This is a genomic window from Tsukamurella asaccharolytica (assembly GCF_007858435.1).
GTDB classification, from domain to species: Bacteria; Actinomycetota; Actinomycetes; order Mycobacteriales; family Mycobacteriaceae; genus Tsukamurella; species Tsukamurella asaccharolytica.
Genome location: NZ_VIGW01000004.1, coordinates 337,066 through 393,989 on the forward strand (window position 1 = coordinate 337,066; position 56,924 = coordinate 393,989).

Annotated in this window: 56 protein-coding genes and 1 riboswitch (2 of these 57 only partly in view); of the genes, 38 read left to right on the forward strand and 18 right to left on the reverse strand. The window is 71.5% G+C overall.

From position 1 onward, the window contains the following. From ctaC to FK529_RS10765, 3 genes are all read left to right on the forward strand, one after another. Positions 1–607, forward strand: partial view of an aa3-type cytochrome oxidase subunit II gene (gene ctaC, locus FK529_RS10755; RefSeq protein WP_438947191.1) — the 3' portion only. The gene continues 500 nt to the left of window position 1, outside the view; only the last 607 of its 1,107 coding nucleotides appear in the window; its start codon lies beyond the left edge, outside the window; its stop codon occupies positions 605–607. A gap of 3 nt (positions 608–610) precedes the next feature. Further along, entirely contained in the window at positions 611–1,042 is a 432-nt protein-coding gene (locus FK529_RS10760; protein WP_146560963.1) for a cytochrome c oxidase subunit 4, read from the forward strand. 124 nt (positions 1,043–1,166) lie between these two features. Continuing rightward, the gene (locus FK529_RS10765; RefSeq protein ID WP_146560964.1) at positions 1,167–1,889 is read left to right on the forward strand and encodes a hypothetical protein; all 723 of its coding nucleotides are present in this window, start codon (positions 1,167–1,169) and stop codon (positions 1,887–1,889) included. Between the two features lie 110 nt (positions 1,890–1,999). On the opposite strand, the gene qcrB is transcribed toward FK529_RS10765, so the two are convergent. From qcrB to ctaE, 4 genes are read right to left on the reverse strand one after another with little or no spacing between them, the layout of a single operon-like run. Continuing rightward, positions 2,000–3,625: a cytochrome bc1 complex cytochrome b subunit gene (gene qcrB, locus FK529_RS10770; RefSeq protein WP_146560965.1), complete on the reverse strand. Its 1,626-nt coding sequence runs from the start codon at positions 3,623–3,625 to the stop codon at positions 2,000–2,002. Further along, positions 3,625–4,806, reverse strand: coding sequence for a cytochrome bc1 complex Rieske iron-sulfur subunit (qcrA, locus tag FK529_RS10775; protein ID WP_146560966.1), 1,182 nt, complete (start codon positions 4,804–4,806; stop codon positions 3,625–3,627). Before qcrA ends, qcrB begins: the two co-directional genes overlap by 1 nt. Next, the gene (gene qcrC / locus FK529_RS10780; protein WP_146560967.1) at positions 4,803–5,744 is read right to left on the reverse strand and encodes a cytochrome bc1 complex diheme cytochrome c subunit; all 942 of its coding nucleotides are present in this window, start codon (positions 5,742–5,744) and stop codon (positions 4,803–4,805) included. Before qcrC ends, qcrA begins: the two co-directional genes overlap by 4 nt. A gap of 38 nt (positions 5,745–5,782) precedes the next feature. Next, complete coding sequence (ctaE, locus tag FK529_RS10785; RefSeq protein ID WP_146560968.1) at positions 5,783–6,397, reverse strand: aa3-type cytochrome oxidase subunit III; 615 nt, start codon at positions 6,395–6,397, stop codon at positions 5,783–5,785. A gap of 149 nt (positions 6,398–6,546) precedes the next feature. On the opposite strand from ctaE, the gene FK529_RS10790 reads away from it, so the two are divergent. The 3 genes from FK529_RS10790 (at position 6,547) to FK529_RS10800 (ending at position 8,995) form a co-directional block, all read left to right on the forward strand. Continuing rightward, complete coding sequence (locus FK529_RS10790; RefSeq protein WP_231703029.1) at positions 6,547–6,996, forward strand: hypothetical protein; 450 nt, start codon at positions 6,547–6,549, stop codon at positions 6,994–6,996. Between the two features lie 21 nt (positions 6,997–7,017). Next, positions 7,018–8,064, forward strand: coding sequence for an anthranilate phosphoribosyltransferase (trpD, locus tag FK529_RS10795; protein ID WP_146560969.1), 1,047 nt, complete (start codon positions 7,018–7,020; stop codon positions 8,062–8,064). A 79-nt stretch (positions 8,065–8,143) separates the two neighbouring features. Then, positions 8,144–8,995 (forward strand): HpcH/HpaI aldolase/citrate lyase family protein, encoded by an 852-nt coding sequence (locus FK529_RS10800; RefSeq protein WP_146560970.1) that lies wholly within the window; start codon positions 8,144–8,146, stop codon positions 8,993–8,995. A gap of 23 nt (positions 8,996–9,018) precedes the next feature. Here the strand turns inward: FK529_RS10800 and FK529_RS10805 are convergent, their stop codons facing one another. Both FK529_RS10805 and FK529_RS10810 read right to left on the reverse strand, forming a co-directional pair. Then, a complete protein-coding gene (locus FK529_RS10805) occupies positions 9,019–9,294 on the reverse strand; it encodes an Lrp/AsnC family transcriptional regulator (RefSeq protein ID WP_146560971.1) in 276 nt (91 codons plus the stop codon). Positions 9,295–9,328: 34 nt separating this feature from the next. Then, positions 9,329–11,158: a DEDD exonuclease domain-containing protein gene (locus FK529_RS10810; protein WP_146560972.1), complete on the reverse strand. Its 1,830-nt coding sequence runs from the start codon at positions 11,156–11,158 to the stop codon at positions 9,329–9,331. Positions 11,159–11,277: 119 nt separating this feature from the next. Here FK529_RS10810 and FK529_RS10815 point away from each other — a divergent pair, with 119 nt between their 5' ends. The 4 genes from FK529_RS10815 (at position 11,278) to FK529_RS10830 (ending at position 14,727) form a co-directional block, all read left to right on the forward strand. Next, the gene (locus tag FK529_RS10815; protein ID WP_146560973.1) at positions 11,278–11,469 is read left to right on the forward strand and encodes a hypothetical protein; all 192 of its coding nucleotides are present in this window, start codon (positions 11,278–11,280) and stop codon (positions 11,467–11,469) included. 121 nt (positions 11,470–11,590) lie between these two features. Further along, positions 11,591–11,739: riboswitch (cyclic di-AMP (ydaO/yuaA leader) on the forward strand. Positions 11,740–11,752: 13 nt separating this feature from the next. After that, a complete protein-coding gene (locus FK529_RS10820; RefSeq protein ID WP_146560974.1) occupies positions 11,753–12,442 on the forward strand; it encodes a C40 family peptidase in 690 nt (229 codons plus the stop codon). A gap of 60 nt (positions 12,443–12,502) precedes the next feature. Continuing rightward, a complete protein-coding gene (locus FK529_RS10825; RefSeq protein ID WP_146560975.1) occupies positions 12,503–13,546 on the forward strand; it encodes an NlpC/P60 family protein in 1,044 nt (347 codons plus the stop codon). Between the two features lie 50 nt (positions 13,547–13,596). Next, on the forward strand, positions 13,597–14,727 hold the full coding sequence (locus FK529_RS10830) for a glycosyltransferase family 4 protein (protein ID WP_146560976.1): 1,131 nt from the start codon (positions 13,597–13,599) through the stop codon (positions 14,725–14,727). A gap of 29 nt (positions 14,728–14,756) precedes the next feature. On the opposite strand, the gene FK529_RS10835 is transcribed toward FK529_RS10830, so the two are convergent. Next, complete coding sequence (locus FK529_RS10835; RefSeq protein WP_146560977.1) at positions 14,757–16,559, reverse strand: AMP-dependent synthetase/ligase; 1,803 nt, start codon at positions 16,557–16,559, stop codon at positions 14,757–14,759. A 123-nt stretch (positions 16,560–16,682) separates the two neighbouring features. Here FK529_RS10835 and FK529_RS10840 point away from each other — a divergent pair, with 123 nt between their 5' ends. From FK529_RS10840 to FK529_RS10875, 8 genes are all read left to right on the forward strand, one after another. After that, positions 16,683–17,075: a hypothetical protein gene (locus FK529_RS10840; protein WP_146560978.1), complete on the forward strand. Its 393-nt coding sequence runs from the start codon at positions 16,683–16,685 to the stop codon at positions 17,073–17,075. Next, positions 17,068–17,532 carry an SRPBCC family protein gene (locus FK529_RS10845; protein ID WP_146560979.1) on the forward strand — a complete coding sequence of 155 codons (465 nt, stop codon included), beginning with the start codon at positions 17,068–17,070 and terminating at the stop codon, positions 17,530–17,532. The genes FK529_RS10840 and FK529_RS10845 overlap by 8 nt, the downstream gene beginning before the upstream one ends. Beyond that, positions 17,532–18,761, forward strand: coding sequence for an ArsA family ATPase (locus FK529_RS10850; RefSeq protein WP_146560980.1), 1,230 nt, complete (start codon positions 17,532–17,534; stop codon positions 18,759–18,761). The genes FK529_RS10845 and FK529_RS10850 overlap by 1 nt, the downstream gene beginning before the upstream one ends. After that, entirely contained in the window at positions 18,754–19,212 is a 459-nt protein-coding gene (locus FK529_RS10855) for a hypothetical protein (RefSeq protein WP_146560981.1), read from the forward strand. The genes FK529_RS10850 and FK529_RS10855 overlap by 8 nt, the downstream gene beginning before the upstream one ends. Further along, positions 19,209–20,159: an ROK family protein gene (locus FK529_RS10860; RefSeq protein WP_146560982.1), complete on the forward strand. Its 951-nt coding sequence runs from the start codon at positions 19,209–19,211 to the stop codon at positions 20,157–20,159. The genes FK529_RS10855 and FK529_RS10860 overlap by 4 nt, the downstream gene beginning before the upstream one ends. A 75-nt stretch (positions 20,160–20,234) precedes the next feature. Next, positions 20,235–20,945, forward strand: a complete 711-nt coding sequence (locus FK529_RS10865) for a lysophospholipid acyltransferase family protein (RefSeq protein ID WP_146561079.1) — start codon at positions 20,235–20,237, stop codon at positions 20,943–20,945. Positions 20,946–20,956: 11 nt separating this feature from the next. Beyond that, complete coding sequence (locus FK529_RS10870) at positions 20,957–21,433, forward strand: polyadenylate-specific 3'-exoribonuclease AS (protein ID WP_146560983.1); 477 nt, start codon at positions 20,957–20,959, stop codon at positions 21,431–21,433. 61 nt (positions 21,434–21,494) lie between these two features. Then, a complete protein-coding gene (locus tag FK529_RS10875; protein WP_146561081.1) occupies positions 21,495–22,892 on the forward strand; it encodes a class II 3-deoxy-7-phosphoheptulonate synthase in 1,398 nt (465 codons plus the stop codon). 6 nt (positions 22,893–22,898) lie between these two features. On the opposite strand, the gene FK529_RS10880 is transcribed toward FK529_RS10875, so the two are convergent. Beyond that, complete coding sequence (locus tag FK529_RS10880) at positions 22,899–23,666, reverse strand: GTP pyrophosphokinase (RefSeq protein ID WP_146560984.1); 768 nt, start codon at positions 23,664–23,666, stop codon at positions 22,899–22,901. Between the two features lie 17 nt (positions 23,667–23,683). Further along, the gene (pknB, locus tag FK529_RS10885) at positions 23,684–25,849 is read right to left on the reverse strand and encodes a Stk1 family PASTA domain-containing Ser/Thr kinase (RefSeq protein ID WP_146560985.1); all 2,166 of its coding nucleotides are present in this window, start codon (positions 25,847–25,849) and stop codon (positions 23,684–23,686) included. A gap of 98 nt (positions 25,850–25,947) precedes the next feature. On the opposite strand from pknB, the gene FK529_RS10890 reads away from it, so the two are divergent. Continuing rightward, on the forward strand, positions 25,948–26,328 hold the full coding sequence (locus FK529_RS10890) for an Rv2175c family DNA-binding protein (RefSeq protein ID WP_146560986.1): 381 nt from the start codon (positions 25,948–25,950) through the stop codon (positions 26,326–26,328). 162 nt (positions 26,329–26,490) lie between these two features. Here FK529_RS10890 and FK529_RS10895 read toward each other — a convergent pair whose 3' ends face one another. The 6 genes from FK529_RS10895 to FK529_RS10920 form a co-directional block, all read right to left on the reverse strand. After that, on the reverse strand, positions 26,491–28,011 hold the full coding sequence (locus FK529_RS10895; RefSeq protein WP_146560987.1) for an alpha-(1->6)-mannopyranosyltransferase A: 1,521 nt from the start codon (positions 28,009–28,011) through the stop codon (positions 26,491–26,493). Positions 28,012–28,038: 27 nt separating this feature from the next. Continuing rightward, on the reverse strand, positions 28,039–28,839 hold the full coding sequence (locus FK529_RS10900; RefSeq protein ID WP_231703030.1) for an iron ABC transporter ATP-binding protein: 801 nt from the start codon (positions 28,837–28,839) through the stop codon (positions 28,039–28,041). Continuing rightward, on the reverse strand, positions 28,836–29,864 hold the full coding sequence (locus tag FK529_RS10905) for an iron chelate uptake ABC transporter family permease subunit (protein WP_193559686.1): 1,029 nt from the start codon (positions 29,862–29,864) through the stop codon (positions 28,836–28,838). The genes FK529_RS10900 and FK529_RS10905 overlap by 4 nt, the downstream gene beginning before the upstream one ends. Continuing rightward, complete coding sequence (locus tag FK529_RS10910; protein WP_146561085.1) at positions 29,851–30,816, reverse strand: ABC transporter permease; 966 nt, start codon at positions 30,814–30,816, stop codon at positions 29,851–29,853. Before FK529_RS10910 ends, FK529_RS10905 begins: the two co-directional genes overlap by 14 nt. A 53-nt stretch (positions 30,817–30,869) precedes the next feature. Beyond that, the gene (locus FK529_RS10915) at positions 30,870–31,862 is read right to left on the reverse strand and encodes an ABC transporter substrate-binding protein (RefSeq protein WP_146560988.1); all 993 of its coding nucleotides are present in this window, start codon (positions 31,860–31,862) and stop codon (positions 30,870–30,872) included. 141 nt (positions 31,863–32,003) lie between these two features. Beyond that, positions 32,004–33,092, reverse strand: coding sequence for a polyprenyl synthetase family protein (locus FK529_RS10920; RefSeq protein ID WP_146560989.1), 1,089 nt, complete (start codon positions 33,090–33,092; stop codon positions 32,004–32,006). A 23-nt stretch (positions 33,093–33,115) separates the two neighbouring features. On the opposite strand from FK529_RS10920, the gene metF reads away from it, so the two are divergent. After that, entirely contained in the window at positions 33,116–34,048 is a 933-nt protein-coding gene (metF, locus tag FK529_RS10925) for a methylenetetrahydrofolate reductase [NAD(P)H] (protein ID WP_146560990.1), read from the forward strand. On the opposite strand, the gene FK529_RS10930 is transcribed toward metF, so the two are convergent. Genes FK529_RS10930 through FK529_RS10940 form a run of 3 tightly spaced genes read right to left on the reverse strand, consistent with a single transcriptional unit; the run spans position 34,045 to position 36,952 of the window. Then, a complete protein-coding gene (locus FK529_RS10930) occupies positions 34,045–34,755 on the reverse strand; it encodes an LppM family (lipo)protein (RefSeq protein WP_146560991.1) in 711 nt (236 codons plus the stop codon). The genes metF and FK529_RS10930 overlap by 4 nt on opposite strands. Next, positions 34,752–36,335, reverse strand: coding sequence for a phytoene desaturase family protein (locus FK529_RS10935; protein ID WP_146560992.1), 1,584 nt, complete (start codon positions 36,333–36,335; stop codon positions 34,752–34,754). Before FK529_RS10935 ends, FK529_RS10930 begins: the two co-directional genes overlap by 4 nt. Further along, positions 36,332–36,952, reverse strand: coding sequence for a GNAT family N-acetyltransferase (locus FK529_RS10940; RefSeq protein ID WP_231703031.1), 621 nt, complete (start codon positions 36,950–36,952; stop codon positions 36,332–36,334). Before FK529_RS10940 ends, FK529_RS10935 begins: the two co-directional genes overlap by 4 nt. 271 nt (positions 36,953–37,223) lie before the next feature. Here FK529_RS10940 and FK529_RS10945 point away from each other — a divergent pair, with 271 nt between their 5' ends. The 18 genes from FK529_RS10945 to FK529_RS11030 form a co-directional block, all read left to right on the forward strand. Continuing rightward, positions 37,224–37,637 carry an SAV_6107 family HEPN domain-containing protein gene (locus tag FK529_RS10945; RefSeq protein ID WP_146560993.1) on the forward strand — a complete coding sequence of 138 codons (414 nt, stop codon included), beginning with the start codon at positions 37,224–37,226 and terminating at the stop codon, positions 37,635–37,637. Positions 37,638–37,744: 107 nt separating this feature from the next. Continuing rightward, positions 37,745–38,164, forward strand: a complete 420-nt coding sequence (locus tag FK529_RS10950; RefSeq protein ID WP_146560994.1) for an SCO2097 family morphological protein — start codon at positions 37,745–37,747, stop codon at positions 38,162–38,164. Between the two features lie 539 nt (positions 38,165–38,703). Further along, positions 38,704–39,135 carry a division/cell wall cluster transcriptional repressor MraZ gene (gene mraZ, locus FK529_RS10955; protein ID WP_126197196.1) on the forward strand — a complete coding sequence of 144 codons (432 nt, stop codon included), beginning with the start codon at positions 38,704–38,706 and terminating at the stop codon, positions 39,133–39,135. A gap of 153 nt (positions 39,136–39,288) precedes the next feature. Further along, positions 39,289–40,296: a 16S rRNA (cytosine(1402)-N(4))-methyltransferase RsmH gene (gene rsmH, locus FK529_RS10960; RefSeq protein WP_146560995.1), complete on the forward strand. Its 1,008-nt coding sequence runs from the start codon at positions 39,289–39,291 to the stop codon at positions 40,294–40,296. Then, positions 40,293–41,159: a cell division protein FtsL gene (gene ftsL / locus FK529_RS10965; protein WP_146560996.1), complete on the forward strand. Its 867-nt coding sequence runs from the start codon at positions 40,293–40,295 to the stop codon at positions 41,157–41,159. The genes rsmH and ftsL overlap by 4 nt, the downstream gene beginning before the upstream one ends. 128 nt (positions 41,160–41,287) lie before the next feature. Beyond that, a complete protein-coding gene (locus FK529_RS10970; protein WP_146561090.1) occupies positions 41,288–43,123 on the forward strand; it encodes a peptidoglycan D,D-transpeptidase FtsI family protein in 1,836 nt (611 codons plus the stop codon). A gap of 24 nt (positions 43,124–43,147) precedes the next feature. Continuing rightward, positions 43,148–44,686, forward strand: coding sequence for a UDP-N-acetylmuramoyl-L-alanyl-D-glutamate--2,6-diaminopimelate ligase (locus tag FK529_RS10975; protein ID WP_146560997.1), 1,539 nt, complete (start codon positions 43,148–43,150; stop codon positions 44,684–44,686). Next, the gene (locus FK529_RS10980; protein WP_146560998.1) at positions 44,683–46,227 is read left to right on the forward strand and encodes a UDP-N-acetylmuramoyl-tripeptide--D-alanyl-D-alanine ligase; all 1,545 of its coding nucleotides are present in this window, start codon (positions 44,683–44,685) and stop codon (positions 46,225–46,227) included. Before FK529_RS10975 ends, FK529_RS10980 begins: the two co-directional genes overlap by 4 nt. After that, positions 46,224–47,306 (forward strand): phospho-N-acetylmuramoyl-pentapeptide-transferase, encoded by a 1,083-nt coding sequence (gene mraY / locus FK529_RS10985; protein WP_146560999.1) that lies wholly within the window; start codon positions 46,224–46,226, stop codon positions 47,304–47,306. The genes FK529_RS10980 and mraY overlap by 4 nt, the downstream gene beginning before the upstream one ends. Further along, complete coding sequence (murD, locus tag FK529_RS10990; RefSeq protein WP_146561000.1) at positions 47,307–48,770, forward strand: UDP-N-acetylmuramoyl-L-alanine--D-glutamate ligase; 1,464 nt, start codon at positions 47,307–47,309, stop codon at positions 48,768–48,770. Beyond that, complete coding sequence (ftsW, locus tag FK529_RS10995) at positions 48,767–50,449, forward strand: putative lipid II flippase FtsW (RefSeq protein WP_146561001.1); 1,683 nt, start codon at positions 48,767–48,769, stop codon at positions 50,447–50,449. The genes murD and ftsW overlap by 4 nt, the downstream gene beginning before the upstream one ends. Next, the gene (murG, locus tag FK529_RS11000) at positions 50,443–51,549 is read left to right on the forward strand and encodes an undecaprenyldiphospho-muramoylpentapeptide beta-N-acetylglucosaminyltransferase (RefSeq protein ID WP_146561002.1); all 1,107 of its coding nucleotides are present in this window, start codon (positions 50,443–50,445) and stop codon (positions 51,547–51,549) included. The genes ftsW and murG overlap by 7 nt, the downstream gene beginning before the upstream one ends. Positions 51,550–51,593: 44 nt before the next feature. Next, the gene (murC, locus tag FK529_RS11005) at positions 51,594–53,033 is read left to right on the forward strand and encodes a UDP-N-acetylmuramate--L-alanine ligase (protein WP_231703043.1); all 1,440 of its coding nucleotides are present in this window, start codon (positions 51,594–51,596) and stop codon (positions 53,031–53,033) included. Beyond that, entirely contained in the window at positions 53,030–53,734 is a 705-nt protein-coding gene (locus tag FK529_RS11010; RefSeq protein ID WP_146561004.1) for a cell division protein FtsQ/DivIB, read from the forward strand. Before murC ends, FK529_RS11010 begins: the two co-directional genes overlap by 4 nt. A 181-nt stretch (positions 53,735–53,915) precedes the next feature. Further along, complete coding sequence (gene ftsZ / locus FK529_RS11015; RefSeq protein WP_146561005.1) at positions 53,916–55,082, forward strand: cell division protein FtsZ; 1,167 nt, start codon at positions 53,916–53,918, stop codon at positions 55,080–55,082. 59 nt (positions 55,083–55,141) lie between these two features. Continuing rightward, entirely contained in the window at positions 55,142–55,885 is a 744-nt protein-coding gene (gene pgeF / locus FK529_RS11020) for a peptidoglycan editing factor PgeF (protein WP_146561006.1), read from the forward strand. A 122-nt stretch (positions 55,886–56,007) separates the two neighbouring features. After that, positions 56,008–56,670 (forward strand): cell division protein SepF, encoded by a 663-nt coding sequence (locus tag FK529_RS11025; protein WP_146561007.1) that lies wholly within the window; start codon positions 56,008–56,010, stop codon positions 56,668–56,670. Positions 56,671–56,692: 22 nt separating this feature from the next. Continuing rightward, positions 56,693–56,924, forward strand: partial view of a YggT family protein gene (locus tag FK529_RS11030; protein WP_193559687.1) — the 5' portion only. 59 nt of this gene lie beyond the right edge of the window; only the first 232 of its 291 coding nucleotides appear in the window; the start codon lies at positions 56,693–56,695; its stop codon lies beyond the right edge, outside the window.

Here is a 56,924-nt window from a genome sequence, read left to right on the forward strand (position 1 = left end):
GCCGAACCCGTACGGCCAGCAGCCCGACCTCGCGAAGCTCAACGAAGAGGCGGAGAAGATGAAGGAGGAGGGTCACGTCGAGGCGCAGCCGGAGCGCGGCCCGAACCACGGCCGCTTCCAGGAGATCCGCGACTACCTGAAGTTCAGCACCGTCGAGGTGCAGGGCTCGACCGCCGAGATCCCCGTCCTGGTGCTGCCGACCGACACCCGCATCCAGTTCGACCTCGCCTCGGCCGACGTCGTCCACTCGTTCTACGTCCCGCAGTTCGCCTTCAAGCGCGACGTGATGCCGAACCCGGTGCAGAACCACACCCAGAACAAGTTCCAGGTGTCCAGCATCGACCGGCCCGGTGCGTTCGTGGGCCGCTGCGCCGAGATGTGCGGCGACTACCACTCCATGATGAACTTCGAGATCCGCGCCGTGACGCCGGACAACTTCAAGAAGTACATCCAGGAGCGTCAGAACGGCAAGGACAACGTCGCAGCGCTGGAGTCGATCGGCGAGGTGGGTGTCTCCACCAGCACGTTCCCCTTCGACACCCGCCGCACCGGTCGCACCCCGTCGGGCAACAGCACCGCGCCCGTCAACGCAGAAGGAGTGAACTGACCCATGAAGGTCGAAGCGAAACTCTTCGAGTTCCTCACCGCGTTCTTCTTCCTCGCCGGGATCATCTACACCGTCGCGACCGCGATCTGGGGCCCCGGCTACGGCTACGGCGCGGTGGAGTGGGTCGGCGTGGTCGGCATGTTCCTCACGGGCGGCCTGACGCTGATCATCGGCACGTACTTCCGGTTCGTCTCCAACCGCGTCGACACCCGTCCCGAGGATTACGAGGACGCCGAGGTGTCCGACGGTGCCGGCGAGCTGGGCTTCTTCAGCCCGCATTCGTGGTGGCCCATCGTGCTCTCGGCTTCGGTCGCCGTGGTCGGCATCTCCGTGGCCCTGCAGCTGTACTGGCTGTGGTTCTTCGGCGGCCTGCTCGTCGTGGGCGCCGCGTGGGGCCTCGTCTTCGAGTACCACAAGGGTCCCGAGAAGCACTAGGACACGTTCTTCGCGCGACGCCCGCCCCGGTTCTGACTTCAGTTCACCGGGGCGGGCGTCGCTCGTTCGTCGGTGTTCACCGCGGCGTCTCCTGCGGGTCGTCTCGCCCTGATTGCATGCACCCATGACGCAGGCCAAAGCCGGGCTGTCCGTACGCCGACTCACCGCCGACGAAGTGCGCGGCAGGGGAGGGACGGTCGCCCCGCCGAAGGTCAAGTTCGACTTCGCCGAGGCGGAACCCGAGGCGTACGGCGGGGGAGCGTACAGCACCGTCGGGCACATCGGCGTCGTCGACGTCCCTGAGCGCGCCTACCTCGCCGTCGACACCGTCGGCAGCCCCCGCACCTCCGACGACTTCCGCGCGGCCGCAGAGGCCCTCTACGCGGCCGCCTACGGCGTCAAGGTGCGCAACAAGGCCCTGTATCGCCGCGGCACCCCCGGCGCCGACGACGCGGACCGCACCGACTTCCGGATGCCCCCGCTCGAGCGGCTCCGCGGCGACGTGGCCCCCGAGGACGCCGGCACGGCTCGCTGGACCCTCCTGCTGCGCCGGCCCGCGTGGATCGACGAGGCCGAGGTGGGGGACGTGCTCGAACAGCTCGAGCTCAGCAAGGGCCTGAGCCTGGCGCGCGTGCGCTGCCTGGACCTGCCGGCGTCGTCGTACCTGCAGACCCGGGTCGACGGACGCTGGTCCGCCGCGCTGATCCCCACCGCCAAGGCCTTCGCCGTGCAACTGCGCGAGCAGGGCCTCACCGCGGTCGACGGCGCCTGGCACGAGGTCTGCCTCGGCGAGCCGGGTGCCCCCGTCGGCCAGAGCAGCTACCTGCTGCGCCTGCGCCTCGCCTGACTCGCCTGAGTCCCTGAGTCCGGAGGATTCCCGGGCTGCGCGGTTCGGCCCGACAGACGACTGCGGCCCCTCCCCGGGTGGGGGAGGGGCCGCAGTGGCGTTGTCGGGACCTACTCGACGTCGATCTTGCCGCCGTTGTCCTGCACCTTCTTCAGCGCCTCGAGCGCCTTCACCTCGTTCGCGTGGTCGCGAGCGGCGTTGTCACGCTGCTCCTCGGGCGAGTCGGCACGCAGGAACGAACCCGTACCGGGCTGGCCCGCGGCGCCGAGCTGGTTCGCCTTGGTCGGGACGACCGCGCCCTCGTAGGGGAGCGGCACGGCGTGGCCGTGCTCGTCGACCGGGCCGAGCGGCTGGTGGAGCTCGATGAACTCACCGTTCGGGCGGCGCACGATGATGCCGGTCTCGATGCCGTGCTCCAGCACCGCGCGGTCGGCGCGCTGCAGGCCGATGCAGAACCGGTAGGTCAGGAAGTACGCCAGGGGCGGCAGCACGACCAGACCGATGCGGCCGATCCACGTCATCGCGTTGAGGGAGATGTGGAACTTCAGCGCGATGATGTCGTTCACGCAGGAGAGCGTGAGCACGATGTAGAACGCGAGCGCCATGGCGCCGATCGCGGTACGCACCGGCACGTCGCGAGGACGCTGCAGGATGTTGTGATGCGCATCGTCGCCGGTGAGCTTCTTCTCGATCCACGGGTAGGAGAACATCAGGCCCACGATCACGCCGATGATGATCGCCACGAACGCGGCGCCCGGAACGGTGTGGCCCCAGAGGTAGAGCTCCCAGGCCGGCCACAGGCGCGCCAGGCCGTCCGTCCACATCATGTAGATGTCGGGCTGGACGCCCGCGGAGACCTTGGCCGGATCGTACGGGCCGATCGTCCACACGGGGTTGATCGTGAAGATGCCCGCCATCAGGGCGATGATGCCGAAGGTGGCGGCGAAGTACGCACCGGTCTTGACCGCGAAGACGGGGAGGATGCGGACACCCACCACGTTCTCCTCGGTGCGGCCGGGGCCTGCGAACTGGGTGTGCTTCTGGTACCAGACGAGGGCCAGGTGGCCCGCGATCAGCGCCAGGATGATGCCCGGGAACAGCAGGATGTGCAGCACGTAGAGGCGCGGGATCAGCAGATCGCCGGGGAAGTCCCCGCCGAACAGAGCCCAGTGGACCCAGGTGCCGACCACGGGGAGGCCGACGACGATGCCCGACATCGCGGCGCGGACGCCGGTGCCCGAGAGCAGGTCGTCCGGGATCGAGTAGCCGAAGAAGCCCTCGAACATCGCGAGCAGCAGCAGCGCGCAGCCGATGACCCAGTTGGCCTCACGCGGACGACGGAAGGCGCCGGTGAAGAAGACGCGCGCCATGTGGATGATGATCGACGCGGCGAACATCAGGGCGGCCCAGTGGTGGATCTGGCGGACGAACAGGCCGCCGCGCACCTCGAACGAGATGTCCAAGGTGGTGGCGTAGGCGCGCGACATCGCGACGCCCTGCAGCGGCTCGTAGGCACCGTCGTAGTGGACCTCCGCCAGCGACGGGTCGAAGAACAGCGTGAGGTACACGCCCGAGAGCAGCAGGATCACGAAGCTGTACAGCGCGATCTCGCCCAGCATGAACGACCAGTGCGTGGGGAAGACCTTGTTGATCTGGCGACGAATCCCGGACGCGAAGTGGTATCGCGAATCCAGATCTTCGGCCTGGTGGCCGATCCGATCTCCGAGTGTGGTCATCAGTGCGTCGCCTCCCAGAAGGCCGGTCCGACCGGTTCGATGAAGTCGCCGTTGGCGACCATGTAGCCCTGCTCGTTGACCGAGATCGGCAGCTGCGCGAGGGCACGGGCTGCGGGACCGAAGACGGGCTTGCCGTACTCCAGCGCGTTGAACTGCGACTGGTGGCAGGGGCAGAGGATGCGGTTGGTCTGCTGCTCGTACAGCGACGTGGGGCAGCCGAAGTGGCTGCAGACCTTGGTGTAGGCCCAGTAGTCGCCGTAGTTGAAGCTCTCCTGGCCCTCACGCTTGATCGCGCGCACGGTGTCCTCGGGACGCAGGCGGATCAGCATGACGGGGTTGCGGATGCCCTTGAGGCCGTGGAGCAGCTTGAGACGCGACTCCTCGGTCTCGCCGAAGCCGTCCGAGACACGCCACGGGAAGACCGTCATCATGCCGCCGGCGTCGAGGTCCTCGGCGCGCACCAGCTTGACCTTGTAGGGGTCGCCCACGTCGTTGCGGAGGAAGACGGTCTCATGGTTGAGCTCGCTCGAGAAGTCGTCGGCCAGCGAGTCCCAGTAGGGGGACCAGCCGGTGTGCCAGAGCGGGGAGGCCTCGCGCTTGGCCCACGGGTTCTTGATGAGACCGCCGATGAAGCCGGCCGTGGCACCGAGGCCGAGGACGCCGACACCGAATCCGGCCGAGGCCAGGATCATCTTGCGGCGGGGGAGCGTGGAGGTCTCCAGCGCGTCCTTGAACAGCGCGGCCGTGGTGGCCTTGTCGACCTTGGACGAGCCGCCGGCGTCGTGCCGCTGCTGGACCGCGATCTCCTCGGGGATGAACTTCTTGGTGAACTGCACCGTGCCCGCGAAGACGCAGAGCAGCGACAGGCCGAAAGTGATGCCCAGCATCGGCGTGTACAGCGTGTACCACCAGTAGTTGGCGTCATCGATGCCCTGGTACTTCCACGGCCAGAACAGGAAGACCCCGAGCAGCGCGGCGCCGAAGACGCCGGCCAGGGCGAACCACAGGGCGACGGTGCGCTCGGCGCGCTTCTCGGCCCGGGTTCCGGGGACGGGCCAGCGGGGCTCGCGGTACACCAGCTCGACGCCGTCGAGGTTGGTACCGAGCTTCACCAGCTCGTCGTGGGACAGGTTGTCCAGTTCGTCGTCCGACGGGACGTTCTTCAACGGCTTGGCGGTCAATTCCTGCTCCCAACCCACATCGCGGCGCCGACGACGGCGATCATCCCGGTCGCCCACATCACCATGCCCTCGGACGCGGTACCGAAGCCGCCGAGGCCGTGGCCGCCCGGAGACTGGGTCTCGCCGACGTTCTTGATGAATCCGATGATGTTCTTCTTCTCTTCAGGCGACAGTGCACGGTCCGAGAACTTGGGCATGTTCTGCGGGCCGGTCAGCATCGCTGCGTAGATCTCCTGCTCGTTCGCGGGATCCAGGTTCGGCGCGAACTTGCCGCCGGACAGGGCGCCGCCCCGGCCGGTGAAGTTGTGGCACGAGGCGCAGTTGAGGCGGAAGAGCTCGGCGCCGGCGCCGAGGTTCGTGCCGCGGAGCGACTCCTGTGCGATGACGCGGTTGCCGTTCTCGTCGCGCTTGATCGAGCCGTCCTGGTTGTACTCCCACACGATCGACGGACCGCCGCCGATCGACTGGATGTACGCGCCCATGGCGTCGATCTGCTTCGCGTCGAACTTGGCGGGCTTGCGCAGGATCTGCGCCGAGTTCACGGTCGCGGGCATGCGGCCCGAGTGCACCTGGAAGTACACGGCCGAATCGCCGACGCCGACGAGGCTCGGGCCGCGGTCCTTGACACCCTCGAGGCTGGCGCCGTGGCAGCTGATGCACGAGGTCTCGTACAGGCGCTTACCGTTCTCGACCTGCGAGGCGTCGAAGTCGTCCGCGATCGCGACCTGGGGGGTCGGGCTGGCGATCGTGGCGACACCGCCCGCGGCCAGGAGGCCGCCGACGAGCAGTGCCGCGCTCGCGAACTTGCGACGGAGCTTGCGCTGCTTCCGGGCCTTCTGTGCCGAGGCGTGGTCGGGCCCGGCGCCCGAAGCGATGGTGCGCTCCGCGCCGCTGGGCTCGCCCCCCTCGCCGGCGGGCTCAAAGTTGGCTGAACTCATCTGCTATCCCTCTGTGATGGCGACTGAGATAAACGTCGTTAGCGAATGATGTAAATGACGGCGAAGAGGCCGATCCACACCACGTCGACGAAGTGCCAGTAGTAGCTGACGACGATCGCCGAGGTCGCCTGGGCGGGCGTGAATTTCGAGGCGCGACTGCGGGCCAGGATGAAGACGAAGGCCACGAGGCCGCCGATCACGTGCAGGCCGTGGAAGCCGGTGGCCATGTAGAACACCGAGCCGTACACCGAGGAGCTGAGCGTGAGGCCCTCACCGATCAGGGTGTTGTACTCGCTGAGCTGACCCGCCACGAACGCGATACCCATCACCAGCGTGATCGTGTACCAGACGCGGAACTTGAAGACGTCGCCCTTCTCCGCGGCGAAGACACCCATCTGGCAGGTGACCGACGAGGCGATCAGCACGATGGTCGGCGGCAGCGCTGCGGCCAGGCTGACGTTGGTGTCGACGGGGGGCCATCCGTTCTCCCCAGCGCCGGCCCGCGCCACGAAGTACATGGCGAAGAGCCCGGCGAAGAACATGAGCTCGCTCGACAGCCAGACGATGGTCCCGACGCTGACCATGTTGGGCCGGTTGAGTGAGTGCACGCGCTGGGTGATGGCTGTAGCTGAGGTCGGTGCGGCGCTAGTCACTCCGCAAGTATGACCGGTCGTAGTATCGAATGCCTACCCGGGTCGCAGATTGGGCGCGTCAAATGTCGCGGGCAGGCTGTGCGCCCTCCGCTCGTACACTCGAAACACCACGTCAACGGCCCGATCGGCATCGGCAGATAAGGCACACCTTGCCCTACGACCTCAACGGCAGACCCGAGCAGCGGACCCGTCTGGGCCGGTTGTTCGGCCGCCTTTCCACGCGCACCGTCGAAGAGTTAACGCCCGAGCACCCCGGTTTGGTTCCCGTGGCCGAGTCGGGCGACGACGCTGCCGCGTCGTCGTCCGTCCTCGACGCCTCCCCGGGCTTCGATCCCGGGGCCCAGAGCGTGCTGCGGCACGTCCTCGAGCTGCCGCCCGGCGAGGTCGACGAGGTGCTGCGGCTCGTCGGGCAGGACCGGTACGAGCGGGTCGCGGCCGACGGTGCGCCGGACCTCCCCGGGATCGAGACCGTCGCCGTAGCGCGGGTGCAGCAGGTCGACGCGCTGCACGTCTCGCAGGAGCGCTCGCGGATGGCGGGCGTCGCCGCGCGGCACGGCGGGCGGGCGGTGTTGTGGCAGGTGCTCCAGCTACCCGCGTGAACACCCCATTACGCTGTGGCCATGGATTGGCCCACCGTTCTCACCGAGCTCACCTCCCAGCGCAGCCTGAGCGCGGAGCAGGCGCGGTGGGCGATGTCCGAGATCATGAGCGACGGGGCGACCCCGTCGCAGATCTCCGCGTTCGGCGTCGCCATGAAGATGAAGGGGCCGTCGCCGGTGGAGGTCCGGGCGTTGGCCGACGTGATGCTCTCGCTGACCACGCCCGTGCCCTTCGATGCCCGGGCCGTCGACATCGTCGGCACCGGCGGCGACCGCTCGCATTCGGTCAACATCTCCACGATGAGCTCGATCGTCGTGGCCGCGGCGGGCGTGCCCGTGCTCAAGCACGGCAACCGGGCCGCCTCGTCGAAGTCCGGCGGCGCGGACTGTCTGGAGGCGCTGGGCGTCGCGATCGGGCTGAACGCCGACGGCGTCGCCCGCACCACCGCGGAGTTGGGCATCGGCTTCTGCCTCGCCTCCGTCTTCCATTCGGGCCTGCGCTTCGCCGGCGCCACCCGTAAGGAGATCGGGATCCCGACCGTCTTCAACGTGCTCGGCCCCCTCACCAACCCGGGCCGTCCGTCCGCCGGGCTTATCGGCTGCGCTTTCGCCGACCTCGCCCCGGTGGTGGCGCAGGCTTTCGCCGACCGCGGCGGCCAGGACCACGTCATCGTGGTGCGCGGTGACGATGGTCTCGACGAGCTCACCACCACTTCCACCTCCACCGTCTGGCGGGTGCAGGAGGACGGCGTCGGGGTCGAGTCGGTCGACCCCCGCGAGCTCGGCCTGGCCCGGGTCGCGCTGGAGGACCTCCGGGGCGGCGACGCGGCGGTGAACGCCGCGATCGCTCGGGCGTTCCTCGCCGGCGAGACCGGTCCGGTCCGCGACGCGGTGCTGCTCAACTCGGCAGGCGCCGTCGCCGCGTACGAGGGGCTGACCGCGGGGCAGTCCGTGCAGGACGCGCTCGCCGCGCATCTGCCGCGCGTCGCCGAGGCCGTCGACTCGGGCGCCGCTGCGGCCCTGCTCGATCGCTGGGTCGCACTGTCGCAGGAGATCGCGGGCGCGTGAGCGAGTAGGCGCCCGCGAACAGAACGCACAAAATTCCATTCCGTGGAATTCGGCGTTCCGCCCGCCTAGTCTTGACGGCGTGAGTAAGCGCACCGTCTCCCCGCAGATCGCCCGTTCCTGGCTGCTCGTCCCGGCCTCCCACCCCGAGTCATTCGCCGTCGCGCAGGCCAGCGAGGCGGACGCCGTGATCATCGACCTCGAGGACGCCGTCGCCGCGAAGGACAAGGATCAGGCGCGGGCGGACACCGTCGAATGGCTGTCGACCGGCCACCGCGCCTGGGTGCGCATCAACGACGCGGCCAGCGAGTACTGGAGCGCCGACTGCGCCGCGCTCAAGCAGTGCGCCGGGCTCGAGGGCGTGATGCTCGCGAAGTCCGAGGGATCGAGCCACCTTGACGACACCGCGGACCGGCTGCCCGACGGTACGCCGATCCTCGCGCTCGTCGAGACCGCCCGGGGGATGCAGAACGTCGAGCGGATCGCGGCCGCCCCGTCGACCTTTCGGATCGCTTTCGGAACAGGCGACTTCAAGCGGGATACCGCCGTCGGCGAGGACCCGATCGCCCTGGCCTACGCGCGGTCGCAGCTGGTGATCGCGTCGCGGGCGGCGCGGCTGCCCGCGCCCATCGACGGCCCGACGTTGAACATCGCGCACCTGCCCACCGGGACGGCCCTGGCGAAGGAGATGGGCATGTCCGGCAAGCTGTGCCTGACTCCGGAGCACGCCGGCGTCATCAACACCGGCCTCAGCCCGAGCGAGTCGGACGTGGCGTGGGCGCACGGCTTCATCGACGCCTTCGAGAAGTCGGGCGGCAAGATCACCGACGGCTCGGACCTACCCCGCCTCGCCCGCGCCCAGAAGATCGTGCAGCAGGCGCTCGACTTCGGCATCGAGGTCGCGGCCGCGGAGGTCAGTCACAGCGGCTACTGACCGCGCCCGGCGGCGCGTCGCCGTCAGTTGCCGATGTCGAAGCCCGCGTCGACGTCGGCCGAGGAGTACTCGCGGAAGGCGATGTGGGTGGACGTGCTCGCGACGCCGTCGATGCGGTTGATGTTCTCCGTGACGACCTCGGCGATCGCCGCGTGCTCGCGCACGCGCACCTTGGCGATGAGGTCGATGTCGCCGGCGCAGGAGTACACCTCGGTGACGCCCTCGATGTTCGCGACGGCCTGTGCGGTCTCGGGGATGCGGTGCACGTCGGCGTTGATGAGGACGATCGCGGTGATCACGTACGCGGCCTTTCGGTCGATCCGGCGCTGAGGCTCACGCGGCGTGCGTGGCCTCCTCACTGTATTGCCTGGCGGGCCCGCGCGGATGCGCCGCCGCCGCGCGGGCGTCGCGGCCCGCCTCGAAGGCGCGTTCGGCCCACTCGAGCCACCGCCCCGCGCCCGCCAGCGGCTCGCCCCACATCCCCTGCACGTCCACGATGCGGGTGCCCGGCCGCAGCGCCCAGCGGCGCAGGAGGGAGGCCTCCTCGGGGCTCGCTCCGTGCAGGGTGTCGGCGGGGAACAGGGCGTCGGGCACGTCCGGCGCGGAGAAGGCGTCTCCGCCTGCCTCGTAGACGGACTCGGCGCCCGCGCGCAACCGGTCGAAGACGGGCATCGGCGGCACGCCGCGCGGAGCGACGCCCGCCGCGGCGAGCCGGCCGTGGCGCACGATCGAGAGCTCCCAGCCGCCGGCGCCGTCGGGGTGGGCGATCGACAGTTCGGGGACGTCCGCGAAGGCGACCAGCGCGTGCGAGCGGGTCACGGCGTCGACGAGCCGGGCGGCGCGGTCGCGCAGCCGGGCCGCCGACTCGAAGAGCTCCCGCTCCCCGAGGTCCGCCAGGCGCGCCTCCAGGGCGGCGAAGACCTCCGACGAGCGTCCGGTGAGGGCCGCGGCCGCCCGGTCGGCCCGCGGCCGGTACAGCGCCGCCGGCTCGGGTACTGCGACGGACGCCCGGCACCCGCCGAGGGGAAGCGCGCCGTCGGGCCCGAGGGCGCAGGAGTGGAGTGCCCCGGCAGGCAGCCGGGTGGTGCAGGTGCGGAGGCCGCACGCCTCGGCCAGCAACTCCGCGAGATCGGCCGCGTCGGCCCGGGAGCGCACCGGCCCGATGCATGCGGCCCCCGCCGGCGCGGAGCGCTTCACCGCGAGCCGGGGGAAGGCCTCGGCGGTGAGGCAGATCCACCAGCCGCGCTTGGGGTATTTCGACCGGCGGTTGTACGGGGGAGTGTGCGCGGCGATCAGGCGAAGCTCCCGCGCGGCCGCCTCCAGCGCGTGTGCGCATTCCACGTGGTCCACCCGCTCCGCGAGACCCACCATCTCCTTGATCCGCCCCCGCGTCTCGCCCGAGGTGAAGTAGCTGCGCACCCGGCGCCGGAGGTTTCCGGACGTGCCCACGTAGAGCACCTCGTTACCCGGGCCGCGGAACAGGTAGACGCCCGGGCGCTCCGGCAGCGGATCGGCGAGGTGGCGCTTGGCCCGCTGCTGCGGCGTCACGGACGGAAGGTGCCCGCGCAGCTCCCCGAGCGTGTGGATGCCCAGGTTGCCCACGCGGCCGATCAGCCCGTGCAGCACCTCGACGGTGGCCCGCGCGTCGTCGAGCGCGCGGTGATTGGGCGTGGTCTCGGTGCGGAAGAGGCGCGCGAGCTCGCTGAGCTTGACCGACGGCGCCTCGTCCCGCGTGAGCACCCGGCGTGCGAGCTGGACCGTGCACAGTGATGCGGGTTTCGGCCAGGGGGTGCCGGTGGTGACCGCGGCGGCCTTGAGGAAGCCGAGGTCGAACCGGGCGTTGTGCGCGACCAGGACGGCGCCGTGGGCGAATTCGAGGAAGGAGGGGAGTACGGATTCGATCCGTGGGGCGCCGGTGACCATCGCCGTCGTGATGCCGGTGAGGTGGGTGATGTGCGGGGAGATCCCGCAGCCGGGGTCGACGAGCGTCGCGAACTCACCCAGGACCTCGCCGCCGCGCACCTTGACCGCGCCGATCTCGGTGATCGCGTCCCCACCCTGGGGGGAGCCACCGGTGGTCTCCAGGTCGACCACGACGAAGGTCACGTCCCGCAGGAGCGGGTCGAGGGTGCCTCCCTCGCAATCGTCCAGGCGCAGCTGCATGGGCCGACGGTAGAACACCCCACCGACAGGTTTTCGCCGTCCGAACGCGCGCGCGAAAGTTGTCGGTGCGCGCGGTTAGCGTCGTCGGCATCGAGACCCACAACGACAGGGATACCGCCATGACGCTGCACGTCGACTGCTCCACCTGCCCCGGCAAGCCCCGCGCCTGCGGCGACTGCTCCGTGGGGTTCCTTCTCGGCCCGCCGGTCACGGCGGTACCCGGCCTGAATGACGCGATTGCCGCATTCGCGAACGAGGGGATGTTGCCGCGTCTCAGGGTGGTCCCTGACCAGGCGAAACGCGCCGGATAGGGTGGGGCTCCGGGGGGTCTCGGGGTGACTCCCCGGCGCGTCCGGCTAGACAGGCGCGTTTCCATTTCGTAATCTTTCCGAGACCTTGTGGAGGAGCCAGGAGCGAAATCCGCCCCGTCTCCCGAGGTCACCGCCTAAGAGGCCGCAGGCCTCGCCGGGGACCCGTACGTGTTATCCGGGGTGAATCGCCGGAGGTCTCGACCTCCGGGGTAGGGCATCTTCCTCGCCCGAACCCGTCAGCTAACTCGGTCGGCGGTCGGGAAGAACTTAGGAGAATCGCTTCGTGGCGAAACACCGGCTTCAGCCGCAGCCCAGCAAGGGTGCCACCGTCGCCCGCGGTGCACTTGCAGCGAGCGCCGTGACCATCGGTACGCTCGCGGTCCCCACCGCCGCCTTCGCGGCGCCGGCGCCGGCGCCGGTCGCGCCACAGGCGAACCCCGCCCCCGCGCCGGGCGTGAACCCCGCCCCCGCGCCGGGCGTTCGCCCGGCCCCCGCACCGGGCGTGCGGCCCGCCGCGAAGCCGGCGCCGAACGTCGCCACCAGCAACACCGCCGCCCGGCCCAACGTGGTCAGTGGCGTCGCGATCGCCCCGAAGCCGGGCGTCACCGCCGTCGCCGGCACCCAGCCGGGCGGCGCGAAGGCCAAGGTCGTGCAGGCTGCGCTGTCGCGCACCGGCCTGCCCTACTCGTACGGCTCCGCCGGCCCCAACGCCTTCGATTGCTCGGGCCTCATCTACTGGTCCATGAAGCAGGCGGGCATCACCGTCCCGCGCGACAGCTACGGCCAGCTCGGCGGCGGCCGCTCGGTCCCGATCTCGGACCTGCAGGCCGGCGACATCGTCATCTACAACGGCGGCAGCCATGCGGCGTTGTACATCGGCAACGGCAAGGTCGTGCACTCGGTGAACTACGGAATCCCGGTCAAGGTGAGCCCGCTCAACGAGATGTCGGTCTACTCCGCTCGTCGCTACTGACGTAACCTGGCAGTGATTGCGTTTGCAATCGTGCTCCAGCTTGGAAGGACCTGCTCGGCCGTGTCATCGACCTCCCCCTCCCGCTCGCTCCTGCTGCGGGGTTCCGCCGCATCCGCTGTTGTCGCTCTGGCGGCGGGGCTCGCCGTCACCGGCAGCGCGGCCGCGGATCCCGACACGGCCGATGCCGCGCTCAAGCAGTACGAGGAGCTCTCCGAGCAGGCCTCCGGGACCAACGAGGCCGCGAAGGCCGCGCAGGAGGACGCCGACAAGGCCACCGCCGCCAAGCGCGTGGCGGACGGCACGCTCGCGGCGGCGAAGCGTGAGGTCGATGCGGTGCAGGCTCGAAAGGCCGCGCTGCAGCCGCAGATCGACGCGGTGGTCGTCGCGAACTACAAGGGCTCGCGCACCAACCGCACCTACGCGCTGCTGGTCAGCGATTCGCCGCAGCAGATGCTCGACCAGATGTCGACCCTCGACTTCGTCAACCGGGACGTCGTCGCCACCGTCGACGCCTACAAGAAGTCGAAGGCCGCCGCGGACTCCGCGGCGACCCGCGCCGCCGAGGCCGCGAAGTCCGCCGAGGACACCCGCGCCGAGGCGGAGCGCAAGGCCACCGACCTCAAGCAGAAGAAGTCGCGGCTGGCGCAGGAGATCACCCGGATCAAGGCGATCTACGACCGGCTCAGCGGGGCCCAGCGCCAGACCCTCATCGGTCCGCCCACCCCCTTCGATCCCAGTAAGGTGCCGCCGGGGAGCACCGCCGAGCTCGGCGCCGTGCGCGCCGCGCTCACCCGGGTCGGCAGCCCCTACGCCTGGGGCGGTTCCGGCCCCGGCCAGTTCGACTGCTCCGGGCTCATGGTCTGGGCCTATCAGCAGTCCGGGAAGTCGCTGCCGCGCACCTCGCAGGCGCAGCTCAACGGGGGACGCAAGGTCTCCCGCAGCGAGCTGCAGCCGGGCGACATCATCGTCTACTACTCCGCCGCCACACATGTCGGCATGTACGTCGGCGACGGAAAGGTCGTGCACGCCTCCACCTTCGGCGTGCCGGTGCAGGTCGTGCCGATCGACTCGGCGGGCCCGTTCAACGCGGCGGTCCGCTACTAGCCGGTGCGCCCCTGAGCGGCGGCGGGGCCGGCGCCCAGTACGGTTGACGCATGCCGCGCACGCTGCTGGTCACCAACGACTTCCCGCCCCGCCCCGGAGGCATCCAGACCTACCTCCAGGCCTTCGTCCGGCAGCTGCCCGCCGACGAGCTGGTGGTGTACGCCTCGCGCTGGCGCGGCAGCGAGGAGTACGACGCCGCGCAGCCCTTCGAGGTCGTCCGCCACCCGACGACGCTCCTGCTGCCCACGCCCGACGCGTACGCGCGGGCCCGGGATCTGGTGCGCGCGCGCGACATCGAGACAGTCTGGTTCGGGGCCGCCGCGCCGCTCGCCCTTCTCGGTGCTCCGCTCAAGGACGCCGGGGCGCTGCACACCGTCGCCTCCACGCACGGGCACGAGGTGGGCTGGTCGATGCTCCCGCCCTCGCGTGCGTGCCTGCGCCGCATCGGCGATACCACCGACGTGACGACCTACGTGAGCAAGTACACCCGCGGGCGGTTCGCCGCCGCCTTCGGCCCGCGGGCGGCGCTGGAGCACCTTCCGCCCGGCGTCGACACCGACGTCTTCCGGCCCGACGATGCCGCCCGCTCGGTCCTGCGCGCCCGCTACGGCCTCGGGGACGACGAGCCCGTCGTGCTGTGCCTGTCGCGCCTGGTGCCGCGGAAGGGGCAGGACGTGCTGATCCGCGCCCTGCCGCGCATCCGGGCCCGGGTGCCCGGCGCCAGGCTGGTGATCGTGGGCGGCGGCCCCTACGCCGAGACGCTGCACGAACTCGCGCGACGGACCGGCGTCGACGAGGAGGTGATCTTCACCGGCTCCGTCCCGTTCGACGAGCTCGCGGCGCACCACAACGTCGGCGACGTCTTCGCCATGCCGTGCCGCACGCGCGGCGCGGGCCTGGACGTCGAGGGCCTCGGCATCGTCTTCCTCGAGGCGTCCGCGACGGGGAAGCCGGTGGTGGCAGGCGATTCCGGAGGTGCGCCCGAGACCGTGTGGGAGGGCGAGTCGGGCCACGTCGTGCCGGGCCGCGACGTCGAGGCGGTCGCGGACTCCGTCGCGGGACTTCTCGCCGACCCCGACCGCGCCGCGGCGATGGGCGCCCGCGGGCGGGCGCTCGTGGCCGAGCACTTCGACTGGCGGCGGCTAGGCCACCGCCTGCAGACGCTGCTCAACCCGTACTGACCCGCCGGCCGTGGCTCCGTGCTGGAGGCCTACTTGGCGTAGAGCTCGGCGATGTCGTCGGCGTACTTCTGCGAGACGACGTTCCGCTTGACCTTCATCGTCGGCGTCATCTCGCCGGTCTCCTCGGAGAAGTCCTCGGGCAGGATGCGGACCTTCTTGATGGCCTCGGCGTTGGAGACCGTCTCGTTCGCGACCGCCACGGCCTTGTTGACCTCGGCCAGCAGGTCGGGGTCGTTGCGGAGGTCGGAGACAGTGGCCGACGCCGGCTTGCCGTTCGCGGACTTCCACTGCGGGAAGGCCTCCGGATCGATCGTGACCAGCGCGGCGATGAAGGGCTGCGCATCGCCGACGACCATGGCCTGCGAGATCAGCGGATTACTGCGCAGGGCGTCCTCGAGGCCGGCGGGGGAGACGTTCTTACCGCCCGCCGTGACGATGAGTTCCTTCTTGCGGCCGGTGATCGACAGGAAGCCGTCGTCGTCGATCGAGCCCAGGTCGCCCGTGCGGAACCAACCGTCCTCGAGGGCCGCCTTGGTGGCCTCCTCGTTGCGCCAGTAACCGCGGAAGACGACCGAACCCTTGAGCAGGATCTCGCCGTCCTCGGCGATCTTCGCGGCCTGCCCCGCCAGGGGGCGGCCGACGGTGCCGATCTTCTGCGCGCCCTCGACGTTCACGGTGATGGCCGCGGTGGTCTCGGTGAGGCCGTAGCCCTCCATGACCGTGATGCCGACGCCGCGGAAGAAGTGGCCGAGGCGTGCGCCGAGGGGCGCGCCGCCCGAGATGGCGACCTTGCAGTTCCCGCCGAGGGCGGCCTTGAGCTTGCCGTAGACCAGCTTGTCGAACAGCGTGTGCTTGGCCTTGAGGAGCAGGCCGGCGCCGCCGGCGTCCTTGGCCTGGCTGTATTCGATCGCCGTCCGCACGGCGGCGTCGAAGATCTTGCCCTTGCCACCGTCGACGGCGCTCTGCTGCGCGGAGGCGAAGACCTTCTCGAAGACGCGCGGCACCGACAGGATCAGCGTGGGCTTGAAGATCGAGAACTGCGGCACCAGGTTCTTGGTGTCGTGGAAGTGGCCGACGACCGCGCCGCCCTTGAAGCAGGCGATGTTCACGGCGCGGGCCAGCACGTGTGCCAGCGGCAGGAACATCACGGTCGAGCCGCCGCGGATGGCCTCGCCGAAGGGCGAGGCGAGGATGGCGTCGGCCTCGCTCATGAGGTTCGAGTGCATGAGCTCGCAACCCTTGGGGCGGCCCGTCGTGCCCGAGGTGTAGATCAGCGTCGCGAGGTCGTCGGCCTTCACGCCGGCGCGGCCGGCGTGGACCTGCTCGTCCGTGACGTCAGCACCCTCCGCGGTGAGCGTCTCGACCGCGCCCTTCTCGCCGTCCGCCGGCTCGATCTGCAGGACCCGCTGCACCGAGCGCAGGTCCTTCAGCTCGGCGACCTCGGCGGCCTGCTTCGGGCCCTCGATGATCATCAGTACGGCGCCGGAATCCTCGAGGATCCAGTCGATCTGGCCCGACGAGCTGGTCTCGTAGACGGGGACGGTGACGGCGCCGACGGCCCAGATGGCGAAGTCGATGAGCGGCCACTCGTAGCGGGTGGAGGACACCAGCGCGACGCGGTCGCCGGGCGCGACGCCCTGCGCCACGAGCCCCTTGGCGACGCCGAGGATCTCCTGCGCGTACTGCTTGGAGGTCACCGGTTCCCAGGTACCCCCGACGAGGCGCTTGATCCGGACGCTGTCCGGGTCCGTGCGGGCCACATCGAAGACGACGTCGACCGTGGAGGCCGAGGGGTCGATGGTGTAGTTGGCGGGAACGCTGATCTCGCGCACAAATCCTCCGGGTCGCAAATCGGTGGTCTTGTGGTGAACCTTACACCGCTGCTCAAGGCGCGTTCCGCGCCCGATCGCACCCGGCACCGTCCGCCTCGGGGCCTGATGTGTGAAGCTTAGGGGGTGAGCACCATCCAAGTGGCCGACGTCGCCTTCGTCGCCGCCCACCCGAGTGCCGTGGCCGCCGCGATGGCGGGCGCGCAGCGGTGGCGCGGCTGGTTCCCCGACCTGCGACTGACCGTCACCGAGGACCGGGGCGAGAAGGGGATCCGGTGGAGGGTCGACGGCGCCGTCGCCGGGACCTCGGAGTTCTGGATCGAGCCGCATCTCGACGGGAGCCTGCTCCACTACTTCCTGCACGCCGAGCCGTCGGCGCCCATGACCCCCGAACAGATCGTCGCCGACGTGCGCGCGCGCCGGGTCCGCGGGCACGACGTCATGTTCGACGTGAAGTTCACGGCGGAGGACGGCCGCGTCCTGGGTGGGCCCGCTGCCGGGGAGGTGGAGCGTGTCTGACGCGGAGCGCACCCGCGAATCCATCGTCATCGCGGCGCCGCCGGAGCGGATCATGGCCGCGATCTCCGCGTTCGACCGTTACCCCGAGTGGGTCTCCGCGGCGCGCGCGGTCACCGTCCTCGAGACCACGGCCGATGGGCTGCCCCGGCGCGTGCGCTTCGTGCTGGAGGAGGGCTTCCTCCACGACACCTACGAACTCGAGTACCGCTGGGCGCCCGGCGGCCGGTCCGTCGAGTGGGATCTCGCGTCGAGCACGCTGCAGAGCAGCCAGCACGGCCGGTACGACCTGACGCCCAGCGCCGACGGTGCCGGCACCACCGTCACCTACACGCTCGAGGTGACGCTGCAGATCCCGATGCTCGGCAGGCTCCGGCGCAAGGCGGAGAAGGCGATCACCGACACCGCCCTCAAGGAGCTCAAGCGCCACGTCGAGGGCGAGTCGGCGGCCGGAGCCTGATGTCCGGGGAGGGCGCCGCGACCCGCCTGCTGTTGGTGTCCGGCGCCGGGGGAGCGGGCCGGACCACGCTGGCCACCGCGCTCGCGGGCCGCGCCGCCGGGCGCGGACGCACGCTGCTCGTCACCGTCGGGAGGGCGGTCGACCCGCTCCTGGCCGACGGGACCGGGCCTTTCGACCACGTGCACCTCAACCCCGTCGAGCTGCTCGCGCAGTGGTGGGAGGGCCTGTCCGCCACCGTCCGCGCCGGTCGCGGCCTGGCCGGCGGCGCCGCCGACCCGGGGGGCGCGGGCTTCGATCCCTTCGCGCTGGAACCACCCGAGCTGACGGGCCTCGCCGACGCCGAACACGTCCTCGTGCTCCGCGCGATCGTCGGGCACGTCGAGTCGGGCGCCTACCGCACCGTCGTCGTCGACGGGCCCGCCTTCGACGGCCTCGTCTCCCTGCTCACCGCTCCGGCGTCGCTGGCGGCATACCTCGAGCGGGTCTGGCCGCGGCACGTGCGGCTCTCCGGGCCGGCCGCCGGTCCGGCCGCGGGTTCCCTCGCCGCGCTGCTCCTCGCCGAGCCGGTCGCGGGGCTCGCGGACCGGCTGTCCGCGTTCGTCGCCGACCGCGCGGCCCTCGAGCTGGTGCACGTGGTCACCGGTGATGCCGGCCGCGCCGCACGGGCGCGGGAGGAGCTCGCCGCGCTCGAGGTACTGGGGCTGCGCCCGGTGGCGCTGGTGCTCAACCGGATGATCGACGTCGACGGCCGGTTCGCGCTCGACCTGCCCCACCCGGCGGTGCGGCTGGTGCGGACGCGGGTCGCCGGGCAGGACGATGCGCGGGAGGTGCTCGCCCAGGTGTCGACGGTGCTCGAGCGCCCGGTCATCGAGGCCGCCGAGGCGGCCGATCCGGTGCAGTCCGCCGCCGCCGCGGTGGCGCTGGCCTGGGACGCGGACGCGATCCTCGACGCGGAGCCCGTGAGCGTGCCCGCCCCCGAAGTACGCCCGACGGGCGGCGCCGGCCTCGACGCGCGGTACGAATGGTCGGTCGCGCTGCCGCTCGTGGACCCGACGACGATCGGGCTCGGCCGGGTCGAGGAGGACGTCGTCGTCGAAGCCCAGGGTGTGCGGCGCCGGATCCGGCTACCGTCGGTGCTGCGCCGCTGCGTCGTGGCAGGCGCCACCTACGAGGAAGGGGAGCTGCGCGTGGGCTTCGTTCCCGATCCGGAGGTGTGGCCCGGTGGCTGACCCCACCCCCGACCCCTCCGAGGAGTTCCTCGCCTCCGCGGCGCGCCTGTTCGAGACCGCCCGTCCCTGGATCGCCGCGGCCCTCGCCGAGCATTCGGCGCATCGCGAGGGCGACCCCGGCGCGTGCCGGCTGTGCGCCCTCGGCGGCGCCGTCGCCCGGAATCTCGAGCCCTTCGCCGCCGAGGCCTCGAAGTCCTTGGGGCACTTCGCCGACGAGGTGCTGGCCGATCTCCTCCGGCTCGCCGAGGAGCTGCTGGGCAGCGCCCGGACCGCCGCGGCGGCCGTCGCCGCCGACTACCTCGCCACCGTGAACCCCGCGGACCCGGCCGAGTCCGCCGCGGCGGACTCCCGGGACGTCGCCGACCCGGATTCCGCACCGCCGGCGCAGGCCGGGGGGTACGAACGCATCGACATCCGGCTCGCGGACCCCGGGGAGGACGAGCGGCGATGACGCTGACGATCGGCATCGACATCGGCGGAACCTCGGTCCGCGCGGCCGTCGTGACGGACGACGGCACCGTCGTCGACACCGCCCGGGCGGAGACGCCGCGCAGTGCCGCCGCGCTCGAGCGCTGCCTCGACCGCGTGGTGCAGGAACTGTGCGTCGAGCACGACGTGCGGGCCGTCGGCCTCGCCGTCGCGGGCTTCCTCGACCCGAGCCGGCAGTACGTCTCGTTCGCGCCGCACCTGCCGTGGCGCGACGCCGCGGTGCCCGCCGAGATGGCGAAGCGGATCGGCCTGCCGGTGATCATGGAGCACGACGCGAACTCCGCCGCGTGGGCCGAGTTCGTCCACGGCCCGGCGCGGCAGTCGAAGGTCACCTGCGTGCTCGCGCTCGGCACCGGCATCGGCGCGGGCCTGCTCATCGACGGGCGGCTCTACCGGGGTGCCTACGGCGTCGCGCCGGAGCTGGGCCACCTGCAGGTGGTGCCCGACGGTCGGCCGTGCGACTGCGGTAAGCGGGGGTGCTGGGAGCGGTACTGCAGCGGCACCGCCCTGGTGGAGACCGCGATCGACCTGATGGGGCCGAAGGGCTCGCACGGCGTGCTCCTCGCGCGGGAGCTCGCCGACGATCCGGGCTCGCTGACGGGGCGCAAGGTGGCCGCCGCCGCCGAGGCCGGCGACCCCGTGGCGCAGGAGGCAGTGGGGGAGCTGGCCCGCTGGCTGGGCGTGGGCCTGGCGATGGTCAGCGACGTCTTCGACCCGGACCTGATCATCCTGTCCGGCGGCGTCGGCGCCTCGTCGCGCCTGTTCCTCGACGACGCCCGGGACCAGTACGCGCAGCAGCTCACCGGTGGGAAGTATCGCCGCAAGGCCCGCATCCGCGCCACCGAGCTGGGCGAGCGCGCCGGGATGCTCGGCGCCGCGGCGCTCGCGCGGGACGCGGTGCGGGCCTGATCGCCCGGCGGGCGGGATGCGTCGTCGGTAGAGTGAGACGCAGCACGTCGGATCGTGAATCGAGAGCTGGGCGACATGTGGTGGATGGTCTGCAAGTGGGTCCTGATCGGACCGGTACTGCGTCTCTTGGCGCGCCCGCGCGTCGTCGGCGTCGAGAACCTGCCGAAGGACGGCGCGGCGATCCTCGCCAGTAACCACCTCGCGATGGCGGACTCGTTCTTCCTGCCGCTCATGGTGCCGCGGCGCATCACGTTCCTCGCGAAGAACGAGTACTTCACCGGGAAGGGCCTCAAGGGCGCCTTCAAGAAGTGGTTCGTCTCCTCCGTCGGCTGCATCCCGATCAAGCGCGGCAGCGCGAGCGCCGCGCAGGACGCGCTCGCCGCGGGGGTCGGCGCCCTCGAGGACGGGCGGCTCCTCGGCCTGTACCCCGAGGGCACCCGCAGCCCCGACGGGCGGCTCTACAAGGGCAAGACCGGCATGGCGCGGATGGCGCTGGAGACCGGCGTGCCGATCATCCCGGTGGCGATGGTCGGCACCGAGAAGTTCAACCCGCCCGGCACCACCGTGCCGCGCCCGGCGAAGGTGCAGGTCCGCATCGGCGAGCCGCTCGACTTCTCCCGGTTCGAGGGGATGTCCGGGAACCGGTTCATCGAGCGAGCCATCACCGACGAGGTCATGTACGAGCTGATGAAGCTCTCCGGCCAGGCGTACGTCGACGTCTACGCGCAGGACGTCAAGGACGGCGTGGTCGTCCCGGGCGAGGAGCGCGAGGCCGGCGCCGCGTAGCCTGACTGCCCATGCGCTACTTCTATGACCTGGAATTCATTGAAGACGGCAGAGTCATAGACCTGGTCTCGATCGGCATCGTCGCGGAGGACGGGCGCGAGTTCTACGCCGTCTCGACCGAGTTCGATCCCGAGGCCGCGGGGCCCTGGGTGCGCGCGAACGTGCTCCCGAAGTTGCCGCCGCCGGCGAGCAGGAGCTGGCGATCGCGCGCCGCCATCCGCGACGGGGTGCTGGACTTCCTCACCGCCGGCCCGGGCGACATCGAGCTGTGGGCCTGGGTGGCCGCGTACGACCATGTGGCGCTCTGCCAGCTCTGGGGCCCGATGACGGCGCTGCCGCGGGCCATGCCGCGGTACACCCGCGAGCTCAAGCAGCTGTGGGACGAGCGGGGCAGGCCCCACCTGCCCGCGGCACCGTCGGACGCGCACGACGCGCTGGCCGACGCCCGGCACAACCTCGCCAAGTACCGGGAGATCATGACCGGCTAGCTGTACCCCGCGCCCTCGTGACCGGGCCGCGGCCCGTCGGCGTAACCTTGCCTCCGTGGCAGTGAACTGGACCGTCGACGTCCCCATCGACACCCTCCCCAAGCTCCCGGCCCTCCCGGGTGACCTGCGTGAGCGCCTCGACGACGCTCTGGCGAAGCCGGCCCTGCAGCAGCCGAGCTGGCCGCGGGAGCAGGCGGACGCGATGCGCACGGTGCTGGAGTCGGTGCCGCCGATCACGGTGCCGCCGGAGATCCAGACGCTGCAGGACCAGCTGGCCGAGGTCGCGCTGGGCCGCGCCTTCCTGCTGCAGGGCGGCGATTGCGCCGAGACCTTCGTCGACAACACCGAGCCGCACATCGCCGCGAACATCCGCACCCTGCTGCAGATGGCGGTGGCGCTGACGTACGGCGCGTCGATGCCGGTGGTCAAGGTCGCGCGCATCGCCGGCCAGTACGCCAAGCCCCGCTCCTCGGACACCGACGCCCTGGGGCTGACCAGCTACCGCGGCGACATGGTCAACGGCTTCCCGCCCGAGGAGGCCGTCCGCAAGCACGATCCGTCGCGCCTGATCCGCGCCTACGCCAATGCGAGCGCCGCCATGAATCTGGTGCGCGCGGTCACCGGCTCCGGCATGGCCGACCTGCACAAAGTGCACGAGTGGAACCGCGAGTTCGTCGCGAACTCGCCCGCCGGCGCCCGCTACGAGGCCCTCGCCGCCGAGATCGACGGCGGCCTGCGGTTCATGGCCGCCTGCGGAGTGGAGGACCGGAACCTCAAGTCCGCCACGATCTTCTCCAGCCACGAGGCGCTGGTTCTCGACTACGAGCGCGGCCTGCTCCGCCTGGCCGACGACCCGGACGACCCCGAGGCCCAGCAGGTGCTCTACAACCTCTCGGCGCACTTCCTCTGGGTCGGGGAGCGCACCCGCCAGCTCGACGGTGCCCACATCGCCCTGATGGAGCTGATCCACAACCCGATCGGCGTCAAGATCGGCCCGACCACCACGCCCGAGCTGGCGGTCGAGTACGTGAAGAAGCTGGACCCGCACAACAAGCCGGGCCGCCTCACCCTGATCTCGCGCATGGGCAACGGCAACGTGCGCACCGCGCTGCCGCCGATCGTCGAGGCCGTCGAGGCGACGGGCCACAAGGTGATCTGGCAGTGCGACCCGATGCACGGCAACACCCACGAGTCCTCGACGGGGTACAAGACCCGCCACTTCGACCGCATCGTCGACGAGGTGCAGGGCTTCTTCGAGGTGCACCGCGCCATCGGTTCGCACCCGGGCGGCGTGCACGTCGAGCTCACGGGCGAGAACGTCACCGAGTGCCTCGGCGGCGCGCAGGACATCTCCGACGCCGACCTGGCCGGCCGCTACGAGACCGCCTGCGACCCCCGCCTGAACACCCAGCAGAGCCTGGAGCTGGCCTTCCTGGTCGCGGAGATGCTCCGCGGCTGACCGGGATCAGGGCGCACGCCGGGTCAGCTTGAGCAGCCTGGCGAGGAGCTCGTCGCCGGCGAGCTCGGTCTCCACGGCGTCGCGGTCGCGGGCGGCCTCCGCGTCGTGCTCCCCGTGGACCTGGGTGTGCAGCTGCTCCATCCGCCGGTCCAACTGCTCGGCGACCGCTGCGGCCGCGGAGAGCTCGTCCCGTAGCTGAGCGGGGACGGCACCGTCGTACTTGTAGAAGATCTTGTGCTCCAGGCTGGCCCAGAAGTCCATGGCGATGGTCCGGATCTGCAGCTCCACCGGCACGTGCACGGGACCGGTGGAGAGGAAGACGGGGATCTCGACGATCGCGTGGAGGCTCTTGTAGCCGTTGGGCTTCGGCTCCGCGATGTAGTCCTTGACCACGACGACGCGCACGTCGTCCTGCGCCGTGATGGTCTCCAGTATCCGATAGGTGTCGGCGATGAAACTGCACGTGATCCGGATGCCCGCGATGTCGGTGATCGCCTCGCGGATCAGCGGCAGCTCCGGCGCGATGCCGCGGCGGGCGACCTTCCGGACGATGCTTTCGGGCTTCTTGATCCGCGATGTCACGTGCTCGATCGGGTTGTACCGGTGCAGCTGCAGGAACTCCTCCCGCAGGATCGTCACCTTGGTGAGCACTTCCTTGACGGCGAACTGGTACTCCATCAGGAAGCGGGTCAGTTCGTCGCGCGTGCGGCGCGCCTGCGCCAGCGTCGTGGGGTCGAGCACGAAGCCGGGTTCGAACGGCGCGGGGCTGCTCATCGAGGGACCACCCGCCGTCACGGCAGGGCCGTGACGGTCACCGTCGAGCCGCCCTGCACGCGCGAGCCGCCGCCCGGGTCCTGCCAGAGGACCTGCGAATTGTCCGAGGCGAAGATGCCATTGACCTTGACCTGCAGGCCGGCGTCGCGCAGGACGGAGCGGGCCTGCGCGACGTTCATGCCGGTCACCGACGGGACCGTGACCCGCGCGGACATCGTGACGGTGACCCGCTTGTTCGCCGGGTCGACGCGGCCACCCGCGGACGGGCTCGTCGCGGTGACCACGGAGCCCGAGCCCGTCTCGCCCGTGAGCTCGGCGACCAGGCCCGCACGCTGCAGCAGCTGCTGGGCCTCGGCGGCGGTCTTCCCGGTCACGTCGGGCACCGTCAGGGCGTTCGAGACGAGCAGCGTGACGCTGCCACCCTTGTTCACCTGACCGGACGGGCTGGTGCCGAAGACCTTCCCGGCCTCGGTCCCGGCGTCGAACTGCTGCGTGGTCTCCTTCACCGTGAGGCCCGCGCTGCGCAGCAGCGCGGTGGCCTCCTCGGGGGTCCGGCCGCGCACATCGGGGATGCTGACGGGCTCGTTGCCGGCGGAGGCGACCACGGTCACCGTCGCACCGACGGCGACGCGCGTCCCCGGCGTGGGCGACAGGCCGACGACGCCGCCCTGCGCGATGTCGCGGCTGAACTGGGCGGGCCCGCGCTGGGGCACGAGGCCGCTGTCGCGCAACTGCTTCTCCACGTTCTCGGGGCTGTCGCCGGGCCGGAACTGGGGGACGGTGGGCCGGCCACGGGAGTACTCGAGGGTGACGGTGTCGAAGCGGCTGATCCGGCTGCCCGCGGACGGGTCGACGCGGGTGATCGTGTCCTCGGTGATGTCGTTGCTGTAGGTGCCGGCCAGCTCGACGTCGAGACCGGCGTCCTTGATCCGCTGCTCCGCCGCGGCGCGGTTCAGCCCGGTGACGTTGGGCACGGTCGTGTACTGCCCGGACGCCAGCCACCAGCCGCCGAAGGCGAGCAGCAGCGAGACCACGGCGATGAGTGCCACGATGATCCACGTCTTCGCACGATTCTTCCGGGGCGGCGTCCACGGCTGCGCCGCGGTCTCTGGAGGCAGCGGCTCGTGCATGGTCTCGGCCCGGGTGTGCTGGACCGGGGTGGGCGGCCCGGCCGGCTGCGCGAGTGTGGGCGCCGGCGCCACCGGCGGGACCCCGGGCAGCAGTGCCCCCGTGGGCTCGGCCGCGGCGGGGATCAGCGGCTCGCCGCGCTGCGCGTACATCGCTGCGGCGGCGCGCTGCTCGGCGCTGGACTGGGGCGCCGGCACCGTGAACGGCGGGAGGTCCAGCTCGTCGGTGATCGCGGAGAGCGCCTCGGCCATCGCGAAGCCGTCGGTGTAGCGGCGCGACGGATCGCGGTCGGTCGCGCGGGCGACGAACTCGTCGAACTCCGGCGGCACCCCGGCGATGGCCGCGCCGGGCCGCGGGACGTCGTTGTGCAGGCGCTGGTAGGCCAGCGAGATCGCGGTGTCGCCGGTGAAGGGCACCTGGCCGGTGAGCAGCTCGTAGACGAGGATGCCGCTGGAGTAGACGTCGGAACGGGCGTCGGCATTGCCGGACTCGACCTGCTCGGGGGAGAGGTAGGCGGCGGTGCCGAGGATCACCGACGAACTGGTCACGGACGCGGCCGCGATGGCGCGCACGAGCCCGAAATCAGCGACCTTGACCTCGCCACCGTCGGAGATGAGGACGTTCTCCGGCTTCACGTCGCGGTGCACCAGGCCGGCGCGGTGCGCGGTGCCCAGCGCGGTGAGCACGGGGCCCATGACGGCGGCCACCGCGTGCGGCGGCATCGGCCCGCGCTCGCCGAGGAGTTCGCGCAGCGTGCCGCCCGTGACCAGCTCCATCACGAGGAAGGCCAGGTCGCCGTCGACGCCCTGGTCGTACACGGCGACGAGGCCGGGGTCCTTGAGCTTGGCGACAGCACGCGCCTCGAACTCGAAGCGGGCGACGAACTGGGCGTCGGCCGCGTACTTGGGATCCATCACCTTGATCGCGATGGGACGGTCGAGTCGCAGGTCGAGGCCCATGTACACGGTGGACATGCCGCCGCGCGCGATCACCGCATCGATGCGGTAGCGGCCCTCGATGCGGGCGCCGATCAGCCGGTCGCGCGGGATGTTCACCTTCTCCGGGTCCTCTCGATGTCTGCGGGTGTCGACAGTTCAGCCTAGCGACCCCGGGGGCGGAAGGGCCGAATCCGCGTGCTGGGTACAGTGTGATGGTGAGCTCCATCCCGTATCTCAGCGACGACCTGCTGCCCGAGGGCACCGCCACCTACAGCGTCTCCACGGTGGCGAAGGGGCTCGGGGTGTCGCAGTCGAAGGTGTTGCAGATGCTGCGCGACGGCCAGCTGATCGCCGTCCGCCGCGGCGGCGAGTTCCACGTCCCGCGGCTGTTCTTCGGCGAGGTGGACGGACGCTTCTCCATCGCGAAACACTTCACCGGCCTGCTCAGCGTGCTCCGCGACGGCGGCTTCGGCGAGGGCGAGATCCTGCGCTGGCTGTTCGAGCAGCAGGAGGACCTGGGGGAGTGCCCCGCAGAGCTGCTGCACACCGACTCCGCGCGCGAGATGATCCGTCGCGCGCAGTCGATGGCGTTCTAACGCGCGGCACCGGCACGCGCGGCGCCGGGGCGAGAGGCGCTCGCTCCGGGGAGCGGAGATCGAAGTGTCTCTCCTCGCAGGGTATGCGGATCTCGCATGGCTCCGGGGTCATGACAGGTGGTCGACGATCGTCGACGATCCCGCGGGACCTCGAGCGCTGGCCTACACCGCGGGTGCCAGGCCGAGCCTCGGCCGCACCTTCAGCGGGTCCGGGCGCAGCAGCGACCAGCCGGCCAGCGCGCCGAGCGCGACGGCGAGGGCGACGTTCCACAGCGAGTACAGGCCGATCGAGCCGGTCGGCATGAAGACCACCATGAGCCATACGGACAGCGCCGCGATGATCGCCAGCGTGCGTCGCGACCATGTGAACGCGCCCGCGACCGCGAGCGGCCAGGTGTAGTACCAGGGCAGTGAAGCGGGGGAGAGCACGCACACCGCCAGCAGGCCCAGCAGGATGCCCATGACGTTGCGCCGCTCGTTCTGCCGGAATCGCCACCACAGGACCACCAGGGTGACGGCGAGCGCGACGATGCCCACCGCTCGGGTCACCTCCAGGATCGGCGCCAGGTGCAGGTCCGTGAACGGGGCGGCTACGAAGGCCGTGATCTGCGCGATCGCGGTGGGCAGGGTGATGTAGTTGATGATCTTGATCGAGCCGGCGAGCGCCGTCATCCAGCCGAGTCCGACGCCCGCGACGACGGTGAACGTCGCGAACAGCGCGACGAAGACGCCGACGGACGCCGCCAGCACGGTGCCGAAGGCCTTCGCCGCCGACTCCTGCGGGTCCGCCTCGCGCCGGTGATGGAACCAGATCCACACCACGAAGGGCAGTGCGATCGCGGCCGTGCCCTTGATGGCGACCGCGGTCACGATCACCGCCACCCCGAACAGGTGCCGCCGGTCGAGCACCAGCGCGATGCCCGCCACCATGAGCCCCACCATGAGCGCCTCGTTGTGCACGCCGCCCACGAGGTGCACGATCACCAGCGGGTTCAGCACGGCGAACCAGAGCGAGACCGCCGGCTTCGCGCCGAAGTGCCGGGCCAGCTTCGTCACGCCCCACACCGACAGTGCGATGCCCGGAAGCATGACCAGGCGCAACGCGATGACGCCGGCGACGACGTTGTCCCCGCACAGTTGGGTGATCCACTTCGCGATGAGGATGAACAGGGGACCGTAGGGTGCGGTCGTCGTGGTCCAGATGCCGCTCACGTTGTCGAGTAGGCCGTTGGGGTTCACGACGGGGCCGTCGACGTACGGGTCGAAGCCGTCGCGCAGCAGCGCGCCCTGCGCGAGGTAGGAGTAGGCGTCGCGCGAGTACAGGGGCGCGGCCACCAGCAGCGGCGCGATCCACAGGGCGACGGTGCCGGCGACCTGCGAGACCTCCAGCCGGCCGGCGAGCGCGGCGCGGCCCAGCCGGATCCAGGCGATCACGAGCAGCGCGATGCCCGTCCAGAACAGGATCGAACTGAGCACCAGTCCGTGACCGAAACGCAGCCACGATAGGTGCGCCGCCTGCAAGGTGGTGTCGTGCACGCGGATCGCGCCCGCGCCGAAGCTGCCCAGGGTCGTCAGGACGGCGCCGAGAAGTCCCAGAAGTGCCGCGCGGCCCTCTGTGGCCTGCGGTGCGGACCGCAGGAACGTGCTGTAGCCGCGCAGCGCGGACTGAACTGATCCGGACATCCCCGCCAGTCTAGGCGTCGGGCACCGTCAGGCCAGCCCCGCGTACACGGCCACCGGGCCGCCCTCGAGGACGTGCACGGCGACGGGGGTCTCGAAGATCTCGGTGAGCCGCGCGGCGGTCATGATCTCCGACGGTGCGCCCGACGCCGCGATCGTGCCGTTCTTCAGCGCGACGATGCGGTCCGAGTAGGCGGCAGCGAAGTTGAGGTCGTGGACCACCAGGATGATGGTCTTGCCCAGCTCGTCCGCCGCACGGCGCAGCCGCCGCATCATGCCCACCTGGTGTCGCATGTCGAGATTGTTGAGCGGCTCGTCCAGCAGGATCACGTCGGTGTCCTGGGCCAGCGTCATCGCCACGTAGGCGCGCTGGCGCTGCCCGCCGGAGAGCTCGTCGAGGAATCGGTCGGCGAGCTCCGTCAGGCCCAGAAAGCCCAGGGCCTCGTCCACGTGCCGGACGTCGTCGGCCGTCATCCTGCCCTTGGTGTGCGGGAACCGGCCGAAGGCGACGAGGTCGCGCACCGTCAGGCGGGCGTTGACGCCGTTCTCCTGCCGGAGGATGGCGAGCTTGCGCGCCACCTCCGTCGGCTTCATGGAGCGGATCTCCACGCCCTCGAGCAGCGCGGTGCCGGAGTCCGGGGTCAGCAGCCGGCCGAGGATGGTGAGCAGGGTCGACTTGCCGGCGCCGTTCGGCCCGACGAGCGCCGTGACGCCACCGCGGGTGAACTGCCCGGAGACCGGGCCCAGCACGACGGTCTCGGCGTATTTCTTGGTGAGGTCCGTGAACGCGATCGCGGGGATCGCCGCGGTCCGGGTCGCGGTGTCTTTCACATGGTCCCCCTTCGGCGGAACAGCATGGCGAGGAACAGGATTCCGCCGACGAACTCGATGATCACGGTGAGCATCCCGTTGGCGTAGAAGAGGTTGTGCAGGATGAACTGCCCGGCGGCGAGCATGATGACGCCGATCAGGAAGGCCATCGGGATCGTCGCGCGGTGCCGCCAGTCGCCCGCCAGCTGGTAGGCGAGCGTGGCGATGATGAAGCCGAAGAACATCATCGGTCCCACGAGCGCCGTGCTGATCGAGACGAGGACGGCGATGAGGACCAGCGCCAGCGTGAGCTCGCGCTGGTGGTTCACGCCGAGGCCCATCGCGGGATCGCGGCCCAGGAGCAGCACGTCGAGCACGCGGCGCCGCCGCCACACGATGACGCCCACCACGATGCAGGTGACCGCGGCGATCGGCAGCAGGTCGGCGTTCACCGCGGTGAGTCGGCCGTACAGCTTGATCGATAGCGCGTCGAACTCGGTGGGGGAGAGCAGGCGCTGGAGGAACTCGGCGAGTGCGCGGAAGGCCAGCCCCAGGACGACGCCGGCGAGCAGCAGCAGGAACAGGCTCGCGAAGCGGCCCGAGAACAGCCAGCCGTAGAGCACCGCGGCGAACAGCACCATGGCCGCGGTCTGGGCGACGAACTGCGGCACCGAGTCCCCGTTGTCGACGAACCGGCCGCCCACGAGGTACACGCCCACCGTCTGGATCAGCACGTACAGCGAGTCCAGGCCGATGATCTGCGGCGTCAGGATCCGGTTGTGCGTCACCGTGTGGAAGAGCACCGTCGCCACGGCCCCGCAGAAGGCGGCGATGAGGATCGCGGTGGCGGTGCGCAGTCGCCGCTCGAACGACGGGCCGAACTGGAAGTCCCAGCGCAGCACGTCGTCCGCGCCGGTGCGCATCAGCAGGTACACGGCGAGGCATCCCACGGCCAGGGTTGCGGCGATGGCCATGCGGGCCCGCCAGCCCACGCGGCTCGTCCCGCCCGCCATGGCCGGCGCCGAGGTGGCGTCAGAGAGCGACACGGTTCCTCCTCGACAGCACGATCGCCAGGAAGGTCGCGGCGCCGATCACGCCCATGATCACGGATACGGGGATCTCCATGGGCCGCACCACGACCCGCCCGATGAGGTCGCAGCCCACGATGAGGACCGTCGCGAGCACGGCCACCCACGGCAGCCCGCTGCGCACGTCGTCGCCGCGCAGCGCGCTGATGATGTTCGGCACCACGAGGCCGAGGAACGGGATGAACCCGACGACCACGCTGGTGACGCCGGAGGCCAGCGCGACCAGGGTGACGCCGATCCCCATCGTGAGGCCGTAGCGCAGGCCGAGGGAGGTGGCGACGTCCTTGCCCAGCCCGGCGATGGTGAAGTAGTTCGCCAGCAGGAAGGTCGCCACCGCGATGATCGCGACCGCCCACAGCGGCTCGTAGAAGCCGCGGACGATGTGCGCGAAACCACCGGAACGCCAGCTCACCACGGCCTGCAGCAGGTTGGCGCCGATCGCCAGATAGGTGGTGACGGCGCTGACGACGGCGCCGAGCATGAGGCCGACGAGCGGCACGATCGCGGAGCGGCGGGCGCGGATCCGGGAGAGGAAGCCCAGGAAGATCAGGGTGCCCAGGAAGGCCGTCGCGGTCGCGGCGGCCATGCGCACCATCGGCGAGGCGCCGGGGAGGTAGAGCATGCACAGCAGCACGCCCAGGCCCGCCCACTCGGCCGTGCCGGCGGTGGTCGGCTCGACGAATCGGTTCTGGGTGAGCCGCTGCATGATGACGCCGGAGAAGCTCATCGCGAGGCCTGCGAAGACCAGCGCTGCGGTGCGGGGAACGCGGGAGACCAGGAACATCCGCCACATCTCCTCGTCGCCGGCCAGGAGTCCGGCGAGGGTGATGTGATACTCGCCGGTCATCAGCGAGGCGAGCAACAGCGCCACGCACGCGAGCGCGAGCAGCGGGAGCGCGACGCGCCCCAGGCGGGCCCCCGCCCGGGGACCCGCCTGGGGTGGTGCGACGGTGTCGGTCGTCGTCACTTCTTCGCGGCGAAGGCCTCGGCGAGCTTGGCGTAGTTCTCGCCGTAGTCCTGGATGCCCTCGCGGATGTAGAAGTCGTTGTCCAGGTAGAAGATCCGGTCCTTCTGCTGGAACTCCAGATTCGCGAAGGCCTGCTGCGCCTTGAAGGTCGCGGCGGCCGTCTGCGGCGTGCTGCCGTCGGTCGGCGGGACGGCGGCGTCGCGGTCCATGACGATGACCCACTGCGGGTTCGCCTGCGCGATGGCCTCCGGCGTCAGGCCCGAGTTGGTGTGGTGGTCGCCGCCCTGGCCGCCGAAGACGTCCTTGACGTTCAGCGGGGCGACGAACGGCTGCATGCGCTTGGCGCCGTTGTCGATCTTGCCGCCGTTGACGATCGAGAGGAAGACGGACTGGCCGGTGGCCTGCGCCTTGGCCGCGTCGAGGCTCTTGTCGAAGTCGGCGACGATCTGCTTCGCCTGCTCGTCCTTGCCGAAGATCTTGCCCAGGGTGATGGTCGAATCGCGCATCGTCTCGACGCGGCCCTTGGGCGCGCCGTCCTCGGCCGCGATGTCGATGAAGGCGGCGCCGGTCGTCTCGGCGATCTTCTTGATGTCGCCCTCGGCCTTGGCGAACCGGTAGCCGCCGATGATCAGGTCGGGCTTGACGTCCTCGATCACGTCGAGCTTCGGCTCGGCGTGGGTGCCCGTGTCCTTGACGTCGGCGTTGGAGATCCAGTCGCCCAGCACGCTCTTGGCGAACAGGCCTTTGGGGATCGCGACGGGGGTGACGCCCATCGCCTTGACCGTCTCGGCGCTGGTGTTGTCGAGAACGACGACCCGCTTCGGGTTCTTGGGGACCTGCACCTCGCCCTTGTTCGTGCTGACGGTGATCTTCTCGCTGCTGGCGGGCTCCTCCTCGGCGGCGCTGGTGGTGGAGCAACCGGCGAAGACGAGGCCGGTCGCCATCAGCGCGGCCGCGACGGGCGCGGCCTTGCGGAAGCGGGTGAACATAGCGGGGTGACTCCTTCTCGCAGGTGCTGCACGACGGGCACCGTAAGCCAACAGTAAAGAGGCTTAGGTAAACGGAACCATACCCAAAGGTGGCTAGGTTTACCTAACTCGGTGCTCTCTCCGCGTCCGTGGCGTGCGCGGTCAGGCGGCGCGGTCCACCAGGACCGCGGCGAGTCCGGCGAGGACGGGCCGCGCGCCGTCGGCGATGGGGGCCGCGTCGATCGCGGACGTTGCCCGGGCGGTGAGCTCCTCGACGCGGGCCTGCATGGCCGACGGTGCCCCCGTCTCCCGCAAGGCCGCGCGGGCGCGCTCGACACCCGCGTCGTCGAGGTCGGTGCCGATGAGTCCGCGCAGCTCGGCCGCGGCATCGCCGCCGGTCGCGAGGGCGTGCGCGAGCATCGGCGTGTGCTTGCCGGACCGCAGGTCATCGCCCGAGGGCTTGCCGGTGACTGCCGGATCGCCGAACGCACCCAGTAGGTCGTCGCGCAGCTGGAAGGCGACGCCCACGTCCACGCCGATCGCCCGCAGCGCCGCGATCGCCTCGTCGGACGCGCCCGCCAGCGCCGCGCCCACGTGCAGCGGTCGCTCCACGGTGTAGCCGGCGGTCTTGAACCGGACCACGCGCTCCGCGGCCTCCTCCGACTCGTCGCGGGAGGCCTCACTCACGATGTCCAGCAGCTGGCCGCCGAGCACCTCGGTGCGCATCGCCGCCCACGCGCGCGCGGCCCGCAGGTACCGCTCCGGCGCCAGGCCGGCGCCGAGGAACATGTCGTCGGCCCAGGCCAGGGCCAGGTCACCCAGCAAGATGGCCGTGGCCTCCCCGAACTTCTCCGACGACCCCGACCAGCCGCGCTCGGCGTGCACCTGCGCGAACTCGCGGTGCGTTGTGGGGAAGCCCCGCCGGGTCTGCGAGGCGTCGATGATGTCGTCGTGGATGAGGGCGCACGCCTGCACGAACTCGAGCGAGGAACAGGCCCGCAACGCCGCTCGGGCGACGTCCCCGTCGGCCTCGCCGCCGCCCGCCAACCAGCCCGCCCAGGCGAAGGCGGGGCGAATACGCTTCCCGCCGCGCAAAACGAAGCGCTCCAGCCCCGCGGTGGCCTCCGTGAACACCGGGCCGACAGGTTCGACCAGGTCACGGCGCTCGTCGAGGAAGGAGACGAGCGCGGGCTGCACGGCCGCCGCGATGTCCGTCAGGGAGGTCCGGGGCGGGGCGACGGGCAGCGTCATACCAGGAATCTATTCTCATAGGTGTGAGCGAACAAAGCCGGACCGTACTCGACCGCCTCGACGCCGTGCGGGCAGAGGGCCGCATGCCGTTCTCGGTCGAGTTCATGCCCCCGCGCGACGAGGAGGGCGAGGCCCGGCTGTGGCGCGCCGTCCGCACCTTCGAGCGGATGGACCCCGCCTTCGTCTCCATGACCTACGGCGCGGGTGGCTCGACGCGGGACCGTACCGTCCGCGTGACCGGCGAGATCGCGGAGACCACGACGCTCCTGCCCGTGGCGCACCTGACCGCGGTGAACCACAGCATCTCGGAGCTCCGAGCGCTCATGGGCTCGTACGCCGACCAGGACGTGCGCAACGTCCTGGTGCTGCGCGGCGACCCGCCGGGCGACCCGTTGGGCAAGTGGGTGCGGCACCCCGCAGGACTCAAGTACGCGAGCGAGGTCGTCGAGCTGGTCCGCGAGCTGGGCGACTTCCACGTGGGCGTCGCCGCGTTCCCGGAGGGGCACCACCGCTCGCCCGACCTGGACACCGATGTGCGGTACTTCGCGAACAAGCTCCGGGCCGGCGCCGACTACTCGATCACCCAGATGTTCTTCGACGTCGACGACTACCTGCGGCTGCGCGACGCCGTTGCCGCCGCCGATCCCGAGCAGGGCGCGAAGCCGCTGATCCCGGGGATCATGCCGATCACCTCGCTGAAGTCGGTGGTCCGCATGGCGGAGCTGTCGAACGCGAAGATCCCCGAGGCGATGCGCGCCGAGCTGCGCGCCGCCGCGGGTGACGGCCCCGAGGAGAACCGCGCCGCCGTGCGCGCCGTCGGCATCGACATCGCCACCCGGATGGGGGAGCGACTCATCGCCGAGGGCGCCCCGGCGCTGCACTTCTGCACGCTGAACTTCGCCAAGGCCACCTCCGAGGTGCTCGAGAACCTGGGGATGCTGCCGGTCGGCGTCTAGCGGTTCAGCTTCTCCCGGAGCCACTGCGGCAGCTCGATGAGCGATTCGGGCTCGGCGGTCTCCTGGCCCGGCTTCGGGCTGCGGTCGCGGCGCAGGTAGGCGGTGACGGCGACGATCGCGGCTGCGAGGAAGGTCGTCAGCGCGGTGATCCACGCCCACTTCGTGAAGGAGGCGATCGAGGGATCGGCGTACGCGGCCTCGGCGGTCAGCGCCGCGGAGGTGCCGGCGTTGAGCGTCCAGGTCACCAGGTCGTCGGCCTCCTGCTGGCCGTTGGTGGCCGTGACCGGGCCGGGGAACTGCAGCGAGACGACGATGAGGCCCGAGTTCGGGGCCAGCGACGACAGGTCGGCCGTGCCGGAGAGGATGACGGTGCCGCCGGTGCGCTGCACCCGCATCTTGATCGACGCCGCCGAGGTGTCGAACGCCTGCGAGACCACGTCGCCGACTTGGTTGAACTGGCCGAAGGTGATGGTCTGGAAGATCATCTGCGTGCCGACCTTGCCGTTCGAGTCGTACGGCTGGACCTCCGCGAGACCCTTCAACTCGCCCGGTGCCGCGATCTGCGGGCCCTGTGGGTTCGTCGTCGGGACCTGAGCGGCGACGATCTTGCCCGACATCCGGTCGCCCGGGCCGGAACTCGAGCACGCCGCGGGGGCGGCGACCAGGAGTAGGACCGCCATCGCCACGAGCATCCTTCGGAGAATCACGATCGCCATCGTGCCAGGTGTCCGAGGTCGCGGGCGAGCAGCCGCGCCGCGATCCGCCCGCTCGATCCGTTCACGCCGCCCCCGGGGTGCATCGACGCGCCCGCCAGCGCGAGGCCCGGCGCGCCCGGCACCCGCCCGCCCGCCAGCTCGGGGACCGGCCGGAACAGCAGCATGTTGTGCAGTGCCATCTCCACGTGCATGACGTTCCCGCCGAGGAGCCCCAGCTCGGATTCCAGGCTCGCGGGCGTCTGCACGAAGCGGTGCTCGATCGACTCCGCGAAGCCGGGCGCCCAGCGCTGCGTCTCCGTGACGATCCGGTCGGCCTCCGCCTCCGCCAGGGCGGCCCAGTCGCCCGGCCCGTTCACGGCGTAGGGGTACCACTGCGCCCAGAGGGTGGTGTTGTGCCGGTCCGGCGGCGCGATCGACGGGTCGAGGCCGGAATAGGTCATCGCCAGCACCGCGGGCCGACGAGGGGCGTCCCCGGCCAGCATGTCCCCGCGGGCGCGCGCCAGGTGGCCGCGGTCCGCCGCGAGCAGGCCGAGCCCCGACTGCTCGGCGAGCGGCACCCCGGCGAACGCGGGCGGTGCGGTGGTGCCGAGGCGCAGCACCATCCCCACGCCCGGGCCCACCTGGATGCCCCGGCGCCAGCCGGCGATCCGCGCGGCGTCGTAGCCGCCGCGGGCGAGGAGGTCCAGGGTGGTGAGCACGTGGCAGCCCGCGAGCACGGTGCGGGCCCGGACGGTCCGCGCACCGTCGGGCCCGGTGACGGTGACCTCCCACGCCCGGCCGGACCGGCGCAGCGCCGTGACGGGCGTCCCGAGGGCGACGGTGCCCCCGTCGGACGTGAGGCGGGAGAGGAGTGCGGCCGTGAGGGCGCCGCTGCCGCCGACCGCGCGCCCCGGAGGGAGCGTGTGCATGAGGGCCGCGAAGCCGACCATCGGTGCCGTGCCGGGCTCGCTCATGGCGGGGCCGGACTGCGCGCCGAACCAGGCGAGGGCCGCCTTGAGGCGCTCGTCGTCGAAGTACTCGTCGAGGAGCTGATCGCCGGAGGCGAGGTAGGTGCGTGACATCCGGGTCAGGCTGTCGCGGCCCTTCGTGGGCCAGAAGGCGCGGCCGAGCCGCGGGGCCGTGGGGGAGGAGCCGAAGGCGGCCATGGTCGCCTTCGCCCGGGGCGTCCACTCCGTGACGAACCGGCGATAGGCCGCGGCCTCCCGCGCGCCGCAGGCCGCGGCGATCGACGCGGCGGTGGCGTCGAGGTCCGTGTGGAAGACGATCGGCGGCGTCGTGCCGCCCGGCGGGGTGGGCGCGAAGGCCCACGGGTCGCACTCCAGGTAGCGCAGCCCGTGCGCCGCCAGCTCGAGCTCCTCCACGATGCCGGTGTGCCGGATCATCAGGTGCGCCGACGAGCCGCGATCCACGCGGTAGCCCGGGAACCGTTCGACGGTGCTGACCGCCCCGCCCGGCACGGTGTCGGCCTCGAAGACCGCCACGGAGCGGCCCTGCGCCGCGAGGTAGGCGGCGCCGACGAGCGCGTTGTGTCCGGAACCGACGACGGCGACGTCGACCTCGCGTGCGCTCACCGGGCCGCCGGCGGCGGCGGGAAGGGCAGGTCGCGGCCCAGGACGGCGAACGGTCGCGGGTCGCCGGAGAAGCGGAAGTCGCGGAGCACGTCGTAGAAGCCGGCGCGGCGGTACAGCCGCCACGCGCGGTTCTGTTCGGCGGCCACCTCCGGGGTGGAGAGCAGCACCCGAGGCTCGGGCCGGCCGGTGAGGAGGGCCCCGAGCAGCGCGGTGCCCACGCCGTGGCCCTGCGCCGCGGGGTGCACGTGCAGCTCGGTGAGCTCGAAGTAGTCGGCCGCCACCGCGTCGATCTGCTCCTGTGGCAGCCCGCGCCGGCCCAGGCCCACCCGGAGCTGGCGGTTCCACCACTGGTCCCCGGCGCCGCTGTAGCCGTAGGCGATGCCGACAAGGTGGTCGACCACGCGGCCGTCCTCGGTGCGGAGCGCCTGCACGGCGCCGAAGGCGGCGTACCCGGGGCGGTTGAGGTGCTCGCGCCACATGGGCAGACGGTGCGACTCCGTGCCGGCGGGGTAGTCCATCGCGGCCACGTAGATCTGCAGCGCGGCGGGCAGCCACAGGGTGGCGTCCTGCGGCGATAGGGCGTGGATCCGTGGTTGCTGCGCCGGCACTGCGGTCACGGTTTCCTCCCCCTTGACGTCACGCACACTCACGCTATATTAGAGGTGATCGAATAATTGTTCGATCGGGGCCACCGGATTGGCGCGCATGTTCTGGCGCCGGGGCGGGGTGTCGATCCCGGGTCCGCTGGGCGGGGCCGGCGCGGAACGAGGGAAGCGTGACGTGTCGGTCTCGTCCGGTACAACTCGCGGTACCAGGGTGTGACAGCCCACGGAGCACTTCGGTGCAGTTCGGAACGCAGTTCGAACAGTTCGGAGCAGGAGGAAGGTCATGGTCGAATCGAAGACGCGGATCGATCTCGTCGGTTCTCGCCGCCATGTGGGGGAGTCGGGGGCGGCGCGCATCCTCGATCGCGCGGACCAGTTCCTCGCCCGGGCCGGCGGCTCGCCGGCGCCAGCCGATCAGTACCGCGAGATCTACCACGCCGCGCTGCGCGGCGCGGCCGCCCTGCTGGCCGAGCGGGAGACGGGCGTCCGGCGCCCCACGCGCAACGCCTGGCTGCGGCTGGCCAAGGCGGCACCGGGCTATGCGGAGTGGGTCGCCTACTTCACGTCGGTGTCGGGCGTGGTCGCCGCCCTCGAGACCACCGCCCGCACGGTGAGTGCCGAGGAGGTCGCGGTCCTGCACGCCCGCGTGCAAACTTTCCTGAATTCTGTCGAAGCGGAGCTGTGCCGGGTTGCATGATTTCTCACAGCGAACGCTGATTCTTTGACGGATGGTGGTCGTCCGGTCGCAAGCCTCGTATCATGATGGGAGGAGTTGGACCCCAATGAGTGCTGAAGGAGGGGAACGTGCCACTCTCCGAGCACGAGCAGCGCATGCTCGACCAGATCGAGAGCGCGCTCTACGCCGAGGACCCGAAGTTCGCGTCGAACGTACGCGGCGGTCGGTTCGCCGGCGCGTCGGGTAGGCGTCGCATCTACGCCGCGATCGGCTTCGCGGTCGGATTGATGCTGCTCATCGGGGGCATGCTGCTGGGTAGCGTCGAATACACCGTGATCGTCGGCCTCATCGGCTTCCTGCTGATGTTCGGTTCCGTGATCTACGCGCTGTGGTCCGGACCCGCCGCCAAGGGCCCCCGCGGCACCGTCGAGAACGACGGCTCCGTGCGCTCCCGATCCGGGCGCGGCCGCAGTGCGCGAGGCGCCCGAGCCTCCGGGCAGTCCTTCGTCTCCCGCATGGAGGAGCGCTTCCGCCGCCGCTTCCCCTGAGTTCCGCATACTGAGAAAGCCGCCGACTTGATGGTCGGCGGCTTTTTCGTTGCGACGTGAGCGAAATCGGTCACCGTCTCCGGCGCTACAGAGATCTTCGCGCGCTACGGGAATGTCCGGGCGCTTCGTGGATCTCCGTAGCGCCGGAAGGTTCGCGTAGCGCCGAAAGGTTCCCGTAGCCGCGGGGATCGCCGTTGCGCGCGGACGCGGCGTTCCCCACTTCTCCCCACCGCTGTTCCCCACTTCTCCCCACGGCCCGCCCCCACGTAATCCGTCGTGCCCCAGGAGCCTCATTCGTCGCGCAGATCGCGCACGACCCCGCAGGTGTGACGAAGTTCGCCACGCCGGGGCGCGCCGCGTCCCCCACATCGCGCCACGACACTGACCTGCATTGATCCTGAGAATTCGTCGCGAAACGCGGTGCGATGTGGTTGAAAGTGGTGGATGGTGGGGTAATGTGGGGCGCACTGGTGAAAGACGAGCTAGTCTGAAGTCTCGATCCAGTGACAACCCCTCGGGGTAGGCGGGAGGTGACCGTGATGTTCACGGGTACCTACACGCCGAAGCTCGACGACAAGGGACGGCTCACCCTCCCCGCGAAGTACCGCGAGGAACTGGCGGGTGGGCTGACGATCACGAAAGGACAGGATCGAAGCCTCACGGTGTACCCGAAGGCGGAGTTCGAGCGGATCGCCGAGAAGGCGGACGCCATCGAATGGACCGACCCCGCGGGACGCGCCTTCTACCGCAACTTCTTCGCCAGCTCGGACGATCAGCGTCCCGACTCGCAGGGTCGGATCTCGCTCTCGGCCGATCACCGTCGCTACGCAGGCCTGACCAAGGAATGCGTCGTCGTCGGATCGCGGAGATTCCTGGAGATCTGGGACGCGGAGGCGTGGGACGCCTACCAGGCACAGCACGAAGACGACTACGCACAGCCGCAGTCCGAATCGCTCAAGGCGATCTTCTGACAACCGCGCTCGCGCGCGGCCCGGTCGAGGTGGACCGAGGCCTGCGCCCGAACCGACCCTGACGTACTTCCCCAACGCCAGGTGCGGCTCGGGCGGGGACCCCGCTCCATCCGCCAGCAACCATCGAACGTCATCGTGTGCCCTGGAGGAGCCATGCCCGACGAGTTCTTCGGTCACGTGCCGGTCCTCGCGACCCGCGTGCGTGAGCTCCTCGCCCCGGCCCTGCAGCACGACGGCGCGGTGTACGTCGACGCGACCCTCGGCGCCGGCGGTCACTCCGAGCTCATCCTCGAATCCTTCCCGCGGGCGCGCGTCGTCGGCCTCGACCGCGACCGCGACGCCCACGCCATCGCCGCCGAGCGCCTGGCCCGGTTCGGCGACCGCTTCCTCCCCGTCCACACCCGCTACGACGGCATCGCCGACGCCCTCGACGAGCTGGGTCTCTCGCTCGCGTCGGGCGGCCCCGGCGCCGACGCCATCCTCTTCGACCTGGGCGTCTCGTCCATGCAGCTCGATCGGGTCGAGCGCGGCTTCGCCTACTCGGTCGACGCGCCGCTCGACATGCGGATGAACGCAGAGGACCCGCTCACCGCGGCCGACGTGCTCAACACCTATTCGCACGGCGATCTCGCGCGGATCCTGCAGCGCTACGGCGACGAGCGCTTCGCCGGCAAGATCGCCTCCGCCGTGCTCAAGGAGCGCGAGAAGGAGCCCTTCACCACCAGCGGCCGCCTCGTGGAGCTGCTCTACGCCACGATCCCCGCGCCCGCGCGCCGCACGGGAGGGCACCCCGCCAAGCGCACCTTCCAGGCGCTGCGCATCGAGGTCAACGCCGAGCTCGCGTCGCTGGAGGCGGCGGTCCCGCAGGGCCTCGACGCGCTCGCTCCCGGAGGACGCATCGTCTTCCTCAGCTACCAGTCGCTCGAGGACCGCATCGTCAAAACGGCGCTCGCCGAGCGAACCCGGTCGACCACCCCCGCCGGACTGCCCGTCGACCTGCCCGGCACCGGCGCGACGTTCGAACTGCTCACCCGCGGCGCCGAACGCGCCACCGACGACGAGATCGCCGAGAACCAGCGGGCGGCACCCGTGCGCATGCGCGCGGCCCGCCGCCTCGACACCCCCACCGACCGGACCCGCAGCACGAGGAGCGCGCGATGACCGCACCGAACGCGACACAGGCACCGTCGACGCCGGACACCCGGGCCCGGCGGGCGCCTGCGCGCCGCGACGACCGAGACACCTCCCGGCCCCGGTCGACCTCGGCGCAACGCGCGCTGGACCGCCGGCAGAAGCGCCTCGAACAGCAGCGGGCCGTCCTCGACGCGGGCGGCACCCTGCGGGAGACGCCCGCCGAGCGCGCCCTGCGCCGGCACCGCGACGGCGCCGCGGCACCCGGCCTGCTCGCCCGCCTGCCCCGGCCGGCCGGGTTGGTGCGTCGCGTGCCCTTCGTGCTCGCGCTCATCGCGCTGGTCTGCGCCGGGTTGGGCATGACCCTGTGGCTCTCGACGGGCAGCGCCGAGAACTCCTACGAGCTGACCCGCCGTGAGGCCGCGAACACTGCCCTCGCCGAGAAGAAGACGGCGCTGGAGCGCGACGTGAAGTCGGGGGAGAGCGCACCCGGCCTCGCCGAGCGCGCCACCGCGCTCGGGATGGTCCCCGCGGGCACCGTCCCTGTCCTGGCGGGCAAGGAGGGCGGCAAGGTCGTCGTGGTCGGCAAGCCCGCGCCCGCCACCGGCGCCCCCAAGCCCCCGCTCAACCCGCCCGCGCCGCGCACCGGCGACCCGAGCGGCGCCACGTCCAACGGATCCGGCACGCCGGTCGCCGGGAATTCCGGGCCCGCGCCGGCCGGCGGGGAACAATTGGTCACCATGAACCCCGGCAGCCCGACCGTCGTGAACGCGCCGGCGCCCGCACCGTCGGCGGCCGCGCAGACCCCCGCGCAGCCCCAGCCCCAGCCCCAGCCCCAGCCCTCCGCCCCCAGCCCGGCGCCGCAGGCTCCGGCCCAGGGGACGGCCCGGTGACCCGCGCGCAGCGCCCTCCGACCAAGACGCGGCCCACCACCCGGTCCGGGGCGCCGCGCGGGGCGGCCGCCCCGAAGGCGGCCCATCAGTCGGCCCGTGCCCGCGTCAAGGGCGGCCGCGTTCCCGAGGTGTCCACCGCCTTCACCGGCCGGGTCAACGTCGGTGGCTGGGTCATCGTCGCGGTCTTCGCCGTCATCGCGGTGTGGCTCGGCGTCGTCCAGTTCGTGCAGGCTCCGGCCCTGTCCGCCAAGGCCGAGAGCCAGCGCCAGGTCAAGGAGACGCTGCCGGCCGTCCGCGGTTCGATCACCGACCGGGCGGGGCAACCGATCGCCTTCACCATGGAGGCCAAGTCCCTCACCCTGCAGCCCGTCGCCGTGCGCAAGCAGATCCAGGAGAAGTACGACAAGGACGTCGAGCTGGTCAAGGAGGGCGGCGACGCCGCGAAGGACGTCACGCCCGTCGGCGTCGACGACCGCCTGCAGCAGATCGCCAAGAAGATCGTCTCCGTCCTCGGCGACTCCGTGAACGAGCAGAAGCTGCTCGAGCAGATGCGGAGCAACGAGACCTTCGTCTACCTCGCCCGCGGCGTCGACCCGGCCAAGGCCTCGGCGATCACGGACGAGTACTCCGAGGTCGGCGCCGAGCGGCAGTCGATCCGCAACTACCCGGGCGGCTCGCTGGCCGCGAACGTCGTGGGCACCACCGGCTTCGAGGGGCAGGGGCTCATCGGCCTCGAGTCGTCGCTGGACTCGATCCTGGCCGGCACGGACGGCTCGCGCACCTACGATCGCGGCTCCGACGGTGCCGTCATCCCCGGGAGCACCCGCGACATCCACCCCGCGGCCAACGGCGCCCGCGTCGTGCTCACGCTCGACAACGACGTGCAGTTCTTCGTCCAGCAGGCGGTCGCCCAGGCCAAGGCCAAGTCCGGCGCCAAGAGCGTGCAGGCGGTCGTCCTCGACTCCAAGACCGGCCAGGTGCTGGCGATGGGCGTCGACAACACGTTCAACCCGTCGCTCGGCATGAACAACCAGCCCGACGCTGCGCGCACCGGCAACCTCGCCGTGACCACGCCCTTCGAGCCGGGATCGGTGAACAAGCTGATCACCGCCGTCGCCGCGATCGACGGCGGCAAGACCAAGCCCGACGAGGTGCTACAGGTGCCCGGCCAGATCCGCATGTCCGGCGTCACGGTGAAGGACGCCTGGGCGCACGGCGTCGAGCCTTACACGACCACCGGCGTCTTCGGTAAGTCGTCCAACGTGGGCACGCTGATGCTCTCGCAGCGTGTCGGCGAGGACGCCTTCGCCGACTACGTCGACCGCTTCGGCCTCGGCCGTGCGACCGGCGTGGGCCTGCCGGGCGAGTCCGGGGGCTCGGTGCCTCCCCGCAACCAGTGGTCGGGCGGCACGTTCGCGAACCTGCCGATCGGTCAGGGCCTGTCGATGACGGTGCTGCAGATGGCCGGCATGTACCAGGCCCTCGCGAACGACGGGGTCCGGATCCCACCGCGCATCATCAAGGAGGTCGACGGTGCCGCCAACCCGTCGACCGGCGCCGAGCCGGTCCGCGTGATGAGCTCCGAGACAGCCCGCACAGTGCTCGACATGTTCCGAGCGGCGCTGCAGAGCGACCCGATGGGCTACCAGCAGGGCACGGGCGCACCCGGCTCGGTCGAGGGCTACCAGATCAGCGGCAAGACCGGCACCGCGCAGCAGGTGGACCCGGTGACCAAGGCGTACTCCAACTCGCTGTACAACATCACCTTCGCGGGCGTCGCGCCCACGAACGACCCGCGCTTCGTCATCGGCCTGATGATGGACGCGCCGGCCCGGAGCTCCGACGGAACCGGCGGCCAGTCCGCGGCGCCGCTGTTCCACGACATCGCCTCCTTCCTGCTGCAGAAGTACGGCGTTCCGCTCTCGCCGCCCGCGAAGCCGCTGACGCTGGTCGCCGGTAAGTAGTTAGCCGACGGGTAGGATCTACCGGTGCCCGAATCGACTCTCTCCCGCCCCGACCACCCCCGCGGAGCCACGCCGGCCGAGGTCGCGGCGCAGGTCCCGGGGGTCACCGTGGCGGGTGCCGACGCCGGCGAGCTGCGGCTCACCGGCGCCACCGCCCGCGCCCAGGAGGCGCTCCCCGGCGACCTGTTCTGCGCCGTTCCCGGCACCGCCACCCACGGCGCGCGGTTCGCCACCGGCGCGATCGAGGCGGGGGCCGTCGCGGTCCTCACCGACCCCGACGGTGCCGCCCTCCTCGCGGAGGACGGGCACGACGTGCCCGTGCTGCTGCACGACGATCCGCGCTCGGTGCTGGGGCCCGTCGCCGCCGTCGTGTACGGCGCACCGTCGACCCGGATGACGCTGGTCGGCATCACCGGCACCTCCGGCAAGACCACCACCAGCTACCTGGTCGAGGCGGCGCTCGCGGCGGGCGGCGATCCGACGGGCCTGATCGGCACCGTCGGCACCCGCATCGCCGGCGTCGACGTGCCGACCACGCTGACCACGCCCGAGGGCACGGCCCTGCAAGGGCTGTTCGCGTCCATGGTCGAGCGCGGCGTGACCGCGGCCGTCATGGAGGTCAGCTCGCACGCCCTCGCCCAGAACCGGACGGGCGGCACGCGGTTCGCCGTCGGAGCGTTCACCAACCTCAGCCAGGACCACCTCGACTACCACCCCACGATGGAGGACTACTTCGCCGCGAAGTCGCTGCTCTTCCTCGGCCCGGGGGCCTGCGAGCGCGCCGTGATCTGCGTCGACGACGAGTGGGGCCAGCGCATGGCCGAGCTGCGCCGCGCCGCCGGGCTGGCGCTGGTCACCGTCGCCACCACGGGGCCCGCCGACTGGACCGCGGGCGAGGTCGCCGCGTACTCGGACGGCACCCAGCGGTTCACTCTCAGTGGGCCGGACGGGCAGACCTTCTCCGCGGTCGTCGGCCTGCCCGGCGCGTACAACGTCGCCAACGCCGCCCTGGCGCTGGTCATCGCGCACGAAGCGGGCGTCCCGCTCGCCGATGCGGCCCGCGGCATCGGTGCCGTCGCCGTACCCGGGCGCGTGCAGCGCATCGACCGCGGCCAGGACTTCCTCGCCGTCGTGGACTACGCCCACAAGCCCGCCGCCCTCGATGCGGTGATCGCCACGCTGCGCGGCCAGACCGCGGGGCGCATCGCGGTGGTCGTGGGCGCGGGTGGCGACCGCGACCGCGGCAAGCGACCGCTCATGGGCGAGGCGGCCGCGAGCGCCGCCGAGCTGGTGATCGTCACCGACGACAACCCCCGCACCGAGGACCCGGCCGCGATCCGCGCCGCGGTGGTCGCGGGCGCCCGGGCCGTCACCGGCGGCGGCGAGGTCCGCGAGATCGGCGACCGTCGCGCCGCCATCGCCGAGGCCGTGACCTGGGCGCGCACCGGCGACGTCGTGCTCGTCGCCGGCAAGGGCCACGAGGCCGGCCAGGAGATCAACGGCGTCAAGCACCCCTTCGACGACCGTGACGAGCTCGCGGCCGCGCTGGAGGCGCGCGCATGATCGAGCTCACCCTGCGCGAGGTCGCCGCGATCGTCGGCGGCACCCTGCACGACGTGCCCGACCCCGAGGCGAAGGTCACCGGCACCGTCGAATTCGACTCCCGCGAGATCGGCCCCGGCGGCCTGTTCCTCGCGCTGCCCGGCGCCCGCGTCGACGGCCATGACTTCGCCGCGACGGCGATCGAGAAGGGCGCGGTCGCCGTCCTCGGTGCCCGGCCCGTGGGCGTGCCCGCGATCGTGGTGCCCGTCTCCGGGGAGACCGACAACCGCGTGATGGCGCTGGAGAACGACGCCGACGGCGCGGGGGCCGCGGTGCTGGGAGCCCTGGGTGCGCTGGCCGCGCACTGCACGAAGGTCCTGGCCGCCGACGGTCTGACCGTCGTGGGCGTCACCGGCTCGGCGGGAAAGACCTCGACGAAGGACCTCATCGCCGCGGTGCTGCGGCCGCTCGGCGAGACCGTCGCGCCGCCCGGCTCCTTCAACAACGAGATCGGGCACCCGTGGACCGCGCTGCGCGCCTCGGCGTCGACGAAGTTCCTGGTGCTGGAGATGTCGGCCCGCGGGGAGGGTCACATCGCGGCCCTGGCGCGGGTCGCGCCGCCGCGGATCGGCGTCGAGCTCAACGTCGGCACCGCCCACCTGGGCGAGTTCGGCTCCCGCGAGGCGATCGCCCGCGCGAAGGGCGAGCTGGTCGAGGCGCTGCCCGCCGGCTCCGACGAGCCCGGGCGGGGTGGCGTGGCCGTGCTCAACGCCGACGACGCCGCGGTCGCCGCGATGGCCTCGCGGACCGGCGCGCGCGTGGTCTTCTACGGCACGGGGGAAGCGGAGGTGAGCGCGGCGGACGTGCGCATCGACGCGCTGGCCCGCGCGTCCTTCACCCTGCGCACCCCGGCGGGTAGCGCGCCCGTCGCGCTCACGGTGCACGGCGAGCACCAGGTGCACAACGCCCTGGCCGCCGCCGCGGTCGGCCTCGAGTGCGGCGCGACCGCCGCGCAGGTCGCGGCGGCGCTCTCGGGCGCGGGCGCCGCGTCGCCGCGCCGGATGGACGTCTTCACCACCGACGACGGCGTCACCGTGGTCAACGACACCTACAACGCCAATCCCGACGCGATGCGGGCCGCGCTCCGCAGCCTCGTGCTCATGTCCGAGCACGACGAGGCGGGGGAGCGGCTCCCCGGGCGCGAGCGGCGCCGCACCTTCGCGGTCCTCGGCGAGATGGGCGAGCTGGGCGAGGAGTCGATCGTCGAGCACGACCGCCTCGGCCGGTTCCTGGTGCGGCTCGACATCTCCTCGACGATCTGCGTCGGCACCTCCCGCGCGGTCCACGCCCTGTGGCAGGGTGCCGTGATGGAGGGCTCCTGGGGCAGCGAGGCCGTGCGCGTCGACACCCGCGCGGAGGCCGTGGACCGGCTCCGCGCGGAGCTCCGCCCCGGTGACCTCGTTTTGGTCAAGGCGTCCAAGTCCGAGAAGATGTGGGAGGTCGCCGAGCACCTGGGCACGGCGAGCGCGGTCAACAACGAGAACGGGGAGTCACCGAAGTGATCCAGATCCTGTTCGCGGGCGGCATCTCGCTGGCCGTGGCGATCCTGCTCACACCCGTCCTGATCCGGGTCTTCGCCCGCCAGGGCTTCGGCCAGGAGATCCGCGAGGAGCTGCAGACCACGCAGCACCAGAAGAAGCGCGGCACCCCGTCGATGGGCGGCGTCGCGATCGTCGTGGCCCTGTGGGCCGGCTACCTCGGCGCGCACGTGCTGGGCTGGAACTCCGGCCCGGGCCCCAGCGCGTCCGGCCTGCTGGTGCTCGGCCTCGCGACCTCGCTCGCGCTCGTCGGCTTCCTCGACGACTTCATCAAGGTGCGCAAGCAGCGCAACCTGGGGCTGAACAAGACGGCCAAGACCGTCGGCCAGACCGTGGCCGCGCTGATCTTCGGCGTCCTGGTGCTGCAGTTTCCCAACGCCAATGGGGTGCGCCCCGCCAGCGAGTTCCTCAGTTACACGCGCGATATCAACACCATCTCGATGGGCGCGATCGTCTTCGTGATCTTCTGCTGGTTCGTCGTCTCCGCCTGGTCGAACGCGGTTAACTTCACCGACGGCCTGGACGGTCTCGCCGCCGGCTCCATGGCCATGGTGCTGGGCAGCTACGTGCTCATCAGCTTCTGGCAGTTCCGCTACGCCTGCGAGACCAAGCAGGTCGCCGGCTGCTACGACGTGCGCGACCCGCTCGACCTGGCGCTCATCGCGGTCGCCGCGGGCGGCGCGTGCCTCGGCTTCCTGTGGTGGAACGCCGCGCCCGCGAAGATCTTCATGGGCGACACCGGCTCGCTCATGCTGGGCGGCCTCCTCGCCGGCCTGTCGATCACCACCCGCACCGAGCTGCTCGCCGTCGTGCTGGGCGCGCTCTTCGTCGCGGAGATGGTCTCGGTGGTCATCCAGATCGCGGTCTTCCGCTCGACGGGCCGCCGCGTCTTCCGGATGGCGCCCTTCCACCACCACTTCGAACTCTCCGGATGGGCCGAGACGACGGTGATCATCCGGTTCTGGTTGCTCACCGCGATCGCCTGTGGCCTGGGCCTCGTGCTCTTCTACGCCGAGTTCCTCGGCTCCGGCGCGGTCGGCTAGATGGCGACGATCCCCGGCCCCGGCGCGCAGGTCCTCGTCGCGGGCGGGGGCGTGACCGGTCCGGCCGTGGCCCGGGCGCTGCTCCGGCTCGGGGCCACGGTCACCGTCGCCGACGGCAAGCCCGCGGCCCGGGAAAAGATCGCGGGCGAGGTGCCGGGCATCGTCGTCGCCGATCTCGAGGGGCACGACCCGTCCGGCTACGACCTCGTCGTGGTGGCACCCGGTTTCCGGCCCACCGCCCCCGTCGTCGTGGCCGCCCGGGACGCGGGCGTCGAGGTGATCGGCGACGTCGAGCTGGCCTGGCGGATCGACCGCGCCGGTGCCTTCGGCGCGCCCCGCGACTGGCTCGTGGTGACCGGCACCAACGGCAAGACCACGACCACCCAGATGCTGGAGTCGATCCTGCTGCACGCGGGTGTGCGGGCCGTGGCCTGCGGCAACATCGGCCGCCCCGTGATCGACGCGATCGGGGACGACGCCGATCCGCGCGTGCTCGCCGTCGAGCTGTCGTCCTTCCAGCTGCACTGGGCCCCGTCGGTGCGCCCGCGCGCGGGTGTCGTGCTCAACGTCGCCGAGGACCACCTCGACTGGCACGGCTCGATGGCCGCGTACACCGCCGACAAGGCCCGTGCGCTCTCGGGCGGGCTCGCCGTCATCGGCCTCGACGATCCCGTGGCGTCGGGCCTGCGCGGGGAGGTCACCGTGGGCTTCACCACCCGGGAGCCCGGGCCGGGCGAGTATGGCGTCCGCGGGGGCCTCCTGGTCGACGGTGCCGGTGCCCCGATCCTGCCCGCGGCGGCGGTGTCGCCGCCCGGGCCCGCCGGGATCGCGGACGCGCTCGCCGCGACCGCACTGGCGCAGGCCGTCGACGTCTCCGCGGCGCAGGCGGGGGAGGCGCTCGCGGCGTTCCGGGTGGGCGCGCACCGCGCCGAGCCCGTCGCGACCGTCCGCGGCGTGACGTACATCGACGACTCCAAGGCCACCAATCCGCATGCCGCACTCAACTCGATCGAGGCACACGAGCGCGTGGTGTGGGTCGCGGGCGGCCAGCTCAAGGGCGCCGACATCGCGCCGCTCGTGCGGCGGGTGGCGTCGCGGCTCGTGGGCGCGGTGCTCCTGGGAGTGGATCGAGACGAGTTCGCGGCCTCACTCGCGCGACACGCGCCGGATGTCCCCGTGGTTCGGGTGTCCTCGGGCGACCATAGTCCTGTGTCTCTTGTGACTAATGATGCGAATCGTTCTGTAGGGACGACTGGGGCTATCGATGTGCGAGTGTCCGGCGATGCGGATGCGGTGATGGCCGCCGCGGTCGCCGAGGCCGCACGGATCGCCGAAACCGCAGCGCACGACGCGCCCGTCGTGCTCCTCGCGCCCGCTGCGGCATCTCTCGACATGTTCACCTCGTACGGGCACCGCGGCGACGCCTTCGCCGCCTCCGCCCGCGCCCTCGGGGACGCCTCGTGAGCCGCGCCGGCAAGGCTCCCGCCGGCTCCGACACCGACGCCGAGCTCGCGCCAGGCGGCGTCAACGCCCCCGAGAGCACCGAGTTCGACGCGCAGCCCCCGCAGGCGGCCGCGCCGACGACCGGTTCCCGCGGCGCCGCCGCCGCGTCCGCGGCGCGCTCGGGCGCCGACGTCGCCCGCACCGGCGCCTCGTTGCTGCGGACCGCCGCCGTCGGGCTCGCGACGGCCCTGCGCCGTCCCCTCGCGTCCTTCCACCTGGTGCTCGGCATCACCGCCGTGCTCACCGTGATGGGCCTGATCATGGTGCTCTCGGCCTCGTCGGTCGAGGACATCAGCGCCACGGGCTCACCCTGGGGCAAGTTCACCAGCCAGCTGATCTACGTCTGCCTCGGCGTGATCGCCTTCGTCCTCGCCCTCTACCTCCGCCCGTCGTTGCTGCGTCGACTCGCGCTCGGCGGCGTGCTCGTCTCCCTCGCGCTGCTCGCCGCGGTCCTCGTTCCGGGCATCGGCACGATGGTCGGCGGCGCGCGCCGCTGGATCGACGTGGGTGGCTTCACCCTGCAGCCCTCGGAGATCGCGAAGGTCGCGCTCATCGTCTGGGGCGCGCACCTGCTCGCGGACCGCGGCTCACGGGGCAGCATCAAGGAACTGCTGCTGCCGCTCGGGCCGGTCGTCATCCTCATGGCGGCGCTCATCGTCGCCGAGCCCAACCAGTCGACCGCCATGATCATCGTCGGTGTGGGCGCGATGCTGCTCTACTACGCGGGCCTGTCGTCGAAGTTGATCGCCTCGATGCTGGTGGTCCTGGCCCTGCTCGGCGTCTTCTTCGCGCTGGCGGAGGGCTACCGCTCGGCGCGCGTGCAGGCGTGGCTCGGCCGCACCGACGACGCGCTGGGCGCCAATTACCAGTCGAACCAAGCGCGGTACTCGCTCGCCGACGGCGGCCTCTTCGGCGTCGGCCTGGGCAACTCCACCGCCAAGTGGAGCTACCTGCCGAACGCGCACAACGACTTCATCTTCGCGATCATCGGCGAGGAGCTCGGCTACCTCGGGGCCGGTGTGGTCATCCTCATGTTCGGCATCCTCACCTGGGTCGGGATGCGGGTCGCGCGCCGCGTCGCCGATCCCTTCCTGCGGCTCATGGCGGCCTCGATCACCACGCTGGTCGCGCTGCAGGCGATCATCAACATGGGCTACGTCGTGGGCCTGCTGCCCGTGACCGGCATCCAGCTGCCGCTGCTGTCCGCGGGCGGCAACTCGGTGATCCTCGTGCTGTTCATGATGGGCCTGCTGGCGAACGCGGCCCGGCACGAGCCGGAGGCGATCGCCGCGCTGGTCGGCGGCCGCGAGGGCCGCGCCGGACGCCTGCTGCGCCTGCCCAAGCCCCTGCCCTACATCCCGCCGCGCCCCGAGCGTCCCGCCGGCCGGGGCCCCGCCCCGCGACAGGGGCGCCCCGCCCCGCGGCAGGGGCGCACCGCACCCGCGGCGCCGTCGCCGTACGATCGACACCCGTACGGTGACGCGAGCCTGGGCCGGAGCCGGGCACCCCGTCGGGACCTCCCGCCGGCGCGGCGGCCGAGCCGCGGTGGCGAGCCCTGGCGGGGCGAGCGCGCCGGACAACAGCGGAACGCGCCGCAGCAGCGGCGCCGAGGACAGGAAAAGGGCAGACGGGCGTGGTGAGTTCCTCTCGAGCGGTGTCGGTGGTGGTGGCCGGTGGTGGCACCGCAGGACACATCGAACCCGCCCTGGCCGTGGCCGACGCCGTCCGGGACCTGCGCCCCGACGCCGAGGTCACGGCCCTCGGCACGCCGAAGGGACTGGAGGGCCGCCTCGTCCCGGAGCGCGGCTACCCGCTCGCCATGATCCCGCCGGTCCCGCTGCCGCGGAAGCCCGGCAAGGACCTGGCGAAGCTCCCCTTCGCCCTCGCCGGCGCGGTGCGCCGCACCCGGGCGGTGCTCCGCGAGACGGGCGCCGACGTGGTCGTCGGCTTCGGCGGCTACGTCGCCCTGCCCGCCTACCTCGCCGCCCGCAGCCTGGGCGTGCCCATCGTGATCCACGAGGCGAACGCCAGCGCGGGCGTCGCGAACAAGGTCGGCGCGAAGCTCGCCACCAAGGTCTTCGCCGCGGTCCCCGGCTCGGGCGTGCCCGCCGAGGTCGTCGGCATCCCCGTCCGGGCCGCCATCACCGGCCTCGACCGTGCGGCCCTGCGCGCCGAGGCCCGCGCCCACTTCGGACTCCCCGCCGACGGGCCCGTCGTGCTCGTCTTCGGCGGCAGCCAGGGTGCGGTCCGGCTCAACGACGGTGTCGTCGGAGCCGCCCGGGATCTGGCCGCCGCGGGGATCGGTGTGCTGCACGCCTACGGCCCCAAGAACTCCGTGGACCTCGGGCCCGCCGCGGACCCGTCCTACGTCGCCGTGCCCTACCTGACCCGCATGGACCTGGCCTACGCCGCGGCCGATCTCGCCGTCTGCCGGTCGGGCGCGATGACGGTGGCCGAGGTCGTCGCCGTCGGGCTGCCGGCGGTGTACGTGCCCCTCGCGCACGGCAACGGCGAGCAGGCCCTCAACGCGCAACCCGTCGTCGCGGCCGGCGGCGGACTGCTCGTCGACGACGCCGCCTTCACCCCGGACCTGGTGCGCGAGAAGGTCATCCCGCTCGCGGGCGACGCCGAGCGGCTCGCCGCGATGAGCGCCGCGGCCGGCGGCTCCGGGCACCGTGACGCGGCGGGCACCGTCGCCGCGGCGGCCCTCGCACTGGCGCAGGAGAGGCGGAGGTCGTGACCGAGTCGACGGGAGCGCTGCCCGATCGGTTGCAGCGCGTGCACATGGTGGGCATCGGCGGCGCCGGCATGTCCGGCATCGCGCGGATCCTGCTGGCCCGCGGCGGCCGCGTGTCGGGCTCCGACGCGAAGGAGTCGCGCGGCGTCATCGCGCTCCGGGCTCGCGGCGCGCAGGTCCAGGTGGGTCACAGCCCCGAGGCGCTCGACCTGCTGCCCGGCGGCCCGACGGTGGTCGTGACCACCCACGCCGCCATCCCCAAGGACAACCCCGAGCTCGTCGAGGCGCAGCGCCGTGGCATCCCGGTGATCCTGCGGCCCGAGGTGCTCGCCGACCTCATGGACGGCTACCGCACCCTGCTGGTGAGCGGCACGCACGGCAAGACCTCCACCACGTCGATGGCGGTCGTGGGCCTGCAGCACTGCGGGGCCAATCCGTCCTTCGCCGTCGGCGGCGAGCTCAACGAGTCGGGCACCAACGCCTTCCACGGCACGGGCGACGTCTTCGTCGCCGAGGCCGACGAGTCCGACGGCTCGCTGCTGCAGTACGCGCCCGACGTGGTGGTGGTGACCAACGTCGAGGCCGACCACCTGGACTTCTTCGGCTCCGAGGACAAGTACGTGGCCGTGTTCGACGCCTTCACCGAGCGGATCCGCCCCGGCGGAACCCTCGTCGTGTGCCTCGACGACCCCGGCTCGGCGGCGCTCGCAGGGCGGACCCACGCCGCGCTGCGCGCCCGCGGCGTGCGCGTGCTGGGCTACGGCGAGGGCACCCATCGGGATCTCGCGCCCGAGGTGACGCTGATCGCGCAACTCCTGGACTACCAGCCCCGCGCCGAGGGCGGCATGCTCAAAGTCCGCTTCTCCGACGAGAACCGGCAGGTCACCGAGCGGGCGATCCTGCTCTCCGTGCCGGGCAAGCACATGGCGCTCAACGCCATCGCCGCGACGATCGCCGTCGTCAACACCGGCCAGCCCACCGCGAAGGTGATCGAGGGCATCGAGGCCTTCGGCGGCGTGCACCGCCGTTTCCAGCTCCGCGGCACCGAGCAGGGCGTGCGCGTCTTCGACGATTACGCGCACCATCCGACCGAAGTGCGGGCAGTGCTGACCGCTGCGGCGGAGATGGTCGCCAAGCAAGTCGATCCGGGGCGGGTGATCGTCGCCTTCCAGCCCCACCTGTACTCGCGGACCGAGCAGTTCGCGGCCGAGTTCGCGGAGGCCCTGAGTCTGGCCGACGAGGTCGTGGTGCTCGACGTCTACGGCGCGCGCGAGGCGCCGCTGCCCGGCATCACGGGGGAGCGGATCGCCGAGAAGGTGACCGCCTCCGCGCACTACGTGCCGAGCCAGGCCGACGTGGCCGGCGTGGTCGCGGGCCTCGCGGGCCCGGGCGACGTGGTGATCACCATGGGTGCGGGTGATGTGACCATGCAGGGTCCGGCGATCCTCAACACGCTGGCGCGGCGCGGCGCAGAGGCGGGCGCGTGAGCTCTCCCGCGACGCGCAGGCGCGTGCCGGGTCTGCGGCGGTTGCTGCTGATCCTGCTCGCGCTGGCGGTCGTGGCGGGCCTGGGCGCGGCGGCGTACTTCTCGCCGGTGCTCTCGGCGCGCGACGTCTCCGTCACCGGCGCCACCAACGCGCCCGCCGATCGGGTCGCGGCGGTGGTGGAGCCGCTCAAGGGGCGCCCGCTGCTGCAGATCACCCCCGGTCAGCGCGACGCCTACGCGGCGCAGGTGCTTGCGGTGAGCCCGTGGATCGACCGCGCCACGGTCACGGTGTCCTACCCGTCGACGCTGGTCGTCGAGGTGACCGAGCGCGAGGTGGTGGCCTACGCACAGCTGCCGGCGGGCACCGTGCTCGTGGACGCCAAGGGCGTCCCGTTCATCAAGGTGGGGGAGCCGCCGATCCTCACGCCCAAGCTCACCGTCCGCGATCCGAAGGCGGACGATCCCGCGACGGAGGCGTCGATCGCGGTGCTGAAGTCGCTGCCGCCGGACCTGCACGGGCAGGTTCTCGAGATCGAGGCGGATTCGCCGGCCAACGTGCGCTTCGTGCTGCGCGACAAGCGGGTCGTGAACTGGGGCGACGACCAGCGGACCGCCGACAAGACCGCGGCGCTGCGCATGGTGCTCACCCGGCCGGGCAGGGAGTTCACCGTGATCAACCCGGATATGCCGACGGCCCGCTGAGGCGTGTTCTTTCCCTCACCGAGAACGTTTTTCCCGACACGCCCGTGCGCTTGCAGGGCAAGCGGCGCACGGCCCTCTACCTTGGTTTCAGACCAGCTACTTGACATAACTTTAAGCCTTCTGTAGAGGTTTAGGGTTCGTCTCAGAAGCAACAGACTTCACATCAGGGGAAAGGCGAAACATGACCGCCGCGCACAACTACCTCGCCGTAATCAAGGTCGTCGGCATCGGCGGCGGCGGCGTCAACGCCGTGAACCGGATGATCGAGCAGGGGCTCAAGGGCGTCGAGTTCATCGCGATCAACACCGACGCCCAGGCGCTCATCATGAGCGACGCCGACGTCAAGCTCGACGTGGGCCGCGATTCGACCCGGGGGCTCGGCGCCGGCGCCGATCCCGAGGTGGGCCGCAAGGCCGCCGAGGACGCCAAGGACGAGATCGAGGAGCTCCTCAAGGGCGCCGACATGGTCTTCGTCACGGCCGGCGAGGGCGGCGGCACGGGCACCGGCGGCGCGCCGGTGGTCGCGAGCATCGCCCGCAAGCTCGGCGCGCTCACCGTGGGCGTCGTGACCCGGCCCTTCACCTTCGAGGGCGCCCGCCGCGGCAAGCAGGCCGAGCAGGGCATCTCGTCGCTGCGCGAGTCCTGCGACACCCTCATCGTGATCCCGAACGACCGCCTGCTGCAGCTGGGCGACGTGAGCGTCTCGGCGCTCGACGCGTTCAAGAGCGCCGACGAGGTCCTCCTCAACGGCGTCCAGGGCATCACCGACCTGATCACCACCCCCGGCCTGATCAACGTCGACTTCGCGGACGTCAAGAGCGTCATGTCGGGCGCGGGCAGCGCCCTCATGGGCATCGGCTCGGCCCGGGGTGAGGGGCGCGCGCTCAAGGCCGCGGAGGCCGCGGTGAACTCGCCGCTGCTGGAGACCTCGATGGAGGGCGCGCACGGCGTGCTCATGTCCATCGCCGGTGGCAGCGACCTGGGCCTGTTCGAGATCAACGAGGCCGCCTCGCTGGTGCAGGGCGCCTCGCACGAGGATGCGAACATCATCTTCGGCACCGTGATCGACGACAACCTGGGCGACGAGGTTCGGATCACCGTGATCGCAGCCGGTTTCGACAGCGGCGCGCCTGCACGTCGACCCGTCACCCGCATCGGCGGGCAGCACAGCGCGGCCGAGCCGCAGCAGCCGGCGGCCGAGCCGGAGGACGCGCGGCGGGGCAACCCGTTCGGTGCCCGCCCGGCCCGCACCAACGACCCGTTCTCGTCGGCTCCGGCCGGCCGCGAGTCGCGCTCGGACGACGATTTCGACCTCGACGTCCCGTCCTTCCTGCAGAACCGGCGCTGAGGAACTGATGCCGACGGCGCTTCCGGCTCGGCCGGGGGCGCCGTCAGTAGTCTCGTGACATGACTGATCCCGCGCATGCTCCTGTCGCCGCACACCGGGTCCGGCGAGTGACCACCACCCGCGCCGGCGGTGCCTCGCAGGCCCCGTACGACACCTTCAACCTGGGCGATCACGTGGGGGACGAGCCCGCCGCCGTCGCCGCCAACCGGCTGCGGCTCGAGCGCGAGATCGGTGTCGAGCCGGGGCACGTGGTCTGGATGGAGCAGATCCACAGCCGCACCGTCACGGTCGTCGATGGTCCGCGCGCGGAGCCGGTGGAGGCCACGGACGCCCTCGTCACGACGGTGCCCGGCCTCGCGCTCGCGGTGCTCACCGCCGACTGCGTCCCGATCCTGCTCTCGGACGATGAGGCCGGCGTGCTCGCCGCGGTCCACGCCGGCCGCGTCGGCGCCCGGATCGGCATCGTGCCGGCCGTGATCGAGGCGATGCGGGACCTGGGCGCCCGCCCGGAGCGGATCGGCGCCTTCCTCGGGCCCGCGGCCAGCGGCGCGAAGTACGAGGTCCCCGCGGCGATGGCGGCCGATGTCGAGCAGCACCTGCCCGGCAGCCGGTGCCGCACGGACAAGGGTACGGACGGCCTCGACCTACGCGCCGGGATCCGCCGCCAGCTGCAGGGGCTCGGCGTTGCGGCGGTCGCGGAGGACCCGCGATGCACGATCAGCGATCCGACCCTGTTCTCCCATCGCCGGGGCGCGCCGACGGGGCGCCTGGCCTCCGTGATCTGGATCGACACGGCGAAATGACATCGATGGGATTCCTGCGCGTGTCGGAACCGCCATCGACCCGTCTTCCCTACTAATCTCACATCCATAACGACAGTCACAATCGTCACACCAGCCCATGCAGGCGCCGAGGAAGGGCAAAGATGAGCACTCTGCACAAGGTCAAGGCGTACTTCGGGATGGTTCCGCTGGACGCCTACGACGACCGCTACGTCGACGAGGGCACCCCGCAGCCGCGCGGTCGCCGCAGCCTCGACGACGAGTTCGACGACTACCGCGGTGAGCGCGGCTACGCCTTCGACGGTCGCCGTGCGGACGACTACGAGCCGTACGAGCCCGCCTACGACACCCGCGGCGCCGCCTACGACGATCGCTACGACGCCGGCTACGAGCGGGGCTACCGCGAGCCCGCCCGTGCCCCGCTGCCGCGCCTGGAGCCGCTGCGGGACGCCTCGCGCTCGGTCGCCCCGTCCACCCGCGGCGCGCTGGCGATGGACACCCGCGCCGACGTGCTCAGCCAGGAGAACCCGATGTCCCGCATCACGACCCTGCGTCCGACCTCCTACGAGGAGGCGCGCACGATCGGTGAGCGTTTCCGCGAGGGTATCCCGGTGATCATGGACCTCACCGAGATGGACAACGCCGACGCCAAGCGTCTGGTCGACTTCGCCGCCGGCCTGACCTTCGCGCTGCACGGATCCTTCGACCGGATCACCACCAAGGTGTTCATGCTGGCCACGGCCGATGTGGACGTCACGGCGGAGGACCGGGCGCGGATCGCGGAGACCGGCTTCTACAACCGCTGACGGATTCGGGCAGACTGTACAGGTGCAAGCAATCTGGCTCGTCGTCTACACGCTCCTGTCGATCTTCTGGTTCCTGCTCATCGTTCGGCTCGTCGTCGAGGTGGTGAAGTCCTTCGCCCGGGACTGGTTCCCGAAGGGGATCGTGGCTCTGATCCTCGAAGGCGTGTTCACTGTGACGGACCCTCCGCTGAAGGCGCTCCGCAAGGTGTTGCCGTCGCCGCAGCTGGGGCCGATCCGCCTGGATCTGTCGTTCA

Excerpts from the sequence above, each read along its gene's own strand:
- FK529_RS10895 (WP_146560987.1), bottom strand. The coding sequence starts at position 28,011 with ATGTCCGGATCAGTTCAGTCCGCGCTGCGCGGCTACAGCACGTTCCTG.
- FK529_RS10870 (WP_146560983.1), top strand. The coding sequence starts at position 20,957 with ATGCGCTACTTCTATGACCTGGAATTCATTGAAGACGGCAGAGTCATA.
- FK529_RS10880 (WP_146560984.1), bottom strand. The coding sequence starts at position 23,666 with ATGAGCAGCCCCGCGCCGTTCGAACCCGGCTTCGTGCTCGACCCCACG.
- FK529_RS10865 (WP_146561079.1), top strand. The coding sequence starts at position 20,235 with ATGTGGTGGATGGTCTGCAAGTGGGTCCTGATCGGACCGGTACTGCGT.
- trpD (WP_146560969.1), top strand. The coding sequence starts at position 7,018 with ATGGATTGGCCCACCGTTCTCACCGAGCTCACCTCCCAGCGCAGCCTG.
- rsmH (WP_146560995.1), top strand. The coding sequence starts at position 39,289 with ATGCCCGACGAGTTCTTCGGTCACGTGCCGGTCCTCGCGACCCGCGTG.
- qcrC (WP_146560967.1), bottom strand. The coding sequence starts at position 5,744 with ATGAGTTCAGCCAACTTTGAGCCCGCCGGCGAGGGGGGCGAGCCCAGC.
- FK529_RS10765 (WP_146560964.1), top strand. The coding sequence starts at position 1,167 with ATGACGCAGGCCAAAGCCGGGCTGTCCGTACGCCGACTCACCGCCGAC.
- murC (WP_231703043.1), top strand. The coding sequence starts at position 51,594 with ATGGTGGGCATCGGCGGCGCCGGCATGTCCGGCATCGCGCGGATCCTG.
- pgeF (WP_146561006.1), top strand. The coding sequence starts at position 55,142 with ATGACTGATCCCGCGCATGCTCCTGTCGCCGCACACCGGGTCCGGCGA.
- FK529_RS10810 (WP_146560972.1), bottom strand. The coding sequence starts at position 11,158 with ATGCAGCTGCGCCTGGACGATTGCGAGGGAGGCACCCTCGACCCGCTC.
- mraZ (WP_126197196.1), top strand. The coding sequence starts at position 38,704 with ATGTTCACGGGTACCTACACGCCGAAGCTCGACGACAAGGGACGGCTC.
- FK529_RS10815 (WP_146560973.1), top strand. The coding sequence starts at position 11,278 with ATGACGCTGCACGTCGACTGCTCCACCTGCCCCGGCAAGCCCCGCGCC.
- FK529_RS10945 (WP_146560993.1), top strand. The coding sequence starts at position 37,224 with ATGGTCGAATCGAAGACGCGGATCGATCTCGTCGGTTCTCGCCGCCAT.
- ftsL (WP_146560996.1), top strand. The coding sequence starts at position 40,293 with ATGACCGCACCGAACGCGACACAGGCACCGTCGACGCCGGACACCCGG.
- FK529_RS10850 (WP_146560980.1), top strand. The coding sequence starts at position 17,532 with ATGTCCGGGGAGGGCGCCGCGACCCGCCTGCTGTTGGTGTCCGGCGCC.
- murD (WP_146561000.1), top strand. The coding sequence starts at position 47,307 with ATGGCGACGATCCCCGGCCCCGGCGCGCAGGTCCTCGTCGCGGGCGGG.
- FK529_RS10830 (WP_146560976.1), top strand. The coding sequence starts at position 13,597 with ATGCCGCGCACGCTGCTGGTCACCAACGACTTCCCGCCCCGCCCCGGA.
- ftsZ (WP_146561005.1), top strand. The coding sequence starts at position 53,916 with ATGACCGCCGCGCACAACTACCTCGCCGTAATCAAGGTCGTCGGCATC.
- FK529_RS10980 (WP_146560998.1), top strand. The coding sequence starts at position 44,683 with ATGATCGAGCTCACCCTGCGCGAGGTCGCCGCGATCGTCGGCGGCACC.
- FK529_RS11025 (WP_146561007.1), top strand. The coding sequence starts at position 56,008 with ATGAGCACTCTGCACAAGGTCAAGGCGTACTTCGGGATGGTTCCGCTG.
- FK529_RS10860 (WP_146560982.1), top strand. The coding sequence starts at position 19,209 with ATGACGCTGACGATCGGCATCGACATCGGCGGAACCTCGGTCCGCGCG.
- FK529_RS10920 (WP_146560989.1), bottom strand. The coding sequence starts at position 33,092 with ATGACGCTGCCCGTCGCCCCGCCCCGGACCTCCCTGACGGACATCGCG.
- qcrB (WP_146560965.1), bottom strand. The coding sequence starts at position 3,625 with ATGACCACACTCGGAGATCGGATCGGCCACCAGGCCGAAGATCTGGAT.
- FK529_RS10760 (WP_146560963.1), top strand. The coding sequence starts at position 611 with ATGAAGGTCGAAGCGAAACTCTTCGAGTTCCTCACCGCGTTCTTCTTC.
- FK529_RS10915 (WP_146560988.1), bottom strand. The coding sequence starts at position 31,862 with ATGTTCACCCGCTTCCGCAAGGCCGCGCCCGTCGCGGCCGCGCTGATG.